A 48531-nucleotide genomic window follows, 5' to 3' on the forward strand; every position below is an offset into this window, starting at 1 on the left:
CAACCCGCCAGGGCACGATCTAGACTCAGGAATCCAAGTTCCAGGAGTCTGAAGTGCTCACCGGCGGGCGGCTCGGCAACCAGCCTGGCACACCAGGCCGGTCAACACCCATTAGGAGTCCATCGCTCCGAAGTAATTGTCGCACTGTCCCTACAAGGAGGTACACACAGTGCGTATCAACCAGAACATTGCGGCGTACAACGCGTTCCGCAACCTGTCGATAGCCAACCTTGCGTTGGGAAAGTCTCTGGAAAAGCTCTCCTCGGGGTTCCACATCAACCGTGCGGCAGATGATTCTGGTGGTCTTGCGAAATCCGAAGGTCTGCGTTCGGAGATCCGAGGAAACCGTCAGGCAATTCGGTAATGCTCAAGACGGCGTGAGCTTCGTGCAAACCGCTGAAGGTGCGTTGAACGAAGTTACCGTAATGCTCCAGCGTATACGTGAGCTTGCTGTCGATGCTCCCAGTACGGGAACACCCGTGAATAATCGGGGTTAGGTGCTTCTGAGCAGGAGGGGAGTCCCGGCCGAGTACATCTAGTAATACAAGTCGGCCCCGGGTCGCTTGCCTTCAGGATGTGGGGTACGATTTCGTTCGGGTTTCCTTATGTGTGCGCAGTGGAGGCCGACGTTACCACATGGGTTGGGTACAGCCCGGAGACCGCATCGGAGGGCAACTATGTCAACATTGGACGAGCGGATCGCTGACCTCGAAGGTCAGATCGACGAACTTCGAATCGAAAACGGCACCCTGCGTCTCCAGCTCGATGTCCTATCTTCAACGGACATCGTCACCGGTCTCCCGAACACGAACGGCATCCTCCAAACACTGGATTCGGTGATCGCTCGACACGAAAGGTCCGGAGAAGCCTTTGGTGTGATGTTGGTGAGAGTTGGCGCCATTGCGGAGGTTGGTGAACGTCACGGCCGTGCGGGCGTGAACGATGCGTTGCGCCACGCAGGTGCACTGATCGCTGCCGGGCTCCGTCGCCTAGATACCGTCGGTCGTTTCGACGACAGCGCATTTCTGGCAGTGCTCCCAATGCTTGACGCGGAAGGTTGTGACACGGTTGTCACTCGTCTTTGCAAGTTGCTAACTTCAGTTCCTATGACGTTCGAGCGCGATCGGCTCACCATCGAGCCGCAAGTAACGATTGCGTTGTCTTCGCCGGGTGTGCACATCGACTCGCAGGTGATCCTGGCCGGGTTGCTTGGCATGTCGGAGACGACAACCGAGGTTGCGCCTCAGATCTACGCACTCACCGAATAGCGCGTCTCCAGTAGTCGAGACAACTACTCGAGATAGTCTTGGAGCTGCCGATAGGAGCAGCGAGCGTTCTCTGAAATAGCGTGGCTTCCAGGCCAACAGTCGAATTATCACAGCTTCCGACGAGATTCTCCAAGACCTGGTGAACATCAAGCGGTAAGCGGGGACTACCCGTTCGCACAACGAGAAGGTAGGGCCATTGGCGGTGGCCCTACCTTCCGTCGCGATGGCCCCGGCGGAGTCGAGGGCCGGTACACAACGGTCGCCTTAACCAGACCGGCGAGTCGCCGGCAGTCAACACAAGCAGCGCGACGGGCTGGGCAGCGTTCCATACGGCAACTGAGCAAGAGATATGATTGTTGCACATCGTCTAAAAGGGGAACAGTTCTTTCTGAACGCCGACCTTGTCGAATCGGTTGAAGCTACGCCAAACACCATCGTGACACTGGTGGGTGGTCGCCGGCTGGTGGTCAGTGATTCCCCGAAAGACATTGTGCACCGGGTTGTCGAGTTCAGGGCGGCGATTCTCGTGAGTGCTTCGCAGCTTCGTGACGAACACCGAGGCTCCATTGTGGCGCTCCGTGACGACAACGGCGCGTCTCGATAGCGGCCGACCTGTTGCAATTCACCCTACTCTGAACGTCGTTTCTTGGTATGTTTAGGGCAGTTTCGCGCATGCTAGGAGAATGCACATGGAACGAACTGTCCTACACCTATTGGGAGACAAAGGCCGCGACGTCTGGTCTGTCACATCTGACACCACCATTTATGACGCCCTCGGGTTCATGGCAGATCGAGGAATTGGTGCCGTTGTCGTTATCGACGATGGCGAGCTGTCCGGGATCTTCTCTGAACGTGACTACGCCCGCAAGGTCGTTCTAAAGGGTCTTGAGTCGAAAAACACTACGGTTCAACAGCTTATGAGCACCGACGTAGTGACCGTGACACCGTCCGATACAGTGATGACCTGTATGACTCTCATGACTGAGCGGAGATTTAGGCACCTGCCGGTGGTCGACGATGGAGCGGTTGTCGGGGTTATCTCCATTGGAGACGTTGTCCGCAACGTGATCGACGAACAGCGTTACTTGATCGACCAGCTACAGCAGTACATTTCGTCTTAGGAGGCGCGCCTCCCGCCGTTACCGGGCCGTGGCTGCGCCGGTGTCACGCGCCCCTGTTTGCGATTGCGTCTGCGTCCAGCGGTTCGATCATGATGCATTCTCCGGGGCATTCCTCGGCCGCCTCGACCACGTCGCTGAGTATGGATTCGGGCACACGAGCCACCCCTCGGGACCCATCGGGAGCTGCTTCGCCGTCAAACACAATGGTCGTCCCGAAATGTGAGGCGTCCTCGCGAACGACCCAGAGGCCGTCATCTCGACCCTCAAATACGTCCGGAGCTATCTCTTGGCAGATCCCATCTCCAGTACATAGATCCTGGTCGATCCACACCATTAATTTGCTATCAGCCACGTTGGCCTCCTTTGCGCGCCACGCCTGTACAGCACAACACTGCATCGGCTATCGATTGTTCACGGACCCTTATCGATCACGAAATCCTGCCGGCAGGTTCCGCATGAAAACCGAGCGTCATGTACTGATCATTGATGACGACCAGGACTTCGTTCACCTGACGTCAGTTTACCTGAAACGTTCTGGCTGCCGGACGTCGGTGGCGACCGACGACATGCAGGGTCAGCGTATTGTCCGCACAGAGCGCCCCGATGTCATCCTCATCAACTATCAAATGCCGGGCGGCAACGGCCTTCTCATCGCCGAACGTTTGACGGCGAGTTCAGCCACCGGCCACATACCGATTCTGATGCTCACAGGTACCCAGATTGAGGATCTCGATACGTGGATCCTGCGTTCGGGCATCGAGCGCGTTCTGCACAGGGTGAGTCTTTTTGAGGAGAACCTCGTACGGGTCCTTGAGCAAGCAGTCAGCGGGGCGTTCCTTCCAGCGAAAAACACCAATGCGCTCTTCCTGGCAGCGGCGGCCCGGCGGTAGGGCAGGATTCGGGAGGCCCTGGGCCATGGATCTACTGTGGGTGCTCGCCGTCATCGTTCTTGCCGTTGTCGTCGGACGCTGCACGAACGCTCAATGCCTTTGGCACAGGCGATTGGGCGGCGGTGCAGCCGCTCGCGGCACGAGCAACGAGACATCTGTCCGGCGCAATTGACAGCGTTTCAACGATGGTTTGCGAACGTGAGGCTGCACTCAAGGAAGCCCTACAACGCGAACGGAGCCACACGCTCGAGGTCGAAGTCTCTGAGATGGCCTACGTGGCGCCCATCAACGTCTGGCTGAGGTCAACGCTGAACTTGAGGGCCTCACATACTCGGCATCGCACGATCTCGCCGTGCGCACGGGTTTGTCCGATTCTTCAGAACGTCATCCAAAACGGTTTCAAGTACAACGACTAGACAAAGCCGCGGATTACGATCTCCGGCTTTCGAGACGGCGATCAGGTGATCATCCAAGTCGCCGACAACGGGATCGGTGTTCCCCTCGAAAAAGGGGAGGATATGTTTGCTTTCTTCACCAGGCTGGAATCGAAACTCGACACCCCGGGCAGCGGTGCGGGTCTTGTGATTGCCAGACGCGCCGCTCGTTCGCTCGGTGGCGACCTGTGGCTTGAGGAAAGTTCGGACTCCGGATCGGTGTTCATACTTGCGCTCCCTGACCAGCTCGGTGTTGGACCGGTCGTAAAACCTGCGCAGATCCGCGTCGAACTCTGAGCCTCTCGATATTTGGCGGAGGTGGACGGGAATCGAACCCGCCAGGGAGCTTTCGCCCCCTCGACGGTTTTGAAGACCGCGGGACCCACCAGGCATCCTGACACCTCCGCTCGTGAGTGTAGAGACTTCAAGCCGTTGTGAGACCAGCGCCGGGTCCACTCGTCGTCGCAGCGAGACCCAGAAATGTTTGCCGGAACTCATCTGATACCGGTATTCGTTGTCTCATCGGATAGGCTTAAGGGCGTTCACGACAATCACAGGTCTCATGTCAGAAGCGTTTGCACTAATTGTTCGCGAAAAGCGACTCAGCCTCGGTCTGTCGCTCGGGCAGCTTGCCAGTCAGGTCTCGCGCACGGCTACAACCGTGCGTGCGTGGGAACGCGCCGAGCACGGTCCCGATGACGCGACCATCCGTCGGCTTGCCTCGGTGCTCGCCATCGATGTTGAGGAGTTGCGCGCTGCCGCCAATATCTCGACACCGGAGGTAACTGTGGAATCTGCCGATCCTGAGGTCGCGGTCACGGACGAGACGGGTGCAGCCGGGGCAGTGGCATACTTCACCGCCGCCGCTGCTGACCCGGGACCAGGGGACACGGGTTTGAGCGAGGCGAGTAACGACCAACTCCTTCTGGACCACCCGACCGAAGCGGTAAACATCGTTGAGATTGCCGACGTCCCCCGACAGGGATCGGCTGGTGGCGACTCCGTCGATGCGACACCGCCCGCGCCGCCCCCGATCGTCGCCGACCAGATATCGAGTGCGAGTTCGCTACACCAGATCGTTGCCGGTGTCCGCAAGGTGTACGACACCATCTTTGATCCGGAGAAGCGGTATCTCTACTGGATTCGGGCGGTTCTGCTCGTCATCGGATTTGTCGTGCTGCTCAGGGTTGGCAAGGACGCTGCGTCGAATCTGTCCGAGGCGCTGGGAGACTTTCTAGACACCTTTGGTACGGGCGCGGGTGATGACCCGACTGTGGATTCGCTTGCCGTGCTTCTCACGCTGTGAGGTTCCAGCACCGCGAGTCATTGAACAACGGTTCGCACCGCGAGTGCCAGCGCTGATCCGGACGACAACCATAAAATTGCTGCTCGCGCCTTCGACTGGGGCAGTCGTGCTGTGAGCCGCGTCGACATCAAGAACCCACCGGCAAGTGCCGGGACGAGGATCGCTGCGATCTTTGCGTCTAGTCTCGTGATCTCCCCCGCAGCTAGGCGTGTAATCAGGGTGATCGTGAGACCGACGATGAAGAGTGCCGCCATATTGGCCCGAATCGTGGGGGGCTTTTCGCGCGAAAACAGCAGTGCTAGGGGCGGTCCACCGATGCTCGAGATCAGCGAAGAGATGCCCGAAAAGGTTCCTGCCAAAAAGTCGACTTTCGGTGATCTTGCAAGCGCTACTCCGGATGCGAGGGCGCTAACCGCAATGAGGACGATGCCCGCGATCATCAGGGACAGGGTCGTTTCGGTGGCGATCTTTAACAGGGCAAGACCAATGAGTGCCCCTGGGATCCGACCGGCGAGAATCCATCTGAGACCTCTGAATTCGATGTGCTGGCGTTCCCGATATGCCATCGTCACGATGAGTGGGATCGATACGAGCAGTTGTGGAACCGGCGCCAGACGAGGGTCAACGATGGATAGGAGCGGTACAGAGACAATCGCAAACCCCATTCCAACCGTTCCCTGGATCGCCGCGGCGAAGAAGGTCACGGCGAACGCGATCACCAGGTCGATTGTTGCAACGGGCATTACACCGCTGCTCGGCGGACTCGTTCGGCAACAACCGAGTGCACGTTTCGGTCGAGTGGGTTGGGCAACAACTCCCCTGGAGGTGCGAGATCGGTCAAGGCCTCCGCCGCGCTCCGTTTCATGGGCGAGGTGATTTGCGAAACGTGGGCGTCAAGGGCTCCCCGAAAGATCCCTGGGTATGCAAGCACGTTGTTCACGACCGATCCGTCGGTCGCGAGTGCGGCGCCTGCGTCTAGCGCAGCGTGGCGATCGATCTCGGGGTTGGGATTGCTAAGCGACATAATGAGTTGGCCGTTGCGGATCAGCGAGGGAGAAAGCAGGTTTGGGCGCCCAGTTGTGAGTACGACAATGTCGGCTGTCGCCATGACTTCCTCGAGACCCTTCTCAGCCGACGTCGTGGTGAGCGGAGCCGTCCCACCGCTGAGGCCTTCGAGGCGGGCGGCCGCGGCGGCAGAGGGGTCGAACGCGGTGATACCTCGAAACGGGAACTGGCGTGCGAGGTTGGCGATCGCCGAGCCTGCGGCGCCCAGACCGATCTGGCCAAACGTCATGTCCTCGATTCTTCTATCAAGCATGCGCGCAGCCGATAGCACTGCCGCCATCAGCACGACGGCCGTTCCGTGTTGGTCGTCGTGGAACACCGGGACGTCCAGTCGGGCCTCCAAAGTTTCCTCGACGTGATAGACGCCAGGAGATGCGATGTCTTCAAGATGAATGCCGCCGAAACCAGGCGCGATGTTGATGACGGTCTCGATGATTTCATCGGGGTCCTGGGTGTCCAGGACGATCGGAACCGCGTTGAGTTCAACGAACTTGGCGTAGAACAGGGCCTTGCCCTCCATCACCGGCAAGGCGGCTTTCGGACCGATGTTGCCGAGACCGAGCACACGGCTGCCGTCGGAAATCACCGCGATCGTTCTTCCTCGCCAGGTGTAGATGTCAGCAAGCGACTCGTCTTCGGCAATCGCCTGACAGACACGAGCGACACCCGGCGTGTAAATCTCGCGCATGTCTTGGAGGGTGCGTAGCTCTACATCCGGCAAGATCTTCAGCTTTCCACCGCGGTGTCTGTCGAATGCGCGGTCGATCGGGTCGGCGACGATTTCAACATCGGGCACCGCACGAATCGACTCGGTGATTCTGGCGACGACTTCGTCGCCGCGCGCTATCACCACGATCTCTCTAATCGTGTAGTCGGGCGTAATAGCGATCGTGGCGATCTCACCGATGTTGGCGTCGTGCTGGGAAATCGCCGTGAGCACTTCGGCGAGTTTGCCCGGTCGGCGAAGCGTCTTGATCCGGTAAACCTCGTCACGTTCGATCATGGGCGTCCTGTCGTCTGGGTGTTGCCATGTTACAAACGCTCGGTGAGGGGTTGGCGGACAACTTCTCGCCGAGGGTAGTGCCCAGTGGTGACGGTTCGTTCAGCGATCGACGCGGATCCCAAGAACACATATGGCTGCCGTCGCTCGACTGTTGGCCTGTTTTACACCACCCATCGGAGTGTCCTCACTACACGATCGCCGGTACGTCCATGGCGGCGCTAGCGTCGGGGCATGCTCCGCGTTTCACTGCTTCTTGCGTCAGCCTTGGTTTTTGCGGCGTGTGGAGGTTCAACCTCGTCGGCGCAAGAAACCACCTTTCCGGCTGAGTCTTTGGCTTTCAGAGCCATCACCGACGTGGGACTTGGAACCGAGCGGCTGCTATTCGGTGTCATAGGTCCCGAAGGTGAGCGTCTGGGATCTCCGGACCAGACTGTCGTCATTACGGTTTCACCGGTGGATGAGCCCGAAAATGTGCAGACGGCGGACGCTGTCTTCGTATGGATTCTGGAAGACGTCCTCGGGCTCTATCGGGTCACATTTGAGTTCGATACGCCCGGTGTTTGGCGCGCCTTGTTACAGCCGTCGTCTGGGGATGCAATGGAGGCGTTCTTCGATATTTTGGAAAACCCGTCCGCGCCGTCGCTCGGCGAGTTTGCACCGGTGGTCGCCTCCCCTACGATTGACAATCGTCCGCTTGAGGAGTTGACGACCGACCCTGACCCGCGGCCGGATCTCTACGAGCTTTCCCTCGACACGGCTCTCACGAACGGCAAGCCGACCGTGGTCATCTTTTCGACCCCCGCGTATTGCACGTCTTCAGCTTGCGGTCCGATTCTCGACAACGTAAAGCTCGTAGTCGATGACTTTCCCGAGGTCGATTTTGTCCACGTCGAGGTGTATGAGGGATTCACTCGACCGGGATTTCAGCCGGGTCCAGAGTTTCTGTCGCCTACAGTCGCGGCGTGGACGCTTCCGTCTGAGCCTTGGGTTTTTGTTATCGATGAGGCTGGCGTCGTCATTCGCCGTTACCAAGGTTTACTTGATCCCGAGGAACTCAGAGAAGCTTTGACGCGATGATTTCTCCCCGGCGTGTTGCCTAGGTAACCTTGCTACGTTCAAGCATGAGATTCGCACCAACATCGGAGTCCGTCGGACGCGTGGATAGTCGAGCACACCCTCAGCCGCGGAGCGCTGGTCGACGAAGGTTGGCGCTGTTCTTCGTCGTGTCGTTTGCGGTCCTTCTGGGGGCTTGTACCGGAGCAGGCCCACAGAGCACGCTTGAACCAGCCGGCAAAATGGCTGAAGATATCGACAAGATATGGGACCTTGTTCTGATTCTCGCCACCATCGTCTTCGTGCTCGTCGAGGGCGCCCTTGTTGTCACTATTTGGAAGTGGCGGCACAAAAAGGACAGTGTGTACCGCCCGAAGCAGATTCACGGCAACACTACGGTTGAGATCATCTGGACGGTGATCCCTGCCCTCATCCTGGCCGCCGTTGCGATCCCGAACGTCAAGGGCATAATCGATCTGCGGACGATTCCAACCGGTGACGATGTCCTTCAGGTTGAGGTGATTGGCCATCAATGGTGGTGGGAGTTTAGGTATCCCGACCTGGTAGACGACCAGGGCAATGTGCTCATCACGGCAAGCGAGCTGTACATACCCGAGCAAACTACGGTGAACCTGACAATGACATCTGTCGATGTGATTCACTCCTTCTGGGTCCCCAAGCTCAACGGAAAACGTGACGTTGTGCCAAACCGGATTACCAACCTGACCTTGATTGCAGATGTCGCCCAGGAGGAACCGCTCTTTGGTCAATGCGCCGAGTTCTGCGGGTTGTCGCACGCTGACATGCGTCTCAAGGTGTATGTGAAGACCGTCGCCGACTTTGATATTTGGGTTGCTGGTCAGCTTGAGCCTGCAGAGATCCCGACCGAGGCTAGCGCAAGCGTTGGGTACGACACGTTCGTCTCGACGTGTACTGCTTGCCACTCTGCAAAGGTGCGCACGGCGAACGGTGTTGAGGTTCTTGGCAAGCCCTACGCACCAAACTTAACCCACTTCGCAAGTCGCAACACTTTCGCCGGGTCAACACTTGAGAACACGACCGAGTTGTTGACACAGTGGATCCACGACCCGTCGAGTCTCAAGCCAATGAACCCCGATGCAAACATCATCCCAGACCGCATTTTGGGTATGCCGAGCTACGGGCTGGATGACGAGACCGTTGACGGTCTCGTGCAAATGCTGGAAGGATGGAAGTAGTGACAGCGGGAACCCTTGCTCCGCCGATGGACATGCCCGAACCGACCGGCGGCCCGGCGATGACACGAACCGGTCCCAAGGGCATCTGGTCCTGGGTAACGACAGTCGATCACAAACGTATCGGCATTATGTACGCCATCGCGGCGCTGTTGTTTTTCTTGACCGGTGGCCTCGAAGCGCTTCTCATTCGCATTCAGTTGGGCCGTCCCGACGGTACTGTGTTGAGCGCTGACGCATACAACCAACTGTTCACCATGCACGGACTCACGATGGTGTTTCTGGTGATCATGCCGATCGCAGCGGCCTTTACCAACTACTTCTTGCCGATCATGATCGGAGCTCGCGACGTTGCGTTTCCGCGCCTAAACGCGTTCAGCTTCTGGCTGTTCACGTTCGCCGGCGTCTTTATGGCTTCGTCCTTCCTATTGGGTGGAGCGCCTGACGGCGGGTGGACTGGGTATGCCCCGCTGTCCATTCAGGTGAAGGAGTACATCCGGATGGACTTCTTTTCCATCGGTGCGCAGCTACTCGGCGTCGCATCCTTGGCTGCCGCCGTGAACTTCATAACCACTGTGTTCACGATGCGTGCGCCTGGTATGTCGATGCTTCGTATGCCGGTGTTTGTGTGGATGGCGCTTGTTGTCCAGTTCCTGTTGCTATTCTCGCTGCCGTTGATCGCCATTGGATTGTTCCAGCTTTACTTTGACCGCAACCTCGGCACGGTATTCTATGCTGCAGCAGCAGGTGCGGACCCGCTGTTGTGGCAACACCTGTTCTGGTTGTTCGGGCATCCTGAGGTGTATGTGCTGGTTCTGCCGGCGATGGGCATCGTGTCCGAGATATTGCCGGTGTTTTCGCGCAAGCCGTTGTTTGGGTACTCCTTCGTTGTTTTCGCCGGGGTTGCGATCGGTTTTCTCGGTTTTGGAGTGTGGTCGCACCACATGTTCACTGCCGGACTCGGACCCTTGGCGGAAGTTGGTTTTGGCCTCTCGACGATGGTGATTGCGATCCCGACGGGTATCAAGGTCTTCAACTGGATCGGTACGTTGTGGGGTGGTGATCTGCGGTTTACGACCCCGATGCTGTACTCCATCGCGTTCATAGCAATGTTTGTCGTGGGCGGTCTTTCGGGTGTCACCCACGCCATCGTGCCGACTGACACCCAGCAACATGACAGCTACTACGTTGTAGCGCACTTGCACTATGTGCTTGTTGGCGGCGCGGTCATGGGATACATTGCCGGTGTGCACTACTGGTTCGGCAAGTGGACCGGCAGGATGATCAGCCAGAAGATCGGAAAGATCGAGTTCTGGATCTTTGTAGTTGGTATAAACATGACGTACGGTCCGATGCACGCACTCGGACTCAACGGGATGCCGCGGCGCACATACCGGTACGGGCCAGGTCTCGGATTCGATTTCTGGAACCTCTTTGCAACCGTCGGAGCTTTTATCCTCTCTGTGGGTGTGTTGCTGTTCGTGTACAACATGGTGTGGTCGTACTTCAAGGGCGAGGTCGCAGGAAATGACCCATGGGACGCTCGTACGTTGGAGTGGTCAACTCCGTCGCCGACTCCGGTGTACAACTTCGACGTAGAACCCGATGTGCATGGGCTCGACGAGTGGTGGCATCAAAAGTACCAAGAGGACGAAGATGGTCGGCCCGTGCTCCGACAGGATCAACCGGTCCCTTCGGTCGCACTTGATGACTACTCGCACATCCACATGCCTTCTGAATCGTTCTATCCCTTTCTCACTGCGTTTGGTCTCGTTGTTCTCGGGTACGGGCTGCTGTACGCTCCCGTCGGGTTCTGGTTTTCGGGTCTTGGTGTACTTACCGCGCTATGGGGTTTCTTCGGATGGAGTTTGGAACCCGTCACGAAAGGAGAGCACTAACAATGTCGACTGCAACGGTCGAAGAGAGCCGCCCTGGCGCCGAAGGTCATCACGAAGGCTCGCACGACGTGGTGCCCGTCCGCCGGACCGCGATGTGGATCTTCCTTGGCTCCGAGAGTATGTTCTTTGGAGCGATGATTGCGACGTTCTTGCTGTATCGCAACACGACGAATGGCGGCCCTGGATCCGAGATATTCGCCATCCCATTTACCTCGGCGAGTTCGTTCGTTCTTCTGATGAGTTCGCTCACAATGGTGCTTGCCCACCACTCGTTTGGGAACAAAGATCTGCGGCAGACCAGGGTGTGGCTCGTAGCGACGGCCCTGCTTGGCGCCACCTTTATTGCTGGGCAGATATTCGAGTTCACACGGTTTGTTGACGAAGGTCTACGGCTCGGCACGAGTCCGTTCAGCTCGGCGTTCTACATGCTCACCGGTTTCCACGGACTCCACGTTTTCATCGGGGTGCTGTTGTTATCTGCCATGGTCATCCTGTCGGCGACCGGCAGGCTCAAGGAAGACAGCGGTCTCAACGTCGAGCTTGTCGGTTTGTACTGGCACTTCGTCGATATCGTGTGGATCGTTATTTTCACCGTCGTGTATCTGCTTCAGGTTTGAGCATGACCGACGCTGCCTCCGTGACTGACACCGCCTCGGACGCATCAATTGGGCCGAAGCAATACTGGCTACTCGCTCTAGTGTTAGGAGTAGTCACCGGTGTAGAGGTCCTCGTGCTGCAGGTCGAGGTACTCGAGAACGTAAAATTGCCTCTTCTGCTCGGATTATCGCTGTTCAAGTTCGGTGCGGTCGTCACGATATTTATGCACCTCAAGTTTGGTACTGCTGCACAGAAGTTTGTGTTTCTGATGGGTTTGACGGCAGCGACAGTGCTGTTCGGCGTGGTGTTGTTGACTCTTAGGGCATTCTGAAACCATGCCAGCGTACTTTCTAGCAATGTTCGCCGTCACACCCATCGTTTCAGACGTACCACGCTCGATAGACGAGGTGCTCGCTTTCCACGTTCATCCTGATGTTCTCGTGCTTGTCGCGGGCATGCTTGCAGTGTTCCACATTGGCGTTCGCAGGTTCGGTCCGGCCATGACTCCGCAAGGCGAGCCGACCGTGACGCGCAGCCAGAGCATACGTTTTCATGCGGGCGTATTTGCGATTCTGCTGGTGAGCGGTTGGCCGATACATGATATTGGCGCGCGCAGCCTCTTCTTGTTCCACATGATCGAGCATCTCACCCTTGCGTTCGTCATCCCACCACTGTTGCTCACGGGGTTGCCAAGGTGGCTTCTGAGTGCGATCGTGAGACCAGTGCTCCCGGTGGTGCGCTTCTTTGCTAAACCTGTGCTCGCGTTGGTGCTGTTCAACGCGGTCCTCGCCCTGTTGCACGTCCCCGCGGTGCTAAACCTGATGTTGACTAACGATATTGTGCACATCGCAATCCATTCCGCGTTGATGGGAACTGCATTGTTCCTGTGGATACCAATCCTGGGGCCGATCCAGGAATTGCCGGGACTTCCGCCGTTCTACAAACTCGGCTATCTGTTCCTGCAATCTCTTGTGCCGACCATTCCAGCCAGCTTTCTCACTCTCGGGAGCGCTCCGCTATACCCGATCTACGAGCAGTTCCCACGGATGTGGGGGATTGGTGTGTTTGAAGACCAGGTGTTTGCAGGACTCATCATGAAGATCGGCGGCGGTTTTCTACTATGGACCTACATCACGTACTACTTCTTCAAGTGGCATGCTGAGGAGCACGCCATTTCTATCAGAAGTACTCGTCCTGCGACAAGGCCGCGCCAAGGTACCTCGTAGGAGGGCTTGGCTACTTGCCGGATTCCCACGGCCTCGCAGCGAGTAACGCTGCCGAGCCGAGTACAAGGGCACCGACAACAGCGAATAGCACGACCGCTCCTGTCTCCGTGGACGCCAGCAAGAGTCTTGAAAAGCCAAACGCGAGACCGGCGATCGTCGTGCCCACAAGGATTGGCCGTCCGATCGCCTGCCCGGTTTCGCGGACAAATCTGGTTCGTGAAAGCGGGACCGCGGCCCCAGAGAATCCGATGGCGCGTGGGTAGGAGAGGTGGTCGGCGACCATTGCGATCATACCGCCGAGGACTGTCCCGACTATCACGACGATAAGTGTCATTTTGAGGATCGGAAGCGTAATGGTCCCGCCGTAGGTGGTGTCGCCGGCGAGCGCGAGGAGTCCGCGAGTGAGGGCAAATCCGAGGACCGCCCCGAGTAGAGCTCCGATGGCGGCAACATAACGTGCGGGGTAGCGCTCGGACGACGACTCGCCTCTGGTGCCGACTGCGTACCCTGCGGTTGCGATGAGCGCACCGCCGGCCAAGCCGCTGACGATCGATGCCAGGAAGAACGCTCCCTGGGTGATCGTGATTGTGACTCCACCTTGGGTACCGAGCGGCGCCGAGTCGATCGACCCTATGGCAGTAAGGGGGCCAAAGAGTGCCAAGGCGCCGACACCGAACAACGCGCCGGCAACCGCGCCGTAACCCATCGCTCGCATTCCGTTTGACTGCACGGTCACTCCCGCTGTGGCGTTCGGGTGTGAGTGTAGCCACCGATGCTTGGCGCATCGATTCTCGGCGTTACCTGGTTCATGGGTGCGGCGGGTGTGTTATGTGGGACACGAATCCGGCGAGTAGATGCCACGCACGATACCTTCGGGGGCCGTCGACGTGAGTGGACCCCACAACAGCAGATCACCGGAGCTCTTCGAGAAGAGTCTGAACACGGTGCCCCCGGTGCTCTCGTCCACGACCTTTTGGAGATCGAACGAGGTGCCATAGATGCTGTCCAGGTCGGACACGCGATCTGACAACTGGAGGCCGGAAAGCGTTCTCAAGTCCGATCCTGCAGCGTCGCTGGAACCTTGGAACGTGAGGTCGAGGCGGTAGCCGACAAACTTCGCATCGGATCCCTCGCCTTGCGCAACCGCCTTGAAAGAACCCCACTGTAGAACTCGTTCGGTTTCTCCTACGCAGACGCCGAGTCCACCGATAGACGCCGTCGGTCCCGTATCGCTGTCCGGTGCGCCGAGGCTTGAGATCAGGATTCCAAAAGCATCTACCGCCGGAGTACCAAACTTGATTGGCCCAATTCCGTTGGCCTGTAACGTGAGGTCGCCGACAGGGATAGGCGTGCCGACCGCGACAAATGGGGCATCGGCGGCCGGCGTTGTTGTGGTCGTCGCACCGTCGGTCGCGCCGTCTGACAGCGTCGTCGTGGTACTGCTGTCCGTCGGCTCCTGCGACACGTCTCCGGCAGAAGTCGATGTGGTCGTGTCAGCAACAGCGGTGGAGGAGTTGCCACTGGCGAGTTTTACCGTCGCGAGGCTTAGTGCCACCAACAGCAATCCCACAACGAGGCCGGTCAGGATTGGAGACCGTGGGGGCACCGCAGCCGGAACATCCGCGTCTTCAAGGTCAAGCACCGGGTCTGCTCCAGTCAGCCCTGCAAGATCGTCGTAGGGGTCGAAGAGCCCGTCGTACAGGTCGTCGGGACCATCATCAACAATGTCGCTCATCGGCGCATCACTTTCGTTGCACGCTGGGTTCTCCGCCATCTCGTGGAAGGCGGCCAATGCTCGCATTGTACGCGGCCGGTGCCAACAAGCGTGGGCTTTCGGTCACGAGAACGTTTTCTCCCGCCGGCCGGGGTATGTTTCGTCGAGGATGTCTTCGAAAGACTTGGTTGGCAAGAGAACAAACTGCACGTTGCCCTGCGAGTCTTCAGCTCGGTAGTCCTTCACGGGGATCGTGAGCCGATAGATCTCGTCAAGATTGATCGATCTGAACCCCCATGCCAGCGAGACCGCTTCCGTAAGGCTGAGCTGGTCGTCGAGCACAAATGCGTTCGACATGCTGCGTACGGTTGCCATGAGTTCAGACTGTGAGCTGAAGTTCTTGGCTTTGGCGAAAAGCGCAAGAATCATTTCTTGTTGGCGCTGGTTTCGAGTGAGATCGGTGACACCGGACATAGTGCGCCAGGTTCCGTTGACGAGTTCTTGCGTTGAGCGCGAACGCACCCACGCAAGCGCCTGTTTCCCGGTCGCCTGGGTACAGCCTCCGGGGAGATTTAGTTCCGCTTTGCGGTCTCGGACCTGGTACTCGGTGCAGATCTCGATACCCCCGAGCTGATCGACGATATCCTCGAACCCGTCGAATGTAAAAAGAGCGAAATGATCGACAGGGACGCCCGTAAAGTCTGACACGGTGAGTGACAGCAGCGTTGGTCCGTTGATCTCATCACGGCAGCCAAAAAACGTTGCGTTTATCCTCGTGAAGTTTTGGCGACAACGGTTGGGAAGATAGAGGTCCCGCGGCAGCGAGACCATGGCGGGTGTCGACCCATCGTTGGGGAGGAGCAGCAGAACAATCACATCCGCCCGCACCTCGCTCTCATCGGTGCCAACCACTAGGAAGGTCGTGAACTCGCTCTGTGGTGCGGGTGGCGAGGTCATGACGGTGATCTCGATTTCGTCTACCTCGGGGAGGATGAACGCGTCTTCTGCGAGCGGTTCCAATACGCGACGTGCCTCTTCGACGTTGTGGACAGCGGTTCTGCGACCTGCCCACGCTTGGTAGGTTTGGTAGCCGGTGTACCCACCGAAACCAACGAGGACCACCAAGAACATTGCAAACGATCTCGCGGCCATGCCTGGCCATGTCACCTTCCCAGACTGTTTTCGAGCAGAGCGAGAGATGAATCCGATGACGGGAGCACCGTTGTCGCGATGCGCTGAAACGGCTAACGCAAGCGCATCTGGCGTTGTCTGTTCGTTGATGACGAGGATCGTGCCATCGGCGTGGGCTCCAATTCCTACACCGACGTGCGACCAGTTCGCCGGCGGAACATCAATAATAATGAGGTCGGTGCCGTCAGCAATCTGGTCCAGCGCTTCGGCAACGGCAGCCGAGGCCAGCACCGATTCGTCCTCACCGATTTCGCCCGAGGGGATCATGGGTAGCTTCTTGGTCGGGCCAACAGCCCACAGACGCGCAGACCGCGCCAGATCGGACTCGCCTCGCGCGAGTTCGGCAAGTCCGGGCGAGATGCCTGTGTGAACGAAGCGAGAGATTCCACGCTGCGACATGTCAGCGTCGACGAGGATGACCCGGCGGTCTGCAAGCGTCATCGTGAACGCGAGGTTCATAGCAACCGTCGACGAACCGAGGCCGGGGGAGACACCGGCGATTTGCAGGATCTGTCCGGTGGTCTTGGCCTCGATGCGTTGTGCGATATCGCGGTATTCGGCAGCGACCGAGCTATCGGGAGCGACGAGTGAAGGGCTTGGCGAATCGGTGTACGCGGAAATGTTGCCGAGGTTGACGGTCCCCGAGAGCGGTGCCAGCCTTTTGCGTTGGAAGCGGCGACCGAGTACAAGCCATCCGATTCCCGCAACAATGCCCGCGATCGCTCCCACGATGAGGGTGCCGATCGGCGTGTTCCAGCGCGACGTCGCCGCCACGAATAAGGCAAGCGCCGCGACAAGGGGCAGGAGGTTGCGTACCGTGAAGAACCGATGCAAACGCCTGCGCTTTTTCGATTTGAACCTCATGTTGATTTGGTCTTCATGTTTGTTTCTGTCTTCATCAACCGCACGCATCCGGCGCGAAGATCCCAAGAATTGCACCGTCGTTGGAGGCAAGGGATATCGGTCCGTACAGCAACAGCCGTTTTGTGTCCGATCTCAGCAATCGGAAGAAGGGTTGGCCGTCGCGATCGAACACTTCAACGACGGAGTTTGCGTAGACGAATCGCAGCGTTTCCACCGTGTCTCCAAGCGCCACCCCTGACAGCGTCTTCAGCGATGCCCCCGCATCAGTTTCGTCGATTCCGGTGGTGTCGCCGACTCGATATCCGACGAATCTTGAGACATCGTTTTGCACTCTGAATATCGCGGCGATACCGCCCCACGTCACAACGGTGCCGACGTCAGTTTCGCACAACCCCCAATTTGTGTCGGCCGGTCCTAAGGCGTCCGGCTGGCCGAGGGTGGCAGTGAGGCGGCCGAGAACTTGGTCCCCGTCTGACCCGAAAGAGAAGGGTCCAAACGCAAACCCGCCCATGGTCAGGTCGGCGAGATTCAAGGGTGATCCGATGGCGGCTATCGGAACGAGCGTTGCGGTAGTTGTGGTGCTCGTCGTAGTGGAAGATGTGGTTGTGGAGGACGTGGTCGATGTCGTGGTGGTTGGTTGCGCTGTGGTTGATGGAGCTTGGGTTGCGGTCGTCTGGGCGACGACGATTGTCGTTGGGGGTGACGTGTCAGTGCCCTGGAACCACGAGAGCCATGCGATGATCGCCAGCGCCGCGGCGGCGAGAAGACCGAGGGGGAGACGCAGGTTGGAGTCCTTGCGCTCGTACATCGACCGGACGGGTGTCATTGTGACATCGGCCGCGACGCTGGACGACGTTACGGTTTCGGACATCTCTGCGTCGCTCTCGTCGAAGTCCTCCTCCTCTTCTTGTTCATTGAGTTCGTCGAAGTCTGGTCCTGCTTCTTCCAATGCTTCGTCTTCGTCCCCGGCGTCGTCGAAATCTTTGTCTCCGTCTATCTCGTCGGAGTCCTGCTCTTCCTCATCCTCGAAATCGTCGTCCTCCACCTCAGAGTCGTCAAGGTCGTCTTCTTCGACGTCAGCTTCGTTTCCCATGCTGAAATCGCTATCTATGTCCTCTTCTTCCTCTTCATCAAACGCGTCGACACCGATGTCGCCGTCTCCCCAGGGACCCGCGTCGGTGTCGGTGTCGGCGAGGGTGGCCTCGGCTGGAGATTCTAAAGAACCGCGCTCGTCAGAGACGCTGTCTGGCGCCGCGTCGTCGATCAGTTCCTCGTCTATGTTGTGGAGATCGACCTGCTCTGGTGGTGGTGGCGTGACGTGTTCGTCGATCCACGCCTCGCCGCACGAAGGACACACGGCGTCGTCAGGGCTCCTGAGAGAACCGCAATAAATACACGGTGTTTGGATGTCGTCAACCACGGCGCACCAGGATACGGTGCGTTGGCCCCTATTCGCTTGCTTTCGGCGAAGCGGCGGCAAGTACCTTGTGCAGCGCCTGCGCGCTGTCGACGGGTAGTTCGCAAACGAAGTCGTAGCATAGATAGCCGAGCGCCAAGTCTGGAGGCGGCATGCGGTCGGCAAACAGCTCTAGTTGAGACTCCTGCGACGTCGCTGCAATCACAATCCAAGGCCTGAAATCGCTAAGCACGCTCGACAACATCTCGCTCACTCCATGGTGGTCGCCAACTAGCGCGAGTTGTGCGGGGTTGTCGCCGGAGCCCACCATGATGGCCATTGCACCGGCGGCGGCAGTCGGATAGTCGGCCATGATCGACCCGAGTGTCCTTCGCACCCCGGCAAGTGCCTCTGCGTATCGAGGCCTTCCGGTGAGGGCGTACGCGGTGGTTATTGCGTCGAGTGCCAGCGTCTGAGGCGAAGGGGTTGGATTGTCGAACAGCGGCTTTTGTCTGACGATAAGGTCCTCGCCATCGTGTGCGGTTCGGTAGACGCCCCCGTGCGGGTCGACGAATCGATCGATAAGTTCGTCAACAGCCTCAAGCCCACTGTCGTAGTACGCCGGGTTGTGGGTGGCGAGAGCCACGGCGAATAGCCCACCCGCATAGGCCCCGAAGTCTTCTGCGAAAGCTGGGCCTGATGTCCGGCCTCCACGTGCCGAACGCTGGAGGGAGCCGGCGACTGTGAGATGGTCCCGAATAAATGTACAAATTGACTCTGCAGCATCGACGTATTTTCTCTCGCCGAACGCTGCCCCCGCCTGCGCAAGAGACCGCATTGCAAGACAATTCCACTCTGTGACAATTTTGTCATCGACACCTGGTCTTACCCGCTTATCGCGTGCTTCTTTCAACGTGGCCCTCAGGGAGCTGACCTCCTTGGGGTCCTCGGCCGGCATGCCGTGTGGAAGATAGAGATGGTTCATGCCTTCGAAATTGCCGCCATCTGTAACGCCGAACCACGTGCGCGACAAATCGAGTTCCGGGTCGCTGAGCAGTAGCCGAAGTTCTTCAATGCTCCACAACGCGAATCGGCCTTCGACGCCCTGCGCATCCGCATCTTCCGACGACCAGAGGGCGCCGCTGGGGTCCCTCAGGTCTGTCAGCATGTAGTCAAGAGTGTCCGTGCAGACTCGGCGGAACACCTCATCCCCGGTCAACTGCCACCCTGCGAGGTAGATCTTCGCGAGCAGCGCGTTGTCGTACAGCATTTTCTCGAAGTGGGGGATACGCCATTGTGCGTCCACGGAGTAGCGGGCGAACCCACCGTCGATGTGATCGTTGAGACCGCTTGCAGCCATGGTGTGCAAGGTTGTTGACAGCATCGACATCGCCTGTGAGCTGGTTTTCGTGCCATCCGTGGCCGCGATCGCTGCGAGCAGATCGAGCATCGGCACCTGGGGGAACTTGGGGGCGCCACCAAACCCGCCGTTCGTGTTGTCGAACCGTTGGACGAGGATGTCCATCAGCGCGACGGTGTCCACCGCCGAATCGTCGATCGCTGTCGGTGGAGGTTGGATCTGTAGAGCTTTCACAAGCTTTCCTGCTTGCTCATTGACCGCCGGGCGGTTTTCCGTCCACATGTGGTACGTTGCGTCGAGGACTCGTCTGAAAGACGGGTGACCGGGTCGGTCCGTGGGCGGGAAGTACGTGCCGGCGAAAAAGGGCCGTCCGTCGGTGTCGAGGAACATGGTCATCGGCCAGCCGCCGTGCCCGCTCATCGCTTGGAGCGCCTCCATATAGATTCCATCGATGTCGGGTCGTTCTTCTCGGTCGACTTTGATGTTGACAAAGTTCTTGTTCATCAGGGCCGCTGTCGATGCGTTCTCGAAGCTTTCATGTGCCATGACGTGACACCAGTGGCAGGCCGCGTAACCAACTGAAAGAAGAACCGGCACGTCGCGTGCACGAGCTTCGTCAAACGCATCTTCGCCCCACTCGAACCAATCGACCGGGTTGTCCTTGTGCTGTCGCAGATACGGCGATGTAGCGTTTGCGAGTCGATTGCTCATGGAAGCCAATGTAGCCGCAACCAGGGTCGGGCCATACGGTGGCTTGCAGCCCTTGCCGCACTCGCATTCCGAGCGGACGTTGCGACCACGCGGGCTGGTCAATTCAGGTGATCCGGGACCGCATCCGCGTTAACTCAGCGTCGTATTGGCGGGGTCGCCGGCCAATAGTGGACAAATCTCGCAAAGTTGTGAGAAAAAGGGGTTCACAAAACGCCAAGACTGTGAAATAGTAGGGACGAACAGCGGCTTGTGAATAGTTTCACAAACTCGGGCTTGGTCTTAAGGTGACGGACGAGACGGGTGATGCGCAACTTGTCGGCGGCGAGCTGTTGATACATCCCTCTGCGTTGGAGGCTTACCGTGGCACCCGGTAGCAAAACCTTAGAATCTGTAGTAAAGCGCGCTAAGCGTGAGCGTGAGGACGCAAAAGACCGTCTCGATCGCGACACCCTGACGCGTTCGTTGCGCGACCGCGATCGCAACAAGCTGACCGACGACCGCGGCCGTCTAACCACCGACTTGGTGAGCCAATACCTCACCGCAATCGGCGAGTACGAACTCTTGACCGCCGAGCGTGAAGTCGACTATGCGCAAAAGATCGAGAGCGGTCAAAGCGCCGCTGAAGCGCTCGAAGCGGGAAAGTTCAAGACGAAGGCTGAAGAGATCGGCTTGCGCCGCAAGGTACGTCACGGCCGAGAAGCCAAGGACGCCTTCCTCACAGCCAACCTTCGCCTCGTTGTCGCCAACGCCCGCCGGTACGCCAACACTTCTGGGATCGACTTCCTCGACCTCATCCAGGAAGGCAACCTGGGGCTGATTCGCGCTGTGGAGAAATTCGACTGGCGCAAAGGGTTCAAGTTTTCAACCTATGCAACATGGTGGATTCGTCAGGCAATCACGCGAGCGATCGCTGACAAGTCACGCACCGTCCGCATTCCGGTTCATCTCCACGACACGCTTGCTGCTGTGCGCGCTGCTCAGGCCAGCCTCAAGGCCGAGCTCGGTCGCGAGCCTAAGCCCGAAGAGATTGCTGAGGAGGCAGGTGTCAACGTCGACAAAGTCGAGCTTGCACTGAGCGTGGCCGATACGGTGTCACTCGAACAGCCCGTCGGCGAGGATGGCGCTCAGTTGGGTGACTTCATACAGGACGAAGATGCCGCCGACCCGATGAAGGTCACCGAAGAGATGGACATCGCAGACAGTCTGCGCAAGTCGATCGACCGGCTGCCAAATCGCGAGGGTCGTATTCTTGCCCTCCGCTACGGGTTCCACGACGGTGTTCCGCGGACGCTCGAAGAAATCGGTGAGGAGTTCAACCTCACACGCGAGAGAATCCGCCAGTTGGAGAAGTTGGCATTGTGCCGTCTTCGCCACCCATCATTCGGCATCCGCGAGCAAGACCTTATCTAGAGAGGCACCGCTGCCTTTTGCTGAGAACGGTCCACTTCGGTGGGCCGTTCTTGCGTAGGTTTTCGGTGACCGGCCTCAGAGGACCGTGGCGATGCGGCGGTTGAGGGCGTCTAGTACTGCACGAACGGTGGCTGCCGCTTCGTCGTCTGAGCGAATCAGCGATGACCCGACGAGCGGGTCGGGATCTCCATCCATCAATACCTGGGCCATGGCGACTTGAGCGTTACCAAGATCAGTGGTTGCGACTGCTGCAAGCGACAGTTGCAGCCTGTCTTCGGTCACGGCTTCCACTGCTCGCAGTGTTGCTTCACCGACGAGACGCGGCCGCGATATTGGGTTGGCGCTGCCGACGGAATCGCCGTGGAACTCCTCATCTGACCACCCGAGGGTGATGACAACCCGAATCTGGACATCCGATTCGGCGGACTGGGTGATCTGGACAATGGCGGGGCGTTCGTTCATGCGCAGGAGCGTACCAACGAATGTGCTGATCAGATGGGTTTTCTTCTCGCAGGTACCGCGGTGTCAATCGATCTTCACCGGGATCCACACGAGAACGAAGTCGTCAACACTGATGTCCATCTTTTCGAGACCAATCTCTACCTCCTCGATCTCGAGAGAAACGATTTCCCATGTGTCGTTGATTTCGGCTACTTCATCGGTGAGATCCTGTTCGAGCGTCGCAATGACGTTCCACTTGTCCATCGCCTTTTCTTGGGCTGTAACCAACCTCTGCTCCTTCGAGCGTGTCACCTGTCGCCGGCGTGCGCTAGAGGCCATTGACCGCGCAGATTTACGGCCGCTGAGCATGCCAAGGAGCGATCCGGCCAGATTGAAGCCTTCGGTTTGTCTGGCACCCCGAACGTCGGTTTCGAGTTCAGACACGCGCCGGTCGGCGTTGGCGTACTGATCCTTCGCTCGCTTCACCTTCACCCGGTACTTGTCGCGTAGTTTTGCAACCGATGCGTCGGCAGCGTTCTGGGCCGCCATATCGCAGCGTTCGAGGAACTCGGATCGACTCTCGCCCGGCCGCGAATAGAGCTTGAGTTTTGCATTCTTGAAGATCGTGATGGTTCGTGTGCGATACAGGTGATCTTTCAGCTTGGTCTGCGCAGCTCTGAACCATGAGGCTTTGGCGAGGTTGGCATCCGGTATTTCGTAGGTAGCACTGTCTGGACGGTCGACTTCGAAGTCGCGATCGTCGTAGTCGACCGCGACACCAGATTCGGGATCGAACCTGTCGCCGAGATCCGTGAAGATGGTTTCGTATTCTTCGACGTGCGAAAGTTTCGCAGAGGTATCGTCGAACACGACAGTGACACGCGCCGCAATCGCGGCCCTGAAGGTAGCGGCATCTGGGTCGCCAAGATCGGCCACCCATGGGGCGCCGGGGCTGGCGTAGTACACACTCACCGATTCGGTCACGGTCGGCATGACCGGTGTCGTACTTTCGTCTTCAATCTGATCCGGATCGGTATCGGATTCCACTGATTCGATTCGTTTCGCTGACGCCGAGGCACATAGTTCGTCAGGCCGGAAACCTGTTCCCTCGTAAGCGGTCCGCGAAGATAGGAGAGGGCCCATCTGGTCGTAAAGATGCTTGGCGCTTTGTCGCGAGTGTTGTGGAGGAGAAACTGGCGCTTCGCCAACCCTGAGATCGTCGCGTCGAGTTCCTTGACGTCCGTTGCACCCGATGCGCTCTGAAGAGCCTCAAGGATGCGCGCTTTGTCGCGTTCTGTTTGCAACCGACCGATGCACCAGGTGCCGGCATTCGACATCGCTTTGTAGTCGAGGTCAACTGGATTTTGGGTGGAGAGTAGAAGTCCGACACCAAACGCTCTGGCTTGCTTGAGGAGGGTCAAAATAGGCTTCTTCGCTGGAGGCTCGGCCGTAGGGGGCACAAAGCCAAAAACTTCGTCCATGTAAATCAATGCGCGCAGGTCACCGGTCCCCGCCTTGGTTTGCATCCAGGTGATGACCTTCGATAGAAGCAGTGTTACGACAAACTGGCGCTCGTCGTCAGACAGGTGTGCGAGATACACGATTGCCGCCCTGGGCCTGCCGTCCTTCCAAAGCATTGTTTCGATATCCAACGGTTCACCTTCGACCCACGAAGCAAACGATGGTGATGCCACCAGACCGTTGATCGTCATTGCGAGCGCAGTGCGGTCCTTTGGCGGGAAAAAGTCGTCAACCTCGAATACGCCGAGTTTGCGCAAGGGCGGCCGCTGGATCTACCCGAGCAGGGTCGCAAGATCCAGCGACTTGCCCGCCCTCCATGAACGTTCGATGAGGTTGGCGATCAGGATGTGCTCGCGCGACGAAATCGGATCGGCGTCAATGCCGACAAGTCCGAGCAGGCCAGATACCCAACCTTCTATCTCGTCTCGTGCTGTCTCAGCATCTGAGTCCCAATCGATCTCTGGCGCATCGAGAGAGCCCACAATATTAAGGGGAACCCCAGCACTGGATCCCGGCGTGTAGATCGTGAAATCGGTGCCCGAACGGAGTGCTGCAATGTCTGACCCGCCGAGACCCCAGTCCGCGAGGCCCCGTGTCCACAGTGTCGACTTTTCCTCAGCGAGGGTCGCAACGGATTTGTCTTCCGATTTCGCCTCGCCAGGGTCGATCCACAGCTCGAAGTCAGCCGGGGAGAGTTCAGGAAACGTCAGGAGCAGGTTTGTCATGTCGCCCTTGGGGTCGATGACGAGCGTCGGTATCCCTGCCCGGAGCGCTTCTTCGAGGAAAATGATGCCTAAACCGGTTTTACCCGATCCTGTCATCCCGACGATCACACCGTGTGTCGTGAGATCACTGGGGTCGTATTCCTGCTTGTCACCAGAACGGTCGCCGGTATTCGCGTCGATCAGTCCGCCAAGAAAAAAGTCGTTCGCCATGTGTGACCTTGTGGTGTCGAGAGCTGAAAGGAGTGTAGGCAATCGTGCTGTACGTCTACCGCTGCTCGAAGTGTCTGAGTAGTTCGGAGACAGCACTATCGGCGCTGTCTACACACGTCACCAGCTGGCGGTCGGTGGCAAGCTGAGATGCGAGCGAATCGATGATCGTGCGCCATTGTTCGCCGACAGCGATGACCGGCTTCGGTTCGGTTGCGGAGAATCTTGCAACGTATGCAACGTTCCACGCCACGATGAGCTCGGTGAGTGTTCCGAGCGAGCCACCGAGTGCAATTGTCGCGTCGGACATCGTCACTAGCTCATGGATGCGTTCCGTGATCGATCGCGCTGTCCTTTCGTCGTGGATGTACTCATTTGCTCGAGCTCGCTCGGCGAACACCTGTGGGGCGGTTACGGCAACGACGTGGCCGCCGGCGCGACGCGCCCCTTTCGAAACCGCTTCCATGATGCCGGCGTATCCGCCGGTCACGACTGTTGCTCCGGCCAACGCCAGCGCTTCGCCGCATCGTTTGCCCGTCTCGTAGCTGGGGTCACCGGGCGCTGCCATCGACGAGCCGAAGACGGTTACCGTTCGTCCGCTTAAAGACGACACCGACGTAGGTTTGTTGTGCTGGTCCATCAGCGCAACTTGCCTTGGACGCGATCTTGATGGCGTTGGGTCACGCCGCCGACACAGCGCACGAAAGCCAACAGTGCAACGCTGAGGGCAACGAGGCCAAGAGTTTGAACCAGCCGGTTCACTGTTGAATTGAGATCAGTAAGACCCGAAAACAGGGTCGGTGCCCCAATCAGCACACCCGCTGCTACAAGAGCAGCCCAGGCCACATCGATGGCGGTATTTCCGTCACGTTGTTCCCAGGGGACGTTGCTCCACGAGTCCGGCTCAGCTGCGGTCCACAGGCGATTGATGACCTGGCGAGTCCACGGGACCTGCATCACCGGCACAACCCACGCCCAGGCCGCGAATGCTTGCCCTCTTTCGAGGTTTTCGCGTCCGAGCGATTCGAAATTCGACGCAGTCGTCCATGTCCACCACATCAACAAAAGCAAGCTGGCAATCACGGCGGCGATGAGCGGGACAGTGGTCGCGTTGTACAACGATCCGTTCGGCACCGAGTTTGCGAATTTGCTCACGCCTATCGTTCGCAGGAATGTCAGAACCGCTGCGACTAGTAGTACGAGCTGGGTTATGTGCGCGGGTAACCCAGGATCAGTGAAGGCGTGCGGTCTGAGCACCCGGTCCTCGTCGCCAGTCTCTGGCGGCGAGGTTGGACGCGACCGCCGGAAAGTTGGCGATTCAAACGGGACTGCAGGCGGCCGTGTCGGCTCGATATCGACTTGTGCATCGTCGTCCTCTTCGGCGGCTACTTCAACAATGTCGATCGCGTCGACCACACCTGAGGTTGCTGGTCCAGGCCCGGCGGCTGCGGAGGCAGGGCCAGGCTGGGCCGGCTCGACCGCGTTATCCCAGCCACGCGAGATCAGTTCGACACCGTCCCCTGGGGCGCCCGAGACTCCGCCCGCCGGATCGGGCCGCTTGGAGATCGTCTGATGTCTGAAATGCTCTGCCGCTATCTCGTCCGACGCCTCGGTGCCGCATTTGATGCAATGTTTCCAGTTGCCGGCGAGACCGTTTCCGCATGCAATACAGAACTTGGTGCGACTCGCTGAATCTATCGTGTCCAGCGCGGTGCCACAGTTGCGACATGCGCGCCGCGAGAGGTCTTCGTGGGAACCGCACGTAAAGCAATATCCCTGCTGGGTGTCTTGGTCGGTCACGGCGTCACGTTAGCGCACGGGGTGCTGGTAGGTGATGCTACGATCGCGCGATGCCGCACCAGACGTCGTACCTTGAGTATCCCGACAGCGATCTATCTCGGATTCTCGGGTGGGCCGTTACGGTTCTATTCGCCGTTAGCGCGATCGGAATCGGATTCGCCGTCGGTCTGGTCCTCTTCTAACGGCGTGGCCACCCACTGGAGACTTAAGGTCTCCTCGGTGGTCTCTGACGGCGCGACGTTATCGGCGACCTGCCACCGTAGTTGCGATCGGTCCGCTGCTTTCATATCCGTTGTTGCATCCCGATGCCAGGTCTTGAGGACCGTTGCGAGCGGCAGCCCTTCGCTTGTTTGTATCGAATACAGACCAAGCTCTTCGGCCTCGATTTCAGCGACCTGTGAAACTGTCAGCGGTTCGGGTAGCGGATCGAGATGTCTTGCATGTTTGCTGGGACGCCGAGACCTGTGTCCTGTAGTCGCTGGGTCTCTCACTGATCTGGCGACGAGAAATCCGACGAACAGAAAAGCCAGGATGAACACAAGTCCTGCAGCAAAGGCTTGTGTATTCACGAGTGACCCTCCGTGTGAGTGACGACAATGCGAGCCGGAAGTCCCGCGTGGGCTTCCACGGCGCGGGCTGTCATCATTGCATACGTGTCCCCTGGCGTGTAGATAGATTCTGAAATTGTTACTTCACCACTTTGGATGACGTACGTCCCGAGCGGTGTTGCGTCTTCGTGGACGGTCGATCCGGCGTTGATCGTCATCATCACCACCGCGCCGTCGGCGGTTAGCTGGCGCATCGACCCCCACAAGTGCTCTGTGACGCGGTGCACGGTGAGTTCGTCCCGGTCTAGGTTTTGGAGATCGTTGAGGACGTCCTTCATCCGTTGTGGTTGAGTCCGCGGCACCACGAGGACAGCGTCATCGGTCGCGACAATGACTATGTCGCTCACCCCGGCGACTGCTACCAGTGGGCCGTCTGATCGTACGTACGAGTTGCGCACGTCGGTGACCCTCACGTCGCCGACAGTGGCTGTCCCCAAGGAGTCTTTTGCTGTGACCTCCCAAACCGCGTTCCACGAGCCAACATCGGTCCACCCGGCGTCGAGCGGAACAACGGCCCCACGCGTGGTGTGCTCCATTACCGCGTAGTCGATTGACTTCGATGGACATTTTTCGAAGGCCGTCGCGTCGAGGACGATGGATCCGTCTGCTTCGTGTCGCGTGCTGGCCCAGGTTTCGTTGACGGCAAGAGAGATTTTTGGGGCATGCCGAGCGAGTTGGTCAAGATACACGTCGCTGCAGAGGGCAAACATGCCACTGTTCCAGAGGTATTTTCCCGAATCTACGTAGTCGTTTGCAGTCTTCAAGTCGGGCTTTTCGACAAACTCTTGGAGTTCGTATGCCGTCCCTGTGAGACGGTCCCCGGTGCGGATGTAGCCGTAGCCGGTTTCAGGGTGTGTCGGGATCACTCCGAAAGTCACGAGGCGCTGTCGTCTCGCCAGCGCGACCGCTTCGGTCGTCGCGCTGGCGAACGACGCGGAATCGGGGATGAGATGGTCAGCAGGGACCACAATCAAAACATCCTCCGGGTCTGAGGCGAGGGCCGCGAACGCAACCGCCGGTGCCGTGTTGCGACCGAATGGCTCAAGAATGAGTCGAGGTGTGCATCCAGCCGCGCGTAGTTCGGATGCGACGATGTCGCGGTGCGCCGCGGAACACACGACGATCGGGTCGCTTGCGTCGGCAAGAGCGAGGACTCGGTCAATCGTGGCTCGAACCATCGACCTCTCTTCGACCAATGGAAGCAGTTGTTTTGGGTGTTGGGTGCGAGACAGGGGCCACAGACGGGTTCCAGAACCTCCGGAAAGAATGACGGGGACGACCATGTCTGCCTACTGTTCTGGATGATGAATACGCTGCGTGGCCGGCTTTGGCGCGTCACTGCCCACGTTTGTGGGCGGGTGCGCATCGGCGACGCCTGTAGGCGAAGACTACTCGTCCGACTCGTCATCCTCGCTATGACCGAGAATCCACGCAAGCTTCTCTCGTGACTCGCCGGTTCCGAAGGCGGTCACGACATCGCCGACCCGTAAGGTCGTGTCCCCGTGGGGGATGATGACCGCCGAGCCGCGGCGAACCGATACCAAGGTCGCCGAGTCTGGCCAACGGATGTCGCGTACCGTCTTCGATGCGCAAGCACTATTGGCGGGGATGGGTATTTCGTAAAAGCCCGCGCCGGCTAGTGCGCGTTGTTTTGCCCGCTCGCGATACAGTTGGCGTCCGGTTGTGTCGGCGAGCGCCTGGTGATAGGCCCGTACGACGCTCTCTCGTCTAAACATCCCGACATGTGTCGAGCGGTCGTCGTCTGCCACCACTGGGAGGCGGCCGTAGTTCAATGCGGCCATACGGGCGAGGGCTGCAGAAACAGGCATGCTCGGAACCACCGTAATTGGCTTCTTGGTCATGAGATCTTCGATAAGGATGTCGTCTAGGGAACCGGTGTAGTGCGCCAGGTCCGTGAGTGTGAGGATGCCGACAAGGTGTTCTCCTTCGACGACTGGTAGACCATGGTGTCGTCCATCACTGATTTCGCTGAGGGCCTCAGAACCCGTCAACGTGGGCGCTAGAGTGCCGGGTTGACTCATGACTTCGCCGACTGTGACCATGTCGAGGAGGTCTATGTCCTCGGGTCTTTGCAGATGGATACCTTTTAGGGTCAGCGGCATGGTGTACGCGCTATCAGAGGAGAAGTATTCCGCGACCAATATTGATGCGGTCGTTGCCAGCATCAGGGGCAACACCAGCCCGTAGTCGCCGGTTATTTCAAACACGATGATGATGGACGTCAGTGGGGCGCGCGCCACTGCTGCGAAGGTCGCCGCCATTCCCACGACAGCAAATGCGCCCGGGTTTGGCGTGTCAAGTGGCCAGCCGATCTCGACGATCTTGGCGAACGAAGCACCGAGCGCTGCGCCGGCGAACAGGCTGGGCATGAACACCCCGCCTGCGCCGTAGCCGGCTTCGGTGACTGCAGCCATCACAAGCTTGAGCACGCCGATGAACAGGAGTGTGGTCCACGCGAACTGGGCGGGACTGTCGAAGCCCAGCGTCTGTTCAACAACCCGCCGCCCAACACCGAGGATCTCTGGGCGTACTGCACTCACTGATGCGAGGATGAATCCGGCGGCCAGTGGGCGAGTCCAGCTGGGCAGTGAACCCGGGACTTTCACGGTATGGGCCACCTTCAGCATCTTCACAAATGCGACCCCCAAAACCCCTGCTAGACCGCCCAGAACGAGATACAGGGCAAGTTCGGGTGCGTTTTGAAGGTTGTGCGCAGGAGCTGAGAGAAGTTTGTCGTCCCCGAGCAACGACTGTGCGGTTACCGCGGCTGAGACCGATGCGATCACGACCGCATTGATGTGTCGCAGTGCGAAGTTACCGAGGATGACCTCCATGGCGAAGAGCATGCCGGCGATCGGCGCATTGAACGACGCCCCAATGCCTGCGCCGGCTCCGGCGGCCAGGAGGCTGCGAATGCGGTCCTCTCCGAAGTTGGTGTAGCGCGCCAGCGACGACCCGATGGTGGCGCCGATCTGTACCGCGGGACCCTCAGAACCGAGGGATCCGCCAGACCCGACAGTCGCTACGGTTGCGGCCAGCTTTGCCTGTACCGAACGCGTTGGCAGGTATCCGGCGTGGAGGTTGAACCCGACCATCGTCTCGGTGATACCGCTGCCTTTGATTCCCGGACCCCATCGATTATGGATGAACCAGGAAATCCCGATCCCGATCGGTGTGATGACGGCGATGAAGAGGAGACCGTACTGGAGCGCTCGCACGCTGAACAGCCGTCCGTCGGCCCATTCGATTGCGAGGATAAGAGCGCTGCTCGCTAGGCCGACGAGAACCCCGACAACCGCGGCTGCGATAAGAAACCCCGCCGACCCTCTGGTCTTTTGCTTTCGGCGACTCAGCAGCGCGAGGGGAGACAATCGTTGCATTCTCATACGCTAACGTCGTCGCGAGGCCTTGCGGTTGGATGCGGATGGAATCTCGCGTTGCCGGTGCACCGATGGTATTGAGGAGTTCTCATGTCGGGAATACAACATGTGCCCATGTGACAGGATGTGTGCGTGCAGGTCTGAGCGAGCGTCGGTTGCCCCGCGCTCTTGTGCTGTAAATTCCGTGTTCCTTGTCTGGACGTTCAGCCGATGAGCGAATTTCCCATCACACCGGCGGACTGGCAGCGCGCTGCGCAAGAGAAAATGGAGTCCTCGGCGTTTGACTACTACGCGAGCGGTGCAGATTCCGAAACGACGGTTGTTGAAAACATCCGTGCCTGGGAACGGTATCAACTACATCCCAAGGTACTCGCAGGCGTGGACCAGATTGATACACACGTCGAAGTGCTCGGCGAACGCTTCTCCTCCCCTGTGATGATTGCTCCTACGGCCTATCACAAACTTGCTGACCCCGAGGGGGAGTGCGCCACCGCACGGGCGGCTGCTCTTGCACAATCGGTGATGGTTGTGTCGACGCTTGGGACGACGACCCTTGAGAGGATCGCAGAAGCGGCTCCCGACGGACGGCGATGGTTCTAGCTATATGTGCTCCGTGATCGGGCGTTGACCGAGTCGTTGATTGACCGTGCCGAGGCAGCCGGATATACGGCGCTAGTGCTGACTGCCGACACGCCGCTCTTGGGTCACCGGATCAAGGATGAGGCGAACAGCTTCACCCTTCCCGATGGTCTCACAATGGAGAACCTTGCCGCGGCTGTCCCGAGCACTAACGGGTCTGGGCTTGCCGAATACGCCGCTTCGCAGCTCGATGCCTCGTTGACGTTCGAGGCGCTTGAGTGGTTGTGCAAGCGAACGTCGCTACCCGTTGTGGTGAAAGGTGTGCTGCGCGCTGACGATGCGTTGCGCTGTGTGTCGGCTGGCACCCGTGCCATCATCGTGTCGAATCACGGGGGACGCCAGCTTGACCATGCAGTCGCGACAGCGGACGCATTGGCGGTTGTCCGCGACGCGGTACCGACAGACATCGACGTGCTCGTCGATGGGGGGATCCGCACAGGTACCGATGTCGTCAAGGCAGTAGCGCTTGGTGCTTCGGCGGTGTTGATAGGCCGGTCGGTGCTGTGGGGCCTCGCCGTCCATGGTGAGAAAGGCGTCGGTGCTGTACTCGCTCAGATGCAGACTGAGCTCGAACTCGCTCTTGCGCTGGTCGGCGCCCCGAGCGTTGCCGGCCTCGACCGGTCTTTCGTTAGTCTCCGACCGTCGTGACTACTCTCGCGGTATGAAGACACCTCCCCACGACCACGGTCGTGACATCTTTGTGAACCGCACGCTCAACTTCCGTTCGCTCGACGCCATCGGGTACGACATGGATTACACGCTGGTCCACTACGACCCGGTGGTTTGGGAGGGGTTTGCGTTCCAGCACGCGGTCGACGCGTTGAGCGACAGCGGGTGGCCCGTCGAGGGGATGTCGTTCGATGCCGATGGCGTGATACGCGGGCTTGTGCTCGATCTCGAATTGGGCAACCTGTTGAAAGCAACTCGATTCGGCTACGTGATCCGTGCTTCGCACGGTGGGTCACCGCTGACCTTTGATGAGGTGCGAGACGCCTATGTAGCAAGTCTGGTGAGCCTCTCGGATCGACGATTTGTTTTTCTCAACACGCTCTTCTCTCTTTCGGAGGCGAGCCTGTTTATGCAACTTGTCCACCGATACGACTCGGGACGTCTACCGCAGGTCAAGTCCTACGCAGCGCTGTATGGAGGTGTGCAGAACGCCCTCCGTTCCGCTCATCTAGACGGAAGTTTGAAGAAAGACATCCTCGGCGATCTCGAGAAGGCTGTGATCCTCGACCCCGAAGTGCCGCTGGCATTGCTCGATCAGAAGTCTGCGGGAAAACGTCTTGTGATGATTACGAACTCTGAGTGGAGTTATGCAAGCAAGATAATGTCGTATGCGTTCGACAGGTATTTGAAGAGCGACATGACCTGGCGCGATCTATTTGATGTCGTGATCGTGCAGGCCGACAAACCCGGGTTCTTTGATCGCAACAACCGGTTTTATCGCGTGGTCGATGAGGATCAGGCAATGCTGCGACCCCACTCCGGTGATCTGGTTCCCGGTGAAGTGTATTTTGGCGGGAATGCGAGCCACATGGAGGCGAGCCTCGGTGTCGCAGGAGATCGGTTTCTCTATGTCGGTGACCACCTATACGGCGATGTGCAGTTCCCCAAGGCCGAGATGAGTTGGAGAACAGCGCTCATCTTGCGGGAACTCGAAACCGAGGTCCATGCTCTTGATGACTTTTTGGACTCGCAAGCCGAACTCTCTGAGTTGATGCGCCAAAAGGAAATCCTCAACGCCGCTATTGCACAGGCACGTCTTGGCGAACTTCGTTCCGAGTTTGGGTACGGCCCGCAGGCGGACGTAGATGACGGTGCGGTTGATCGTTTGCAACGCGAAGTCAATGATCTGGATCAGCGAATCGCGCCCATCGCGATAGCGTCTGGGAAACTTCGTAATCAGACCTGGGGGCCCCTCATGCGCGCCGGTATTGACAAGAGCTTGTTCGCCCGGCAGGTCGAACGATATGCGGATGTGTACACGTCTCGAGTCTCGAATTTTGTCAACGCCACGCCGTTTGCGGTTCTCAAGGCGTCGAGGACAACAATGCCGCACGACATACGGGACTGAGAAGTCGGTTCACATTCGGGCGTCAGACGCGCAAACGGTGGCGCTACTCGTGGGCTCCTACCGTCGAGATGGGATGGTTGGTGCCCTCTGACACGGTGATCAGACGGTCCCCTGAGTTGGCGAAGGTGATCGCTTCTCCTTGGATTTCGTCGGGCGACGCCGCTTTGCATGGTGTGGAGTTCAGCACCGGCCCCCAGTCAAGGTCAGTTCGTGGCCACATCCACACCGAGTTGTACCCGCGTAATACGAAGAGGTCACCGGTCGGTGAAATCGCGGCACTGGTCACCTCAAGATGATCCTCACCGAGTGCGAGGTCGGCGACCTTTTCGAGCATCACTTCGGCGCCGTCTACGAACGAGTCCGCGCTCGCTCGATAAACCGAGCCGGGGCCGTTCCGAGTTTTTGTTATGACAAACATATCGCCAGTGACAGGATCGACGGCGAGCGCCTCGGCGTCTGCTCGCTCATCGGGATACGTGAGCGTAATGAACTCGACTGGCGCTGTCTCGGTGTCAGACAGCGCCGGTATCGGGACGCGATAGATCGTGATTGAAATGCGGAACTGGAAGTTGTCTCCAATGTCACCAATGAAGATCGCCGGTTCACCGGCTGCCGTTGGTCCAATCGAGATGTCCTCCCAATCGGCTGCGCGAGCACCGACCACTTCCCATGTCGCCAGCGTCTTGCCGGCGTCGTCAATGACATAGAGCCGCGCTGCGTCACCTGAATCGTTGTGGACGACGTACGCGTTTTCCTGCTGGGGGAGCGCGGCAATGCCGGACAATTCAAAGAGTTCTGGGGCGACCAAGGCTCCTGTTGCAGATACGTGTTCGAAGGCCACACATGGTGTGCCCGCAAATGGTCTCACCTCGGGCATGACCGGCATCGTCGCGACCGGGGTGGTCTCACCGAGGGGAGCCGTCGGTGCGGTATCAACGGCTGGGGGCGCTCCAGATGAGCATGCTGACATAAAGAGAGCTGCGCCAACAATGGCTGCAGCGGTCGACATCGTCCGGTGGCTTTTGAGTGACGTATTTCGGCGCTGCGCGCAGAACATCATTCGTTCACGCCTAGCGTGCCATAAGGCGCAGGGCGATTGCCTCGGCGAGGATTGAACGTTGCAGATCTCCGAGGTCGACCGACTCGTTGGGTCCGTGATCTCTCCGAACACCGCCGGGTGTGCTCCGTCGATTTCGAGGAGCCGGACGTTCGCAAACCCGGCGGCTTCCAAACGTCGTGCCACGTCGGTTGCCGTAGCACGCACGTGGGTTGCGTCGAACCCATCGGCGCTCACAGACGGAATACGGATGAGTTCCTCGAGATCGATCTGTAATCGAGGGAACAGGCTCGCCACCTTGGAGATTAGGTCTTCGTGCATGGCCGCAAGCGTAACAATGACCGAAGCCGACTAGGCGCTGCGAGGCGAATACCACTTTTTGTGGTGGTCGATGCGCTACCGTCGGTGTCGTATTCGAGGAGAGGACCACCATGGGTTTCAGATCCTTTTGGCCGGGAAAGTGGTTCCGTCGCGGCGGCGGACACATCGACATAGGATCGATGGAGGTCGGCAAGATCCCGATCTCGTCGTTCGAGTCCGATGTCGATGACGTTGGAGAATCTCGGTACCAGAAGCATTCCGGTTTGGCGCAGCGCATCGCGGATGCACAGAACGTCGACGAGATGTCCATAGACGCGGCGGACGATTCCAACGAGCAGGCCTAAGCCGAACTGCACGCTGCTTTCTACGGGTGCGCTGGGCGTGTCGTGCCGCCGTAGACCGCGGCTGGCATTGATGAAGCACGCCGAGACGCGGCCGACAGTGTGTGCGGCTTGTTCATTGGGCACGGGACACCGTTACGCGCGAGTTTCGCGAACTACTACTTAAGGGTGACACGGGAATGGCAGAAATCGACGCTGGGAATGGATTAGTGGCCATCGCCGCGGATGGACACGATCATATATGTGTCGATAGGAGAACCCTATGCGTATTGGAGCGAACGCGCTCTCAAGTCCATCGAGAGCGTCTATGAGCCGCATGGCGACGGTGCTTTTGGCTGTACCTTGGTTGGCTTACTTACATTGAGCGGTTCGCGGGCTGCTTTTTCGGATACCACAAGCAACACGAACAACAGCCTTGGCACCGGCACTGTCACCCTGACCGGCGATGACACCGGCCTTGCAATGTTCGCGGTGACCGACATGGCGCCACGTTTGGCGATTGTTCGACTTTTGTAGGTTTGAGCATCGTGTCCGGTGGGACGGTTGCTGACTTTGGTGCAGGCAACTTCGACTACGCCAACAGTGTGGCCACATCATGGACGCCGGCCGCCGCTGGGGAAACTCGCGCCTTCCGTATCACCGTGACCTTGCAGGATGACAATGCTGCACAGGGTCTTGTTGGTCAACCAACGTTCACCTAGGAAATCCAGAGCAACTAGCTCTACCCCTGTGGACGGGTTCAAACCGAATATTTGGTTGCTGTAGGGTCGGAGAATTGGGCGAATCGGTCCGTGGTGTGGTCGAGAATCACTGACGCCCTGAGGGCTGGTTGGGTGCGGTCCCGCACCGGTTCTGCCGGGGCGATCTGGTGCCAGGTACACGACTTCGCCACCGTCGTTCTCGCGAATCACAACGCGACCGTTGTGCCGATGCCTTGTGCCTTGGCCGCCCTATAGATCTCATCCGCAATGGCGATGTCTTGAGCGGCGTGGCCCATAGACTTGAAGATAGTGCGCCGGTGCCCGGCGAGCCTTGCTTCACCGGCGATGAGCGCTCCAAGTTCGATGAGAACATCTGGGCCGATCACTTTTTGGTCGAGCGCATCGTTGATTTCACCCGATTCCGCAATAGCGCTTGCGCGGTGCTCGACTACAACGTCGGCGTCCGCAAAGCAGTCGGCGGGTAGCTCACGCATCTCCAGGCTGTACGACCCAATTGCCGAGATATGGACGGGCGATTTCAACATGGCCGTCGCGAAGAGCGGCTCGGTCGAAGGTGTTGCAGTGATCACGATATCGGCGCCGTCGAGCGCTTTCCTTGCATCGACGAACGCCGCAGACGATGTCGCCTGCTGCGCAGCGAGCCGCTGCGCCGACGATCCACCTTTTGATACCACACGGATCTCTTCGATCGGTCTCACCGCTTGGGCGCCGTCTATCAGAGCCTGTGCCTGGCCGCCCGCACCGAAGATGGTGAGCACCGCCGCGTCAGGTGGGGCGAGTAAGTCGGTGGCCAGCCCAGCGGTCGCCCCCGTGCGCAGCGCCGTCATATAGATCGCATCCATTACTGCTACCGGGACACCGGTCTCGTGATCGACAAGAACGTACACACCATTGATAACTGGTAGGCGATTCTTGGGGTTGTCGCCGAACACGGACACAATCTTGATGCCCACAGAGTCCATTGAGGCTGCCGGCATGAAGAGCGAAACCCCGGCCGGTTGGCTGATCGGGCTGCGTAGCGGGGCGTCGATCTCTCCGCGAAACAGCGCCTCCATACCGCGTCGCATTGCGGCTATGGCACGCGGCATCGTCGTGACGGCTCGTACGTCGGCGGCGCTAAGCATCAGAATTTCCACGGGCCCATCCTACGAACTGTGTGCGGTCGGCGTGTATAGAGCAGGAAAGATCGAGAAATGCGTTCTCAGGTGCTTCTCAGGTTGGGTTCACAGTCTTCACACAACCGTTACGCATAGTGATGCCATACACACAACGCATCAGGCAATGAAGGAGAAACCAATGCGTAAGAAACTTGCATCAGTAGCCGCTGCGGCCGCGGTCGCGATGACTGGCGTCACATACGTTGTCACAACCTCGGGAGCGGCGATCGCTCAGGAGGACACGACCATCGTTGCTGAGGACGGTCAGGAGAAACCACCGAGACGTGGCCAGGTGCTCGAAGGTGTCCTTGGCAGTCTTGTCGATGACGGCACTATCACCCAGGATCAGTCGGATGCCATCACTTCCGCGGTGGCTGCCAAGGTCGACGAGATTCGCGAGCAGTTCCCAGACGGCGGGCGGCGCCATCGTGGACCTCGTGGCAACAGTGTCATCCGTGACATGCTTGAGGACGGCGTGATCGACGCCGACGAACTCGCCAGTCTTGGCGCTGATCATCCGTTCAACGATCCTGATGGCCTAGCAGCCCCGTATCTCGACGACGGTCAACTGGACCTAGACGAGTTGAAGGCGATGCACGAAGAGCGTCGCGCTAACCGTCCTGACCATCGGATCCGGCCACCAGCCTCGAACACATCGGGTGAAAGCGCGTAACGACTCACTCCATCAACCTTTGACGTCGCGAAGTGGTCGTGCCAAAACCATGTCATGCAGAAGTTAGCAGCGCGTTTCAGATGGTGACGGTGCGGGCGTTGCCGACGTTGGCGTACCGGTCGGGGACGCAGGTCAGGATGATGATCTGACAGTTGTTCGCCGCGCTTGAGATCGCTGCACCCATCCGGGTGAGACGATCGGGGTCGGTCCAGCCGAGAGCATCGTCAAAGATCACCGGTGCGCCCCCTTCGCTGGATACGAGCATTGCACATGCAAGCCGTGCCAGGAGTCCGAGCTGTTCTTGGGCGCCTGTACTGAGCTGATCAAAGTCGAGTGTCGTGTGAGCAAGCGTGCGGGTGGTGATCGAGAGGTCATCGCCGAGGGCGACTTCGAATCCGGAACCGTAGACAATTCTCCCGAGGTTTTCTATCTGCTCGCGGAACGGTTGCGCGTATCGGTCCCTCGCTTTTTGCCGGTGTGCTTTGAAGACGGAGTGGAGTAGCTGAGCAGCCGCGGCCCGCATGCTGACACGTTCAAGATGTGCTCTGGCTTCCTCCAGCGAGGTTGTTGCTTCGTCGAGATCTCGTGCCGGTCCTCGCTCGGTGTCGTGCGTGAGACGTATCTGAAGCTCGGTGCGGCGTTCGGCGTTTTTCTGGAGGTTGTCAGCGTGGCGTTCTTGAGCTGCTTTCGCGTTTGACAGCAGTGCGTCAAGGCTGTCGGGGTCCGCCTTGTCGAGTTCGTTCTGGGCCGCGCCGTAGGCGGTTTTCGCTGTCTCGGCTGCTACTGAGGCGGAGTTCTCTTCTTTAGCCAGCACGGCGTCGCTTTCGGTTTCGCGGGCTTCCTCCAGTGTCTGGCCGGCAGAGTCGGCTGTGCTCTTCGCGATGCTGAGGTTTCCGGCAAGACCAGCGTCCTCGATGTCTAGTTGGCTCGCCTTCGTGGCAGCCTTTTCGGCCACTCGCTCGGTGGTGTCCAACGCTGCTTTTGCGTCGTCGAGTAGCTGTGCAGCGGTGTGTCCGAGGGCCTGCGCAGCGGTGTGGTCCGTGGGGATTGGGCTCGTCGCCACGCGATCCAGGATATGTTTCTTTGTGCGTTCCACGAGGTTGACAATCTTTGCGGAGAGCGCCTCGGGTTGCAGGTCCCTGAGGTCTCGGTCCAGCGTTGTGGCGGCGTCATCCAAACTTCGCAGCGCAGCGGCCCGGGCGTCGAACTGCTTACGCGCCTCCGCAAAGTCAGCGACATGAGCTTGCGCGCATAGAGCTTGGTAGAGCTGGCTGGCCTCTTCCAGTCTCTCGACGGTAGCGGTGCCTTCGCCCCCGGCCCGAACCGAAACCGAGATAACGCCGGCTACGACAATCCGGGTGAGTTCTTGGGGTGTCGGCGTGTGATCCGTGTCGTGGTTGAGGTCGAGGTCGGTGTCGTTGATTGTGACCTTCAGGTCTTGCAGGGCGGTGACCACAACCTCTGGCAGGGCCTGACCAGCCGCTGCTCGCGCCTTTGTGAGACCTAAGTGAGCTTCTTCGATTGCAGACAGGTGCTCTTCGTCGACCGTGAAGGACTCGAGGGCCTTTTCCGCCTCTTGCTGTTGTTGCAGCGCCTGGTTGATCCGCTCCATACGCTCGGTCATCTGCTCGATCTCGATCAGTTGTCTGAGGTACTCGGTGTCTTCCCGCGCCTGGTCGAACGATGCTTGTGCCTGTGCCCAATGTGTCCGGGTGACCGCAAGTGCAGCCTTGGTGCTCGCTGCCTCTTCAATGATGATCTTTCGTGTCGGGCCTGCTTGCTCGATTTCGTTGTTTACCCGATCGAAGATATCAGCAGCTGTCTGGTGGGCTGTGATGAGATCGTCGCGGCGTTGATGACTTTTCTGGGCTGCTGCATGAACCAGGTCTAGGCGTTCCAGGTCGGTCTTGCAACGTTCGGCTGCACGCCGCAACGTCGCTGTGTCGTCGACTTGTTTTGTCAATGCTGTCAGCTCGGCTGCGGCCTTCACGCCGGCTGCTTCGAGGGTCTTTGCCGTTTCGTCGAGACGTTGGATGTCGCGAGCAGTGTCATCAAGGTCGCGGAGATGCGCTTTGGCTTCGTCAGACTTCTTCTGGGCTGATTCGAGGTCGTCCTCGGCCTGACTCAGATTGTTCTTCGGTTTCCCACCCGGAGTCCAATACTCACCAAATTCGGTTTCGATCCGATCCCATAGGACGTCTTCGCTATCACCTGCAACGTCGCCTCCCGCCGCTGCGTCGAGCGCTCTACCAAGTGCCGACACTTCGAACGTTGCTTGAGCGAGGCCTTCTCCCTGGACAAGGCGCAGGGTCTTCCACAGTGCGAGGTCGACAGCTTCATCGAGAATCTCAGAAACGCGATCGTGAGCCTCGCGACCGCTGAGTTGCTCTCGTTGCGGTTTTGTTACCACAAGGAGGGTCTCGGGTTTGCGTGCCCACCGTTTGGAATAGGTGAATTCATAGGTGCCGGCGACTATCTCGACTTCAACCCAGGGGCCGACGTCCTTGCCAACAGGGACCACTTGCTTCACCCTGCGGTGGTTCGAGGAATCTTGCAGGTCGAGGATGAGGTCGACGGCGTCCATGAGAGAGGTCTTGCCTGACTCGTTCGGCCCTTCGACGATCGTGATTCCCTCGTCGGGAAACGTCACCTCGGCCTCCGCAATGCCGGCGTAGTTACGCACCTTGATGCGACGAATCCTCATGAGCCGCTCTCGACGAGCCGGTAGAGAAGCCCGAGCGCGTCCTGGGCAGCGTGCGCCTCATCGTCGTCGCCCTGTGCCAGCGTCGTGAGTTCGTTGAGTGCATCGTTTGCGAAACCGGACAGTCCGAGCTGGGTGAAGTCCTCATCATCGGGCAGCACGACGAGGTTGTTGTGGCGCTCCCAAGTGTTGAGCGACGCAAACAAGTCTGCCTCGCTTTCAAGGGCCGAGTCGAGGCGAATCTTGTTGCCAAGTGTGAGCTGTCCGACAAGTTTGAGCTGCACGATCGATTCTCGTTTGTTCTCGATGTCCGAGAGACTCGACACGAGAAGGTCGACGTCGTTGGCGCTCCGCAGATCGAAATCCAGTGTGTGGAACGTCCACGTCCCGACCGGGTGCGTCTCGACTGTGACCGTGTCGTCGTCGATCTCGACAATGAGCACGTTTCCCGGATCGATTTCTCGATACCCCGTCGGTACTGGTGCCCCCGAGTAGTGCACCTTGCCTGTGTCGCCAACGGACGTTGTGGAGTGGCGGTCACCCAGGGCAACGTAGTGGACACTGCCGGCATCGATAGCGGTTTCGAGGTCAGCGAGGCAAATCGCTGCTGTGTTGGTCGGGTCGGGGTCGAGCGTGTCGACGACGCCGTGGCCGACAACGATGCTGATACCGTCGTGCTGTGGCGCATCTGATATCGCCCGTTGGACGAGGTCTTCCAGCGGCTCAACGCTTGTCCACGGCGCCGCGATCAGACGAACTCCCGAAGCTACGTCCACCGCACTGGATCCATCGAGGACGACGACGTTGTCTGGCCTCCTATCTGTGAACGTCCGAGATGTGAAGATGGATGACGCGTTCAACGGGTCGTGGTTTCCAGGCAGCAGGTAGAACGTGACGTTCGGCGTCTTGCGCATCGCGTCAACCGCTCGCACAATCACCTGCCGCTCGACGTGATTCGTCTCGAACACATCTCCGCATACCACGACGAACGAACACACCTGCTCGACCGCGAGCTTCCCGATCGTTTCCACAGCCTTGATACGAGCTTCCGAAAATCGCGCCTGCGCCTCACCTGCAAGGAAGTGCCGCGTCATACCGAGCTGCCAGTCGGCAGTGTGGAGGAACCTAACCATCACCAAATCGTACCGCACGCAGAGCTGGGTCAGAAGCCCCGTGCGCGCGCGAGGAGTTCGCCGGTAGGCACTGACATCTGGCGTTCGGGAACGCGCATGCGGGGTTTTCTTGTTCTGTTGCTCGCCGGGTTCCACTTCGAATCGGGTAGCGTGGTGGCATGGCTGCCAAGTTCTTTACCCTTGTTGTCGCCCTGGCGTTAGTCGCCGGCGCGTGTAGCGGCGGCAGCGCCGACGACAACACGGATGGAATCGCCACGTTGCGGAGTCCGTCCGAACTCGCAGCGGACGACTCGAACACCCTGCGAATCGATATCGAGGAAGCAACGCTCGAATTCACCCGCTGTATGCGCGACAAGGGCATCGATGTTCCCGACATCCGGTTTGATGCTTCGGGCGCTCCGGTGATCCCTCCTGAGCTTGTCGAGAACGTCGATCTCGGATCCGACGAGTGGAAAGAGGCTGAGAGCGGGTGTATCTCGATCTTCCAGAACGCATCCGCGCTTCAGTTCAGCTCTGATCCTGAGCTTGAGACGGTCATCCAGGACCAGCTTCGGGAATTTTCCTCCTGCATGCGCGGCGAAAATTTCACCGACTTCCCGGACCCGGTGGTCGGCAACGGGTTGCCGTATCCGCTGTCAGCCTTTGCGGAGTTTTCATCCGATGAGTTTCAGGACGCCTTAGACCTTTGTCAAGACTCCCTGGCCTTTCCAGATTTGGGAGGTTAGATGCGTAAGTTGTTGCTATTCGTCCTAGTCGTGGTGTTTACCGGGGTTGCGTGGTTTCTGACCCGGCCAGAGACAGTGACCGAGACCGCTGCCCCTGAGACGGCGATTGCAGATCTTGCGACAACGCGCGTGGTGCGGACAGACATTGTCGAGACCGAAACATTGAACGGGACGCTTCGTTTCGCCAACCCCGCGAGCATTGTTGCCCAGCTACCCGGTACGGTGACAACGTTGCGGTCCGAGGGCGACCTCGTCGGACGCGGCGACATGATTCTTGAAATCGACGGGAGCCCGATTGTGCTGTTTATCGGGCGACGCCCGATGTGGCGCACACTTCGCCAGGGTGTTTCGGATGGGAGCGATGTGGAGGCGCTGGAAACCAACCTTGCGGTCCTCGGTTTCGACGATGAGGGCAACATGACGGTTGATCGGGAGTTCACGACTGCCACCCGTCGCGCAATTCGGGACTGGCAGGACTCGCTGGGTGTCGATGACACCGGGATTGTTGAACTCGGTCGTGTGCTGTACCTCGAAAAACCGGTGCGGATCGGCGTGACTCCACTGCTGGTGGGTGCCCCGGTCGTACCCGGAGCACCTGCGTACACCGTGTCGAGTCCTTCGCAGGAAATCGTCGTATGGAACGACGCCGACCGGCCCGAACTTCTTGAGCTGCGGAGCCTTGTTGAGGTGACGCTTCCCGACGACCGCGTTGTTGCCGGCGAGGTCGTGAGTGTTGCGGCCACTGTCACGGTGCTTGGCGACGAGCGTGTCCGCGAGACGATCATCGTGCTGGTCGGCAGGTTAGGCACGTCAGAGTTTGATGAGACGCCTGTCGAAATCGAGGTCGAGACGAAACGGCTCGACGGCGTGCTCGCTGTGCCGGTGAACTCCCTCCTGGCGCTCGCGGAGGGCGGGTACGGTGTAGAAGTAAAGAGGTCGAACCAGATCGTCCTGGTGTCGGTTGAGCTGGGCACCTTTGCGGACGGTCTCGTCGAGATCACCGGTGACGTCGCTGAGGGCGAACTCGTCATCGTCCCTGAGTAGTGGTTGACGGTGGAGCGGATGAGGTGAGCCATCCCGTCCTCGAGCTCTCCGGTGTCGGCAAGGTGTACCCGGGGCCGCCACCGGTCGTCGCACTCGATTCGGTCGACCTGGTTGTCAGCAGTGGTGAGCTTGTTGCGGTTGTTGGACCCAGCGGGTCGGGCAAATCGACGCTTCTGCACATCATGGGCGGTCTCGACCGTCCGACAACGGGCAGTGTCGCAATCGACGGTGTCGACCTCGGCACGCTCAACGACAGGCGAATCTCCGGGCTGCGGGCGCACCGCATCGGCTTTGTGTTTCAGGACTTCTTTCTAATGGAGGGCGTGGACGCCGTTCACAACGTTGCTGAGGGGCTGGTGTATCGGGGGGTCGGCTGGCGGCAACGCCGCGAACGAGCTGTGGGAGCCCTTGAGTCTGTAGGTCTGGGTCATCGGCTCGACCATGTGCCGTCGCAGCTTTCGGGTGGGGAACGGCAACGGGTCGCAATTGCGCGGGCGCTTGTCGGAGATCCCGCAATCATGTTTGCGGACGAACCGACCGGCAACCTCGATTCGGCAACGAGTGACGAAATCGCCGACCTTTTCACCCGGCTCAACGCCACCGGCTCGACGATCGTCGCGATCACACACGACCGGGACTTTGCTTCCAACTTCCCTCGGGTGGTGCAGCTCTTGGACGGTTCGGTAGTCGATCCGGCCGCTCCGGTGGATGATCCTGAGGCCGTTGCTCATGATGCGGAGGACGGCTGATGCGGTCCCGTCTCCGGTTCTTTGACCTGATCGCGCTTTCGCTGCGCGGGTTGCTTGCTCGTCCGGTCCGTGCGGTCCTCACAGCAGTCGGGATCGCAATCGGGATTGCGGCCATAGTTTCGGTGATCGGCATCTCTGCTTCAGGTCGCGCTGATTTGCTTGCGACTCTCGACGACCTTGGCACGAACCTTCTGCGGGTGACTCCCGGTGCGGGGATTTTCGGGCAGGCTTCGCAAGTTCCTGAAGATGCAGTCGCGATGGTCGCCCGTATCGGACCGGTGAATGATGTGGTTGGCATCACCACCGTCGATGCCACGCTGCGCCGCAACGACTTCGTTTCCAAACTCGACACTGGTGGGCTCACCGTCGTATCCGCAACACCGCGCCTGCTCGATGTGGTCCGCGGTGAGGTCGCAACAGGCCGTTTCCTCCAAGAAGGATTGGAGGAGATCCCAGTGATTGCACTCGGCTCTGTTGCGGCCGAACGCCTTGGGATCCGTTCGATCAACCCGCCGGTGCGGGTTCTCGTTGGAGACGAGTGGTTTGGCGTGGTTGGCATTCTGGAGAGCATGCCGATTCACCCCGACCTTGACCGGACCGGCTTCGTCGCTTACTCCGCTGCGGAGGTGTTTCTCGATGGCAAACCTGAGCCCACCGCGTTGTACGTAAGGGTCGTGTTGCGGTCCATCAACGATGTGGTCAAGGTGATTCCGGCAACGGTCGCCCCACAGCAACCCGACACCGTGGAGATCACCCGACCTTCGGACGCGCTTGCGGCGCGCAAGGCAGCGGAGGAGACGCTGACAAGTCTGCTGATCGGTCTCGGGTCGGTGGCGTTGTTGGTCGCTGGCGTGGCGATTGCAAACATCATGGTTATGTCGATATTGGAGCGAAAGATGGAAATCGGGGTGCGACGATCGCTGGGGGCGACGAGGATGCACATTCGCATGCAGTTCATTGTCGAGTCCACAGTGCTTGCTGGCATGGGCGGTGTGATCGGCGTCGGTTTTGGTGCGGCCATCACCGTTGCGTATGCCGCAAATCGGGACGTTGCCGTTTCGATCCCGATGCTGGGGATCGCCATCAGCGTTGCTGCAGCGTTGCTACTCGGTGCGCTTGCGGGTGTGTATCCGGCGGTGCGCGCCTCAAGGATCGACCCCGCCGAAGCAGTCCGTCGATGAATTCTCTGGGCTGTGTTTTCGGTTCGGATGCCTCGGAAACCGTTGCGACCGTGTCGCGGGCGAAATAACCATGTCGCGAACGGCATCCAAAGTGCGCCGACGCTGGGTCTGGGTTGTTGGTCTGGTCCTGGTGCTCGGGTTTGTTGCAGCAAACCTTCGCTCCGAACCCCCTGGGTACGTCGTCGTGCTCGACGGTCTCGACGAGCCACGGGGATTGTCGGTTCTTTCAGACGGCAGGTTATGTGTTGCAGAGGCTGGTCGGCTGGCCGAGGGTCAGAAGGTGGAGGAGGGTCCGACCGCAAATCGAGCCCCAACTGGTGCGGTGAGCTGTGTCGACACGCACGGGATTCGTCAACGAATCGTCGAGCAGCTCCCGTATGTCTTTTACAACGTCACGGGGGTCTCTGCGGGTCCCGCTGACATCGCCGAATTGGATGGCGAACTCTATTTGCTGACGGGAGAGGGCGAGGGTACGTATTCTCGTTCGCTTCTCAGGGTCACCAACCCGGCAGAGCAGCCTGAAGTGGTGGCGGACTTTCTTGAGTTCGCTGTTACCAGCGCTGAGCCCAACTTCTTCGATGAAATCGATATCCTTTCGAACCCGTACGCCATGATCGCCGACCCTGCGAACGAACGATTTCTCGTCACCGACGGTGCCACCGGATTTGTGCTGGCTGCGGGCATCGACGGCAACATCGAAGTGTTCTCGACTGTCGATGGTCACGAGGTACTCACCGGGATCGCGTTCGGTCCAGGCGCCGTTCATTACGTGACGTCGTTCAGCCAACTCCCGCATGAAACTGGGGACGGTGCGGTACTCCGACTCGCCACCGATGGCGACTTCGCCGTGGTAGCCGACGGCCTGACAACGCCAATCGACCTGGCATTCGACTCGGCGGGGCGCATGTATGTGCTCGAATTCATCGACGGCACGACGACAGACCATCCGTACATTGGCAAGGTCGGCCGGTTGTTACGCCTCGAACGTGACGGTGATCGTTGGATCGCACCCGTGGTGCTTGTCGAGAGGCTGCCGTTTCCCACCGCGTTACTCATCCATCAAAACAGCGTCTACATCTCAGTCAACGGAGCGTTCAGCGGCCCAGGCACCGGCCTAGTACTGCGCTTCGACGACCTGTTGTCACAACCGTCAAACGACCCACCAATCAGATTTGTCGACCCCTCTTCATGATGCGTCTGGTCCGGCTTGAGTGATCGTTTGTTCGAGCATCGCTGTCCGTCTCTACACTGGCCGACCACCGCGGGCGATGGAGGCTTATGACCAGAGACACAGGCAGATGGCGGCTTCTCGCAGCGGCGGGTTCTGGCGGTTTGGCCAAATTGTACGGGTTCGGTTCTTGGGGCCACGGCTTGTCTTGGGGCCGAGTATGAACCGGTGGATCGGTGTTGCGGTGTTTGCGCTCGCTGTGGCGGCGTGTACAGGATCTGGTGTCGAGCCGACGGCTGACGTTCAGATAGATGTGATCCTTACCGGTCTCGAGAATCCACGCGGTGTCGCGTTCGATGCGCAGGGCGGCATGCTGGTTGCTGAAGCTGGCACTGGCAGCGAGCCGGTTGACGTCACGTTACAGACCGGCAAGCTCATCAGATACGTCGACAGAAACGGCGACGGCGACTTTACGGATGCCGGTGAAGCCGAGCCATGGTTCGAACATTTGCCGAGCTACAACGCCATCTTCCTCTACTCGACTGGTCGTGACGAGGTGTCTGGCCCGAGCGACGTGGCAACACACAGCGACGGCCGGGCGTTCCTCACCATCGACGGAGGGTTCGAGGCCTTCTCGCTGGCTGAGATCAGCGCCGAGGGTTCGATGGGGCGCAACCTGACAGGCCGCAGCAACATGACCGGCATCGGCCTCTCGCCGGACGAGCTCAGCATCTTCGTGACTGAGAGCACCCTCAACCAGCTCATCGAGGTGAGACTTGCAGACGCCGACAGGCGCGAGATCATCGTGTTTGGGGATCTCGCCAGCGGCCAGCAGTCGGTACCGGCCGGTCTTGCGGTCGACCCTCGCAATGGCGAGGTCCTGGTTGCACTCTTCTCCGGCGCCGCCGAGGCTGGCGACGGGACCTTTATTCCGTTTGTGGAGGGTGACGCCAAGGTTGTGCGGGTCGATCCTGTCACCGGACGAGTCTCGGATGAGATCACGGGTCTCACCACGGTCGTGGATGTCGCCATCGATGCTGCCGGCAATGTTTTCGTGGTCGAGTTGGCGTCCGAGTCCGCCGAGCTGTTTGTCGGGACCGTTGACTTGTTTGACCCGAACGCCGAACCGTGGGCCGGCGGGTACCTGAGGTTTAGCGGCAAGGTGACTATGTATCCGTCCGACGGCGGGTCCCCGCGGGTCCTGGCCGATGGCCTTGATGCCCCGACAAACATCACCGTGACCACTGATGGCGCCTTGTACGTTTCCACCGGGCAGGGCACTCCGGGTAGGCCGATTCTTGGCCCCGACGGGTCCACGGTGATCACTGGACAGGTCATCCGCATCACCGGCTACTGAGTTCCGCAGGGACCTGAGATCTCGTCTGGTTCCGAGCGCAGGTGTCTGCGGCTGGTTTGAGACGCAAGACACTCTGCCCACTACCGCAAAAATAGTTCTTTACGATCAATAAAACACGGCGTATCATGAAACCACCGAGGGTGGTCTTGGAAGGAGCAGGTTTTGAAGCGTTTCATGCAAATATTGGTGGTCCTGTCGTTGTTGATCGCCAGCATTGGGTCCGGTTCTGTGGGAGCTTCGGGAGGAAACAACGTCCGACCCGAAGGCCAGAACGCTCCTGAAGCTCGTTCAGAACATCAAAGGATCATTGATTTTTGGACCGTTGATAAGGTCAGACAAGCAGTTCCGCGCGACTTTGTATTCGACCGGGCATCGGGCCGCTTCATCCCGGCGGCGCGCGGGGGAAACCCTGGTAAGCCCGGTGGCGGTGGCGGAGGCGGCGGTGGAGGCGGAGACGACGGTGACACCACGGTCACGGGCGCACCTTGGCTTGGCGGCGGAGCCGTCGTCGAGTCAACCGGAAAGGTTCTGTTCTCCCTCGGCACTGATGATGGTGGTGGTGACCGGTACTGGGTCTGCTCGGCCAGCGTCGTGATTGACGGGACTGACGACCGGTCGATCGCTGTAACTGCCGCGCACTGTGTGTATGAAAACAACGCGGGCAATGTTGAGTGGGCGAAGAACTGGATGTACGTTCCAAACTATGAGGCGGCCGTTAGCGATAGCAATCTAAAAATCGGAGAAGGATCGGCAATCGGAGAAGGATCGTTCTGTGGTGCCGCAGACTCCGGCACTTGCTGGACGGCGATCGCACTGGTTCTGCACGACGGATTCGCCGAAGCCGGAGGATTTAACGGCACCGCGATTCAATATGACTTCGCGTTCGCTGTTCTTGACGGCGCCCTCGACGGAGACCACGGAGCGCAGGGAATCAATTTCGGAGCCGTGTCAAAGGGTACGTTCGCATACGACTTCGGATACCCCCATAGGGAGTCAAATGGCGATCTGATTCTTGACCCGACGTATTGCGCGGGGAAGACAAACTTTGACAACCGGTTCTTT

The 48531-nt window shown here is 59.2% G+C and carries 46 protein-coding genes, 1 tRNA gene and 2 pseudogenes; 27 read left to right on the forward strand and 22 right to left on the reverse strand.

From position 1 onward, the window contains the following. Positions 1–169 precede the first annotated feature (169 nt). The 4 genes and pseudogenes from IIC71_09520 to IIC71_09535 all read left to right on the forward strand — a co-directional run bounded on the left by IIC71_09520 (position 170) and on the right by IIC71_09535 (position 2389). Positions 170–497: pseudogene (locus tag IIC71_09520) on the forward strand (hypothetical protein). A gap of 180 nt (positions 498–677) precedes the next feature. After that, positions 678–1268, forward strand: coding sequence for a diguanylate cyclase (locus tag IIC71_09525; GenBank protein ID MCH7669417.1), 591 nt, complete (start codon positions 678–680; stop codon positions 1266–1268). A 349-nt stretch (positions 1269–1617) separates the two neighbouring features. Then, positions 1618–1872 (forward strand): flagellar FlbD family protein, encoded by a 255-nt coding sequence (locus IIC71_09530; GenBank protein ID MCH7669418.1) that lies wholly within the window; start codon positions 1618–1620, stop codon positions 1870–1872. An 85-nt stretch (positions 1873–1957) separates the two neighbouring features. Continuing rightward, positions 1958–2389, forward strand: a complete 432-nt coding sequence (locus tag IIC71_09535) for a CBS domain-containing protein (GenBank protein ID MCH7669419.1) — start codon at positions 1958–1960, stop codon at positions 2387–2389. Positions 2390–2432: 43 nt separating this feature from the next. Here IIC71_09535 and IIC71_09540 read toward each other — a convergent pair whose 3' ends face one another. Next, positions 2433–2786: a ferredoxin gene (locus tag IIC71_09540; protein ID MCH7669420.1), complete on the reverse strand. Its 354-nt coding sequence runs from the start codon at positions 2784–2786 to the stop codon at positions 2433–2435. Positions 2787–2844: 58 nt separating this feature from the next. Here IIC71_09540 and IIC71_09545 point away from each other — a divergent pair, with 58 nt between their 5' ends. Together IIC71_09545 and IIC71_09550 are read left to right on the forward strand one after the other, a co-directional pair. Beyond that, a complete protein-coding gene (locus IIC71_09545; protein MCH7669421.1) occupies positions 2845–3279 on the forward strand; it encodes a response regulator in 435 nt (144 codons plus the stop codon). 461 nt (positions 3280–3740) lie between these two features. Beyond that, positions 3741–4010: a hypothetical protein gene (locus IIC71_09550; protein MCH7669422.1), complete on the forward strand. Its 270-nt coding sequence runs from the start codon at positions 3741–3743 to the stop codon at positions 4008–4010. Positions 4011–4023: 13 nt separating this feature from the next. Here the strand turns inward: IIC71_09550 and IIC71_09555 are convergent. Beyond that, a tRNA-Sec gene (locus IIC71_09555) sits at positions 4024–4118 on the reverse strand. A gap of 157 nt (positions 4119–4275) precedes the next feature. Here IIC71_09555 and IIC71_09560 point away from each other — a divergent pair. Next, positions 4276–5019 (forward strand): helix-turn-helix domain-containing protein, encoded by a 744-nt coding sequence (locus IIC71_09560; protein ID MCH7669423.1) that lies wholly within the window; start codon positions 4276–4278, stop codon positions 5017–5019. Positions 5020–5036: 17 nt separating this feature from the next. On the opposite strand, the gene IIC71_09565 is transcribed toward IIC71_09560, so the two are convergent. Beyond that, on the reverse strand, positions 5037–5762 hold the full coding sequence (locus tag IIC71_09565) for a sulfite exporter TauE/SafE family protein (protein MCH7669424.1): 726 nt from the start codon (positions 5760–5762) through the stop codon (positions 5037–5039). Next, positions 5762–7087 carry an NAD-dependent malic enzyme gene (locus IIC71_09570; protein MCH7669425.1) on the reverse strand — a complete coding sequence of 442 codons (1326 nt, stop codon included), beginning with the start codon at positions 7085–7087 and terminating at the stop codon, positions 5762–5764. The genes IIC71_09565 and IIC71_09570 overlap by 1 nt, the downstream gene beginning before the upstream one ends. 231 nt (positions 7088–7318) lie before the next feature. Here IIC71_09570 and IIC71_09575 point away from each other — a divergent pair, with 231 nt between their 5' ends. The 6 genes from IIC71_09575 to IIC71_09600 all read left to right on the forward strand — a co-directional run bounded on the left by IIC71_09575 (position 7319) and on the right by IIC71_09600 (position 13075). Continuing rightward, on the forward strand, positions 7319–8164 hold the full coding sequence (locus IIC71_09575) for a hypothetical protein (protein MCH7669426.1): 846 nt from the start codon (positions 7319–7321) through the stop codon (positions 8162–8164). Between the two features lie 80 nt (positions 8165–8244). Continuing rightward, positions 8245–9357, forward strand: a complete 1113-nt coding sequence (coxB, locus tag IIC71_09580) for a cytochrome c oxidase subunit II (protein MCH7669427.1) — start codon at positions 8245–8247, stop codon at positions 9355–9357. A 59-nt stretch (positions 9358–9416) separates the two neighbouring features. Further along, positions 9417–11252, forward strand: coding sequence for a cytochrome c oxidase subunit I (ctaD, locus tag IIC71_09585; GenBank protein ID MCH7669428.1), 1836 nt, complete (start codon positions 9417–9419; stop codon positions 11250–11252). Positions 11253–11254: 2 nt separating this feature from the next. Next, complete coding sequence (locus IIC71_09590) at positions 11255–11869, forward strand: heme-copper oxidase subunit III (GenBank protein MCH7669429.1); 615 nt, start codon at positions 11255–11257, stop codon at positions 11867–11869. Positions 11870–11871: 2 nt separating this feature from the next. Then, entirely contained in the window at positions 11872–12180 is a 309-nt protein-coding gene (locus IIC71_09595; protein MCH7669430.1) for a hypothetical protein, read from the forward strand. A 4-nt stretch (positions 12181–12184) separates the two neighbouring features. Further along, positions 12185–13075, forward strand: coding sequence for a cytochrome c oxidase assembly protein (locus tag IIC71_09600; protein MCH7669431.1), 891 nt, complete (start codon positions 12185–12187; stop codon positions 13073–13075). 10 nt (positions 13076–13085) lie between these two features. On the opposite strand, the gene IIC71_09605 is transcribed toward IIC71_09600, so the two are convergent. The 5 genes from IIC71_09605 to IIC71_09625 form a co-directional block, all read right to left on the reverse strand. After that, positions 13086–13805, reverse strand: coding sequence for a hypothetical protein (locus IIC71_09605; protein MCH7669432.1), 720 nt, complete (start codon positions 13803–13805; stop codon positions 13086–13088). Between the two features lie 96 nt (positions 13806–13901). Continuing rightward, a complete protein-coding gene (locus tag IIC71_09610; GenBank protein ID MCH7669433.1) occupies positions 13902–14867 on the reverse strand; it encodes a hypothetical protein in 966 nt (321 codons plus the stop codon). Positions 14868–14912: 45 nt separating this feature from the next. Then, positions 14913–16844: an LCP family protein gene (locus IIC71_09615; protein ID MCH7669434.1), complete on the reverse strand. Its 1932-nt coding sequence runs from the start codon at positions 16842–16844 to the stop codon at positions 14913–14915. Between the two features lie 34 nt (positions 16845–16878). Continuing rightward, positions 16879–18264: a hypothetical protein gene (locus tag IIC71_09620; GenBank protein ID MCH7669435.1), complete on the reverse strand. Its 1386-nt coding sequence runs from the start codon at positions 18262–18264 to the stop codon at positions 16879–16881. Positions 18265–18292: 28 nt separating this feature from the next. Next, positions 18293–20311 (reverse strand): thioredoxin domain-containing protein, encoded by a 2019-nt coding sequence (locus tag IIC71_09625; protein ID MCH7669436.1) that lies wholly within the window; start codon positions 20309–20311, stop codon positions 18293–18295. A gap of 360 nt (positions 20312–20671) precedes the next feature. Here IIC71_09625 and IIC71_09630 point away from each other — a divergent pair, with 360 nt between their 5' ends. Next, positions 20672–21721, forward strand: coding sequence for a sigma-70 family RNA polymerase sigma factor (locus IIC71_09630; protein MCH7669437.1), 1050 nt, complete (start codon positions 20672–20674; stop codon positions 21719–21721). A 75-nt stretch (positions 21722–21796) separates the two neighbouring features. Here the strand turns inward: IIC71_09630 and IIC71_09635 are convergent, their stop codons facing one another. From IIC71_09635 to IIC71_09675, 9 genes are all read right to left on the reverse strand, one after another. Then, entirely contained in the window at positions 21797–22183 is a 387-nt protein-coding gene (locus IIC71_09635) for a hypothetical protein (GenBank protein ID MCH7669438.1), read from the reverse strand. A gap of 63 nt (positions 22184–22246) precedes the next feature. Continuing rightward, positions 22247–23155, reverse strand: coding sequence for a hypothetical protein (locus tag IIC71_09640; GenBank protein MCH7669439.1), 909 nt, complete (start codon positions 23153–23155; stop codon positions 22247–22249). Beyond that, complete coding sequence (locus IIC71_09645) at positions 23143–23940, reverse strand: ATP-binding protein (GenBank protein MCH7669440.1); 798 nt, start codon at positions 23938–23940, stop codon at positions 23143–23145. The genes IIC71_09640 and IIC71_09645 overlap by 13 nt, the downstream gene beginning before the upstream one ends. Before the next feature lie 15 nt (positions 23941–23955). Beyond that, the gene (locus IIC71_09650) at positions 23956–24618 is read right to left on the reverse strand and encodes a DUF853 family protein (protein MCH7669441.1); all 663 of its coding nucleotides are present in this window, start codon (positions 24616–24618) and stop codon (positions 23956–23958) included. A gap of 55 nt (positions 24619–24673) precedes the next feature. Continuing rightward, a complete protein-coding gene (locus IIC71_09655) occupies positions 24674–25228 on the reverse strand; it encodes an LOG family protein (GenBank protein ID MCH7669442.1) in 555 nt (184 codons plus the stop codon). Positions 25229–25254: 26 nt separating this feature from the next. Continuing rightward, positions 25255–26415 (reverse strand): DUF4328 domain-containing protein, encoded by a 1161-nt coding sequence (locus tag IIC71_09660; GenBank protein ID MCH7669443.1) that lies wholly within the window; start codon positions 26413–26415, stop codon positions 25255–25257. A gap of 125 nt (positions 26416–26540) precedes the next feature. Next, positions 26541–26984 (reverse strand): hypothetical protein, encoded by a 444-nt coding sequence (locus IIC71_09665; protein MCH7669444.1) that lies wholly within the window; start codon positions 26982–26984, stop codon positions 26541–26543. Then, on the reverse strand, positions 26981–28306 hold the full coding sequence (locus tag IIC71_09670; protein MCH7669445.1) for a mannose-1-phosphate guanylyltransferase/mannose-6-phosphate isomerase: 1326 nt from the start codon (positions 28304–28306) through the stop codon (positions 26981–26983). The genes IIC71_09665 and IIC71_09670 overlap by 4 nt, the downstream gene beginning before the upstream one ends. Before the next feature lie 105 nt (positions 28307–28411). Then, on the reverse strand, positions 28412–30424 hold the full coding sequence (locus IIC71_09675) for a chloride channel protein (protein ID MCH7669446.1): 2013 nt from the start codon (positions 30422–30424) through the stop codon (positions 28412–28414). 210 nt (positions 30425–30634) lie between these two features. On the opposite strand from IIC71_09675, the pseudogene IIC71_09680 reads away from it, so the two are divergent. Next, positions 30635–31711, forward strand: a pseudogene (locus tag IIC71_09680) (alpha-hydroxy-acid oxidizing protein). Between the two features lie 13 nt (positions 31712–31724). After that, positions 31725–33140, forward strand: a complete 1416-nt coding sequence (locus IIC71_09685) for an HAD-IG family 5'-nucleotidase (GenBank protein MCH7669447.1) — start codon at positions 31725–31727, stop codon at positions 33138–33140. Between the two features lie 43 nt (positions 33141–33183). Here the strand turns inward: IIC71_09685 and IIC71_09690 are convergent, their stop codons facing one another. Further along, the gene (locus tag IIC71_09690) at positions 33184–34518 is read right to left on the reverse strand and encodes a hypothetical protein (protein MCH7669448.1); all 1335 of its coding nucleotides are present in this window, start codon (positions 34516–34518) and stop codon (positions 33184–33186) included. Between the two features lie 110 nt (positions 34519–34628). Between IIC71_09690 and IIC71_09695 the strand changes: the two genes are divergently transcribed. From IIC71_09695 to IIC71_09705, 3 genes are all read left to right on the forward strand, one after another. Continuing rightward, positions 34629–34862 (forward strand): hypothetical protein, encoded by a 234-nt coding sequence (locus IIC71_09695; protein ID MCH7669449.1) that lies wholly within the window; start codon positions 34629–34631, stop codon positions 34860–34862. Between the two features lie 222 nt (positions 34863–35084). Next, entirely contained in the window at positions 35085–35375 is a 291-nt protein-coding gene (locus IIC71_09700) for a hypothetical protein (protein MCH7669450.1), read from the forward strand. Positions 35376–35377: 2 nt separating this feature from the next. Next, positions 35378–35560, forward strand: a complete 183-nt coding sequence (locus IIC71_09705) for a hypothetical protein (GenBank protein MCH7669451.1) — start codon at positions 35378–35380, stop codon at positions 35558–35560. Positions 35561–35766: 206 nt separating this feature from the next. On the opposite strand, the gene IIC71_09710 is transcribed toward IIC71_09705, so the two are convergent. Further along, positions 35767–36717 carry an ornithine cyclodeaminase family protein gene (locus tag IIC71_09710; GenBank protein ID MCH7669452.1) on the reverse strand — a complete coding sequence of 317 codons (951 nt, stop codon included), beginning with the start codon at positions 36715–36717 and terminating at the stop codon, positions 35767–35769. Positions 36718–36877: 160 nt separating this feature from the next. Between IIC71_09710 and IIC71_09715 the strand changes: the two genes are divergently transcribed. Continuing rightward, positions 36878–37411 carry a hypothetical protein gene (locus IIC71_09715; protein ID MCH7669453.1) on the forward strand — a complete coding sequence of 178 codons (534 nt, stop codon included), beginning with the start codon at positions 36878–36880 and terminating at the stop codon, positions 37409–37411. A 76-nt stretch (positions 37412–37487) separates the two neighbouring features. On the opposite strand, the gene IIC71_09720 is transcribed toward IIC71_09715, so the two are convergent. Both IIC71_09720 and IIC71_09725 read right to left on the reverse strand, forming a co-directional pair. Further along, positions 37488–40115 carry an AAA family ATPase gene (locus IIC71_09720; GenBank protein MCH7669454.1) on the reverse strand — a complete coding sequence of 876 codons (2628 nt, stop codon included), beginning with the start codon at positions 40113–40115 and terminating at the stop codon, positions 37488–37490. Then, positions 40112–41245 carry a metallophosphoesterase gene (locus IIC71_09725; GenBank protein ID MCH7669455.1) on the reverse strand — a complete coding sequence of 378 codons (1134 nt, stop codon included), beginning with the start codon at positions 41243–41245 and terminating at the stop codon, positions 40112–40114. The genes IIC71_09720 and IIC71_09725 overlap by 4 nt, the downstream gene beginning before the upstream one ends. A gap of 158 nt (positions 41246–41403) precedes the next feature. Here IIC71_09725 and IIC71_09730 point away from each other — a divergent pair, with 158 nt between their 5' ends. The 7 genes from IIC71_09730 to IIC71_09760 all read left to right on the forward strand — a co-directional run. Beyond that, positions 41404–41970: a hypothetical protein gene (locus IIC71_09730; protein ID MCH7669456.1), complete on the forward strand. Its 567-nt coding sequence runs from the start codon at positions 41404–41406 to the stop codon at positions 41968–41970. Beyond that, a complete protein-coding gene (locus tag IIC71_09735; GenBank protein MCH7669457.1) occupies positions 41971–43014 on the forward strand; it encodes a peptidoglycan-binding protein in 1044 nt (347 codons plus the stop codon). Positions 43015–43037: 23 nt separating this feature from the next. Continuing rightward, positions 43038–43763 carry an ABC transporter ATP-binding protein gene (locus IIC71_09740; protein MCH7669458.1) on the forward strand — a complete coding sequence of 242 codons (726 nt, stop codon included), beginning with the start codon at positions 43038–43040 and terminating at the stop codon, positions 43761–43763. Then, positions 43763–44944: an ABC transporter permease gene (locus IIC71_09745; protein ID MCH7669459.1), complete on the forward strand. Its 1182-nt coding sequence runs from the start codon at positions 43763–43765 to the stop codon at positions 44942–44944. The genes IIC71_09740 and IIC71_09745 overlap by 1 nt, the downstream gene beginning before the upstream one ends. A 70-nt stretch (positions 44945–45014) precedes the next feature. After that, positions 45015–46136, forward strand: coding sequence for a ScyD/ScyE family protein (locus IIC71_09750; GenBank protein MCH7669460.1), 1122 nt, complete (start codon positions 45015–45017; stop codon positions 46134–46136). Between the two features lie 196 nt (positions 46137–46332). Further along, the gene (locus IIC71_09755) at positions 46333–47469 is read left to right on the forward strand and encodes an SMP-30/gluconolactonase/LRE family protein (protein ID MCH7669461.1); all 1137 of its coding nucleotides are present in this window, start codon (positions 46333–46335) and stop codon (positions 47467–47469) included. Between the two features lie 162 nt (positions 47470–47631). Then, a partial coding sequence (locus tag IIC71_09760; GenBank protein ID MCH7669462.1) for a hypothetical protein occupies positions 47632–48531 on the forward strand: 900 nt, incomplete at its 3' end.

Source organism: Acidobacteriota bacterium, from assembly GCA_022562055.1.
Lineage (GTDB): Bacteria > Actinomycetota > Acidimicrobiia > Spongiisociales > UBA5794 > BMS3BBIN02.

Excerpts from the sequence above, each read along its gene's own strand:
- IIC71_09575 (MCH7669426.1), top strand. The coding sequence starts at position 7,319 with ATGCTCCGCGTTTCACTGCTTCTTGCGTCAGCCTTGGTTTTTGCGGCG.
- IIC71_09675 (MCH7669446.1), bottom strand. The coding sequence starts at position 30,424 with ATGCAACGATTGTCTCCCCTCGCGCTGCTGAGTCGCCGAAAGCAAAAG.
- IIC71_09640 (MCH7669439.1), bottom strand. The coding sequence starts at position 23,155 with ATGCCGACCGTGACCGAATCGGTGAGTGTGTACTACGCCAGCCCCGGC.
- IIC71_09670 (MCH7669445.1), bottom strand. The coding sequence starts at position 28,306 with ATGGTCGTCCCCGTCATTCTTTCCGGAGGTTCTGGAACCCGTCTGTGG.
- IIC71_09625 (MCH7669436.1), bottom strand. The coding sequence starts at position 20,311 with ATGAGCAATCGACTCGCAAACGCTACATCGCCGTATCTGCGACAGCAC.
- IIC71_09560 (MCH7669423.1), top strand. The coding sequence starts at position 4,276 with ATGTCAGAAGCGTTTGCACTAATTGTTCGCGAAAAGCGACTCAGCCTC.
- IIC71_09545 (MCH7669421.1), top strand. The coding sequence starts at position 2,845 with ATGAAAACCGAGCGTCATGTACTGATCATTGATGACGACCAGGACTTC.
- IIC71_09635 (MCH7669438.1), bottom strand. The coding sequence starts at position 22,183 with ATGAACGAACGCCCCGCCATTGTCCAGATCACCCAGTCCGCCGAATCG.
- IIC71_09565 (MCH7669424.1), bottom strand. The coding sequence starts at position 5,762 with ATGCCCGTTGCAACAATCGACCTGGTGATCGCGTTCGCCGTGACCTTC.
- IIC71_09525 (MCH7669417.1), top strand. The coding sequence starts at position 678 with ATGTCAACATTGGACGAGCGGATCGCTGACCTCGAAGGTCAGATCGAC.
- IIC71_09590 (MCH7669429.1), top strand. The coding sequence starts at position 11,255 with ATGTCGACTGCAACGGTCGAAGAGAGCCGCCCTGGCGCCGAAGGTCAT.
- IIC71_09700 (MCH7669450.1), top strand. The coding sequence starts at position 35,085 with ATGGACACGATCATATATGTGTCGATAGGAGAACCCTATGCGTATTGG.
- IIC71_09535 (MCH7669419.1), top strand. The coding sequence starts at position 1,958 with ATGGAACGAACTGTCCTACACCTATTGGGAGACAAAGGCCGCGACGTC.
- ctaD (MCH7669428.1), top strand. The coding sequence starts at position 9,417 with ATGACACGAACCGGTCCCAAGGGCATCTGGTCCTGGGTAACGACAGTC.
- IIC71_09530 (MCH7669418.1), top strand. The coding sequence starts at position 1,618 with ATGATTGTTGCACATCGTCTAAAAGGGGAACAGTTCTTTCTGAACGCC.
- IIC71_09595 (MCH7669430.1), top strand. The coding sequence starts at position 11,872 with ATGACCGACGCTGCCTCCGTGACTGACACCGCCTCGGACGCATCAATT.
- IIC71_09695 (MCH7669449.1), top strand. The coding sequence starts at position 34,629 with ATGGGTTTCAGATCCTTTTGGCCGGGAAAGTGGTTCCGTCGCGGCGGC.
- IIC71_09755 (MCH7669461.1), top strand. The coding sequence starts at position 46,333 with ATGAACCGGTGGATCGGTGTTGCGGTGTTTGCGCTCGCTGTGGCGGCG.
- IIC71_09690 (MCH7669448.1), bottom strand. The coding sequence starts at position 34,518 with ATGCACGAAGACCTAATCTCCAAGGTGGCGAGCCTGTTCCCTCGATTA.
- IIC71_09750 (MCH7669460.1), top strand. The coding sequence starts at position 45,015 with ATGTCGCGAACGGCATCCAAAGTGCGCCGACGCTGGGTCTGGGTTGTT.
- IIC71_09720 (MCH7669454.1), bottom strand. The coding sequence starts at position 40,115 with ATGAGGATTCGTCGCATCAAGGTGCGTAACTACGCCGGCATTGCGGAG.
- IIC71_09725 (MCH7669455.1), bottom strand. The coding sequence starts at position 41,245 with ATGGTTAGGTTCCTCCACACTGCCGACTGGCAGCTCGGTATGACGCGG.
- IIC71_09570 (MCH7669425.1), bottom strand. The coding sequence starts at position 7,087 with ATGATCGAACGTGACGAGGTTTACCGGATCAAGACGCTTCGCCGACCG.
- IIC71_09600 (MCH7669431.1), top strand. The coding sequence starts at position 12,185 with ATGCCAGCGTACTTTCTAGCAATGTTCGCCGTCACACCCATCGTTTCA.
- IIC71_09650 (MCH7669441.1), bottom strand. The coding sequence starts at position 24,618 with ATGGCGAACGACTTTTTTCTTGGCGGACTGATCGACGCGAATACCGGC.
- IIC71_09685 (MCH7669447.1), top strand. The coding sequence starts at position 31,725 with ATGAAGACACCTCCCCACGACCACGGTCGTGACATCTTTGTGAACCGC.
- IIC71_09615 (MCH7669434.1), bottom strand. The coding sequence starts at position 16,844 with ATGAGGTTCAAATCGAAAAAGCGCAGGCGTTTGCATCGGTTCTTCACG.
- IIC71_09540 (MCH7669420.1), bottom strand. The coding sequence starts at position 2,786 with ATGCAGTGTTGTGCTGTACAGGCGTGGCGCGCAAAGGAGGCCAACGTG.
- IIC71_09715 (MCH7669453.1), top strand. The coding sequence starts at position 36,878 with ATGCGTAAGAAACTTGCATCAGTAGCCGCTGCGGCCGCGGTCGCGATG.
- IIC71_09730 (MCH7669456.1), top strand. The coding sequence starts at position 41,404 with ATGGCTGCCAAGTTCTTTACCCTTGTTGTCGCCCTGGCGTTAGTCGCC.
- IIC71_09735 (MCH7669457.1), top strand. The coding sequence starts at position 41,971 with ATGCGTAAGTTGTTGCTATTCGTCCTAGTCGTGGTGTTTACCGGGGTT.
- IIC71_09745 (MCH7669459.1), top strand. The coding sequence starts at position 43,763 with ATGCGGTCCCGTCTCCGGTTCTTTGACCTGATCGCGCTTTCGCTGCGC.